Consider the following 51,893-nt stretch of genomic DNA (forward strand, 5'->3'; position numbering starts at 1 on the left):
GGATAGCCGCGCGGTGCTGGCAGAGGCTGGCTTTGGTTCCGCCGAGATCGATGGCTTGCTGTTGTCGGGCGCAGTGCGGCAGGCCAAATCGATGACTGGAGGCAAGACATCATGAGCACGGATCTCGTTCGTTACTCGGTCAGCGATCAGATTGCGGAGATCGTGCTGGATCACGCGCCGGTCAACGCGCTCAGCATCCCCTTGATCGACGCGCTGCTGGCGGCGCTGGCGAAAGCGCGCGATGATGAGGCGGTTCGCGCCGTCATCATCAGCAGCGCCCACAAGGTGTTCTGCGCCGGCCTCGACCTCGACATCGTCAGGGGTAAGCCCGCGATCGAAACCAAGAAATTTCTCGAGCGGCTGTATTTCGCGCTGAACGATACGCAGTATCGCATGGGCAAGCCGACCATCGCGGCGATCGATGGTGCGGTCCGGGCCGGCGGCATGACGATCGCGATCTCCTGCGACATGATCGTCGCGGGCGACAGCTCGACCTTCGGCTATCCCGAGATCGATGTCGGCCTGATCCCGGCGATCCACTTCGTGCAGCTGCCGCGGCTGGTCGGGAAGCACCAGGCATTCGGCCCGCTGTTCCTGGGCGAGCCGTTCGACGCGGCAACCGCCTTCCGCATGGGCCTGCTCAGCGAGGTGGTGCCGAAGGGCACCGCGCTCGACCGGGCCCGCGAGATCGCGCGCAAGCTTGCGTCGAAATCGCCGATCGTGATGAAGATCGGCCGCGACGCCTTCATGCGCGCGGTCGATGCCGATTACCGCCGCTCGGTCGAGAACACGGCGGAAAGCTTTGTGGTGGTCGCATCGACGGAGGACTGCCAGGAAGGGCTGAATGCGTTCGTCGAGAAGCGGACGCCCAACTACAAGGGACGGTAAATGGCCGGATTGTATTTCGAGGAGTTCGAGGTCGGGCAGGAGTTCCATCACGCGTTCAGCCGGACCGTGACGGAGATGGACAACACCATGTTCAGCCTCCTGACCATGAATCCGCAGCCGCTGCACCTCGATGCGCATTTCGCCGAGAAAACGGAGTTCGGCCAGCGGCTGTTCAACAGCCTCTATACGCTCGGCATCATGATCGGCATGAGCGTGTACGACACGACGTTAGGCACCACGGTCGGTAATCTCGGCATGACCGACGTCAAGTTTCCCAAGCCGGTTTTCCACGGCGACACGCTGAAGGCGCACACCAGGATCATCGGCAAACGCGCCAGCAAGTCGCGGCCGACCCAGGGCATCGTCGAATTCGAGCACACCATGACCAATCAGCGCGGCGAGGTGGTGGCGAGCTGCCGCCGCACCGGCCTGATGCACTGCAAGCCAAAGGCCTGAGCGATGCGATCGTTCCTGTTCGTTCCCGGCGACAGCACCCGGAAGTATGAGAGCGCGAAGAAGACCGCGGCCGATGCCCTGATCCTCGATCTCGAGGATTCGATCGCGCCGGAGCAGAAGGTGGTTGCGCGCGGCATTACCCGCCAGATGCTCGATGGGCGCAATCCGGAGCAGAAGCTCTATATCCGCGTCAATGCGCTCGATACCGATTTGACGCTCGGCGACCTCGCCGCCGTGATGCCCGGCAGGCCCGATGGTATCGTGCTGCCAAAATGCGCTGGTGCTGCCGACGTCAACAAGCTCGCGCTCTATCTCGACGCATTCGAGGCGGCCTCGGGCATCGCGCAGGGGACGACGCGGATCGTCACGGTGGCGACCGAGACGGCGCGGGCGGTCCTGAAAATCCTCGACTTCGAGAATATGAGCCCGCGGCTGTGGGGCATGATGTGGGGCGCCGAGGATCTTGCCGCCTCGCTCGGCGCAACCCGCAATCGCACCGACGGCCGCTATCACTCGCCGTTCATCCTGGCTCGCGATCTCTGCCTGATCGGCGCGGCCGCCGCCGGCGTGGTTGCGATCGACACCATCGCCACCGACATCAACGATCTCGATGCGCTGAGGGCGGAGGCAATCGCCGCGCGGCAGGACGGCTTCCTGGCCAAGGCCGTGATCCATCCCAAACATGTCGATGTCGTCAACGCGGCGTTCATGCCGACAGACGAGGAGATCGCATGGTCTGAGCGGGTGATCGCTGCGTTCGCTGACAACCCGTCAGGGGTCGCCAAGATGGACGGCAAGATGCTGGACAAGCCGCATCTGCGCGCCGCCGAGAAGATCCTGGCGTCGCGCAGGACATAGTCGGGAGCCTGGTTCGATCGACGCGCGCTCCGAATCCGGTCAGACCGCGGGAAACTCCAGCTCGAAGGCGACGCAATCGTTTGAGGGCAGGAGACGGATCGAGCCCCCATGGGTCACCATGACGGCCCGCGCGATGGCGAGCCCCATGCCGGTGCCACCGCCCTCGCGGCGGGTGGTGAAGAAAGTGTCGAAGATCCTGTCGCTGTTGGCGTCCGAGATCGGATCGCCGTCGTTGCTCACCGTCATCCTGATGGTGGAGGTGTCCCCGCTCGCTTCGATCCGGACGGACGTCGCATTGTGACGGAACGCGTTGTCGGCCAGATGCGCCAGCACGATCAGCGCTTTCTCGCCGGACATCCCGATCGGGCGCTCGACGCGGCCGCTGGCCACGATTGTCCGGCCGGTAAAGCGACCCTTCAGGCTCTCGATGACGCTGGAAAGCGATGTTTGTTCGTTCTGCGGCGCGCTTTCCGCCCGGGCCAGCTCGCGCAGCCGCTGGCTCATCACATCGAGCCGCTCGACGTCGCCAAGGATGTTTGAGATGAAGCTCTGTTGTTCGGCCCGGGTCAGGGTATCCGATTTGCTCTGGAGTGAATCCTGCAGCAGTTCGGCCGCGCCCCTGATTGATGTCAGCGGCGATTTCAGTTCGTGCGTCAGGTGCGCCGAGAAGGTTGCGATGTAATCGGAGCGGTGCGACAGCTGCTGGGCCATGTCGAGGAAACTGTCGGAGAGCAGGGCAAGCTCCCGGGTGCCGTAGTGCTGCAGGGGCTGAAACGCGTTGCGGTCGCCGCGGCCGATCCGTACCGCGCGATCGACGAGCTCGCGCATCGGGCGAGTGACCGTGCGCGAGAACATCAGCCCGATCGCAATCGTCGCCAGCAGCACGGCCAATGTGGCAAGCAGGAACTTGCCGCGTTCCTGATAAAGATGATCAAAGATGTTGCTCGGCGTACGCGACGTGTAGATCACGCCGGCGACGCGGTCGTTGACGATCACGGGCATCGCGGAGAAGACATGGACACCGACGCCGCGGCTGATCGAATAGATCGGCGGCGGAGGCTTGTCCGGCACGCGGATACGCAGCGCGGCGCTGTACTGGCCGCCCAGCGCGGCCGCGACCTCCTCGATATGGGCAAGCGATTGTCCGACCTCCTGGCGTCCGGCGATCACCACGCCTTGCGGATCGAGGATTCGGAAACCCGCCAGCGTGACCTTCTGGGTCTCCAGGATGATGGGCATCAGCCGGGCACCGATCTCGACATAGGCCGGATCGGCGGGCTTGGCTGCCGGCAGCGCATCGGGCCGTCGCCGCAACAGATCGTTGCCGGCGAGGTCGAGCGCGGGGCGGATCGGGGTCACCTGGTCGCCGGGATCTGGCAGCGCCTCCGGCGGCACCACGGCGCCGAGCGGAATGCCCTTGTCGAGCCGTGCCTGCACGTCCCGGGCATAGATCGCGGCCAGCACGCGGCTCTGCGCAATCAGTTCGGCCTGGGTCTGATGAATCAGCTGGTTGTCGTAGAGGCGGAAGAAGAACAGCCCCATCAACGGCAGGACCGCGACCAGAGCGAGCACGGTGAAGATCACGAAGCTGAGTGACGGTCGCCACTTCTGGTCGGCGCGAAACGAGGTCATGGCTGCGGCTCGCAGCGTCCGAGCTTGAAGCCGACGCCGTGTACGGTTTCGATGACATTGTCGCACTTCGCCGTGGCCAGCTTGGCCCTGATGTTGCGGATATGGCTGTCGATCGTGCGATCGGAGACCTGGATGTTGAGCTGGTATGCCGCGCTCATGATCTGCTCGCGGTTGAACACCGCGACCGGCCGCGTCAAGAAGGCGCGCAGGATCCCGAACTCGATCGCGGTGAGATGGAGCATCGTGCCGGCGAAGGTCGCAACGTGCTGCTCGGGATCGATCGACAGCTGCCCGCGCGAGAGTACGGCTGCCTCCGGCATCGCGCCGCCCGCGCGCGGCGTCAGCCGGCGCAGGATGACATTGATCCGCGCGACGAGTTCGCGCGGACTGAACGGTTTGGTCACATAGTCGTCGCCGCCGATTTCGAGGCCGAGCACGCGATCGATCTCCTCGTCACGCGCGGAGAGGAACAGGATCGGCACGTCGGACGTCTTGCGGATCTCGCGGCAGACGTCGAGGCCGTCGTACTCCGGCATGCCGATGTCGAGCACGATCAAGTCCGGCCGGTCACTGGCAAACCGGGCCAACGCATCCTTGCCGTCGCGTGCTTCGGTGATGCTCATGCCGGCCTTCCTGAGGGCGACGCGGATGACCTCGCGGATATGGGGGTCGTCGTCGACAACGAGAATACGGTGGGTCAACGGGATCTCCGAATGCGGCGTCCTGGCCGCGCCTTGCTCGCGCTTGATTGCAATTGTTCTACAGGGCAAGCGCGGCGGGAGACAAGAACGGATCGGCATCATGACAGTCCAGAATGGGTGCGGGTTCATCCAGCGCGGGACAACCGGCCCGCGGCCTGGCGAATATGAGCCTGGCATGTGCAGCGGGTGAGAGCGCGACCAGCAGGAGTTCAGGATTTTTATGCAGATCGCGTGCAGGCGCGACGGATCGGCTCGCACCGGCGGGTCTCGTCTGATACGGACGAACCCGATTGGTCTCTCCAAGTCACGCGTGGTCCCATGCAAATCGGCAAATGCATCGGCATTCTCCTGCTCTGGATCGTCGGGCTCATTCTCGTCGTCGCGGGTTTCAACAACAACGATCCGTATCTCGTCCCATTGCGTGGGATGGGCAATCTTCTCCTCGCGGCCGCAAGTGCCGTCGTCGTGCTCATGCTGCTTCGTCGCGCCGCCTGGCGCAGGCGGGGATGGGCGGGGAGGCATCTGGTGATCCTGTGGTGCGTGCCGCCGCTCGCGATGCTGGCGGCGCACGGCGTGTTCGAAGTGCGAAAGCACCGCGTTCTCCGGACTGAGCCGGTTCTTGCCCGTTTGCTTGGACAGCATTTCGTCGTGGGCTACCGATCGTTCGACGAGGTCGCGCCATTGGCGGCGAGGGGATTGATTGCGGGGATTTATGTCACCGGGCGTAATGTCGCCGGCAGGACGGTGGACGCCTTGAAAGCGGAAATCGCCGAGCTGCAGGCCAAGCGGCGCGCCGCCGGGCTGCCGCCGCTGGTGGTGGCCACGGATCAGGAGGGCGGCATCGTTTCGCACCTTGCGCCGCCGCTGACGCGGCTGCCCGCGCTTGCCTCATTAACCGATCTCGCGCCGGATCAGCAAATGGCCAAAGCCGAGGAGTTCGGGCGCATCCATGGACGCGAGCTGGCGTCGCTTGGCGTCAACCTCAACCTCGCTCCGGTGCTCGACCTTCGGCCGGCGGCGAAGCACAACCGGCTCGATTTCAATACGCTGATCGATCAGCGCGCGATCTCCGATGACCCGGCCAAGGTGAGCGCAATCGCAGGTGCCTACATTCATGGCCTCGAGTCTGCGGGCGTCAGCGCCACCGTGAAGCACTTTCCGGGATTGGGGCGCGTGCGCGCCGATACGCATCATTTTACTGCCAATCTCGATACGCCGGTCGCCGACCTGGAGGCGACCGACTGGCGTCCGTTTCGCGACGTGCTGTCGACGACCGGCGCGTGGCTGATGGTCGGGCATGTCGCGGTGAGTGCGCTCGATCCCGCGCGGCCCGCGTCGCATTCCAAGGCCGTCGTCGATGGGTTGATCCGGGAAACCTGGAACTACCAGGGTATCGTCATGACGGATGATCTGGTGATGGGCGCGATTTATCAGCACGATGTCTGCACCGCCGTCGTTGAGGCGTTGAACGCGGGCGTCGATCTCTTGCTGGTTGCCTATGACGGGCTGCAATTCTACCGGCTGTTCGCCTGTGCGATCGATGCAGCTGCGCAAGGCACGCTCGACGCAGCAATGCTGCACAAAAGTGAGACGCGGCTCAGGCGGGCGCTGCTGGTCGATTAGGCCACGGCCTCAGGAATGAGCCCCGACGGCCGATTTGCTGTCCTGCCGCTTCGACCACGAAACGTAATAGGCGACGGCGGTCATCGCCGCAATGCCGGCGATGCTGACCGCAACCTGCCTTGCCAGCGAGTACGGGCCCGTGATGAGGATCAAGTGTGCGGCAAAGGAGAGGAACACGCCTGCGCAGAACACGGCCAGCCATTCCTCGCCGCATTTGATGATCGGCTGCAGGGCATAGGATCGCAGATATCCCCAGTCGCGCGGCACCAGCCAGGTGAACAGGAATGTCAGGGTCAGGAAATGCAGGATGCGGTGCGGCGCGACCTCTTCCCGGTCGTTCTGCAGAAGCAGGTCGCTCAATCCGCCCGGCATCATTTGGGCGAGGGCTGGAATTTCGCTACTGGAGACGATCGCCAGCGCGAACAGCAGATACAGCAACGCCGCGCCACGCAGGGTGGGGATCGCCTGCATCGCGCGGATCGCGGGTGCGTAGCGCGTGCCGACCAGCGCGAGCCAGCCGCCCATCACGAACAGCAATTGCCAGCAGAATGGATTAAGGTACCAATCTCCGTACGGATATGAAGTCAGGTTCCAGTCGAGCACGCGGGCGGTAGCGTAAAGCGTCACGGAGGCGAGAAGCGTTGTGTTCGGCACGTATAACAGCCCGAATATGACGAACGGCTGGAAGGCCATCAGGGTGATGGTGAGTTGCAACACGTCGAGATTGAGCGGCTTGGCCTGCAGGAACAGGCCGTAGATCAGCGTTCGGATCGGGTGATCGATGAAGCCGGTGATGTTGAATTCGCTGATGATCTCGGGTGCCGCGGTCCGGGCGGCAACATAGCTGATCAACTCGACATAGATTACGAACAGAACGATATAGGCGGCATAGAGCTGCCATACGCGCTTGAAGATGCGGGTTGCCGCCACCACGAATCCACGTTCCAGCGCCATCCTGGCAAAGATGAGCGTCACCGCGTAACCGCCGACAAACACAAAAAGGTCGGTCGCGCCGCTAAAGCCGAAGTTGCGCATGGTGAGCGCGTTGACGACGTTGTGCGGAATATGGTCCAGGAACAAAAACCAGTTCGCGATGCCAAGCAGCAACGCGATCCTGAGATCGCCGTCGGCTTTCGCGATCTCGGCATTTGCTGTCGAAGTCATCTGAAGCTGAAATCTGCCGGCCCGGGAAAACGAATCGCGAATCTAAAGGGAACCCACGCCTGGTCCGAATAGACTCTGCGTGAACCCTATCTAGTTCGTTTCGGGTTCCGGCCAAGTGGCCGGTTCAAGAAAGATCACGTTTTCGCAACCGACATGTGAGCGAGGTCAGACCGGCTCATGTTTGCGCAGGTCGCGGACGTGATCCTGCGTATTGGCCTGCAGGTCGGCGCCGGTCGGAAGGATCTCGGGCAGGGCGGCCTCGGCAAGGATGTCGTCGGTGACATCCTCGACCGAGCGCTCGGCAATCTCGTGGATGAAGCTGATGTTGGTGTACTCTCCCGAGGCGACCCGCGAGACCACCTCGCGCCGTGTCAATTCGGGGTCGACGATCGCCTCGCGGCCACGGCGGCCATAGTCGATCATCACGACAAAATACTGCATTGCCTGATCGTTCGATGCCTGGACTGTCGCTGGCTAGTATTTCCGATAATCGGAAGTTTGTCAAGCGAATTGGCCGATGGCCGGACGACGGGCACCCGTGCGCTGACCGATTCGGTGCGAAGCTGCCGAATCGGTCAGGCCGGTCCCTCAAGCCGTACTGCTATTTTTCGGACGACCGTCCGCCCTGCGACTTGCCGGATTTGCGGCCCTTCGCCGCCGTCTTGCCGCGCAGCCTTTCGATCTGGCCGCGGGGCAGGGTGACGCAGATTTCGCCAATCCACTCGAGCTTTACGCCGTTGATCGGCTTGGCATTAAAGCTCTTGAGATTGACGGTGCCGGAAGAACTGCCGCGTTCGATCGTCTTCAGATAACGCTCACCGCTCTTCAGACGGACCGCAGCTTCCTCTCCGTAGAAGCTCGACAGCGGATAGCGCTGCTCGCGATAGACCACGATGACGTCGCCGTTCTCGTATTTCGGTAGCATCGAATCGCCCGAAACCTCGAAAGCGACAGTCTCTTCCGTCATCGGGAACGGAAGTTCGATTTCGCCGAGACCCTCCGGCGGGACCTGCTCGGCTTCCGGCTGGATCGAGGCGCCGGCGCCGACCCGGCCCACGATCGGTACCGAGTTCAGCTCCAGGTATTCCATGATCGGGGCGATCTCCGAAGCCTTGATCAATCGTATTCCCGACAGGATTTCGGACACAGCTCCGGCCCGAACCCCCATTGCGCGGGCCAGCCCGCCCTTGCTCTTCCCGGTCTTTTCCAGTGCTCGTTCGATCAGCGCCGCATCCAGCATGTGCCATCCTTTCCCAAACCCGCACCCACTATAAGCGTTACGATTATCAGAAACAAGTCTTGACTTTTTCTTCGGAATATCGGAAGGTATGCGAGGCGCCGGCGAACTGACAAAAATGGGAATTTGGAATGGAAACGATGAACTGGCTGCCGGAGCATTCCGCAGCCTTGCAGGACCTGCGCGCCCGCGGATTGTCCTATTCGGCAATCGCCGACATGATCAACGCAACCTTCAACACGGCCTATACACGTGATGCGACGCTCAGCCGGGCCCAGCGCATGGGGTTGGCCGGTCTCGACCGCCTCGAGCCTTCCTTGCCGGGGCACTTCGACCCGCCCAAGCCGTCCCGGCCGGAGCTTCCGTGGATCGGGCGACTGCGCGAGGGGCGGCCCGAGTCGAAGCTCGATCTGGTTCGTTTGCCTAAAGTCTTCACCGAAACGGTGGAGATGCCTCCGCTTCGGTGCGCCGCGGTCGCGCCGCGGCACCTTTCGATGCTCGACCTCAAGCGCGGCGATTGCCGCTATCCCTATGGTGGGCATGCGGACGGCGAGACGGTCACATTCTGCGGGCACCCATGCCGGTCCGGCTCGAGCTACTGCACTCCGCATTTTCACTTGAGCCGCGATCCAGATGCCTCGGCGAGGCCAGTCCTGAACGACGCCTGGCTGCAGGCCGTCGGGGCCATCTGAGACGATTCATCTCCCGGTCGAAGGACGTCGATCCGCATCCGCAACCGCGCGGAAGGCTCCGCGCGCCCATCAACAAACATTTTGGAGGTTACCGATGCCGCGCGCAAAACGCCGGAAGCCGTACGATCCCGCCGCAACACATGATCGGCGCTCCCAGGATCTGCCTGTTAACGCCGAGGTGGCGACTGTCGAGGTCGACGATCCCCTCGCACTCGAGCCGGGCGAGAAGATCGTCGCGTTTCGCTCGATCCGCAACGATCCGCTCGGCCGGCTGCACGCCCACCGACAGATCGACGACACGCAGTATCGGAGCGGCCGGGTCTTTCAGAGTGATTGGGAAAAGGCCGAGCGCGGCCCTCGCGCGGTGGATACGACGCGCGAATTCGTCGATGGCAGTCAGCAACGTGAGCCGATCACGGAGGGGCAGCGCCAGGCGGCCTTGCGCCTGAACCGCGCTGTGCACGAGCTTGGCGCCGACGGTTCGGCGCTGGTGCACGACGTCCTGATCCTCGGCATGACCATGGAGCAGGTCGGGCAGCGGCGCGGACTGCGCACGCAGCGCTGGCAAGACTATTTTGCGCGACGTTTCAAGGAATGCCTGGATCGGCTGGCGCTGATGTACGGGATCGTCACCGCCAGCCGGGGTCCCGCGAAGGACCGGCAATGCTGATCTAACGTGATGTGCTCACGTGCCGGTTGCCGCGCAGGCATCCGGCGCGGCAGCAATTCATCACATGCGGCGCCGTGCATTGCCTCACATTGAGCCCGACCCTGGTCTGCGATCGGCGACGTGTTCGGCCATGCTGTGTCGAAGGTGGTCGACAGCGGCGCGGACTCTCATGTAACTTCCCGCGCGCCGGCGACCTGTCTGCATTCGAGCGCAGTGTGATTGCCTCTTGTGCGAGGAATGGTCCGGTACGTCTACCAGGGAGTTCGCAGCGGCTACGCCCGTCCATATCTTGTCCCGCATCGCAAACATCACGAGTAACGTGGGTCGATGCCGGCGCGGACCCCGATCAAATTTCACCCAGGGAGAACCGACCGATGAATCACACTGGAAACTGCTTTTGCGGCGCCGTTGAACTCAAGGTCACGGGGGAGCCCGAGGCGATGGGCTACTGCCACTGCCGTTCGTGCCGTTCCTGGTCCGGCGGTCCGGTGAATGCGTTCAGCCTCTGGAAACCCGAGGCGGTCGAGGTCACCAAGGGGACCGATCATATCGGGACCTTCGAGAAGACCGCGATGAGCCAGCGCAAATATTGCACCAAGTGCGGCGGCCACCTGATGACCAACCACCCGACGCTTGGGCTTGTTGACGTGTTCACGGCAACAATCCCGACACTGAAATTCAACCCTGGCGTTCACGTCAACTATTCCGAAGCGGTGCTGCGGATACGTGATGGCCTGCCGAAGCTGAAGGATTTTCCGGCCGAGTTCGGTGGCTCGGGCGATATGATCGCCGAATAGCGCGACCGCTCTCCGTTCCGAAAGCGGGTAGCGACCGAGCGCGTCGCCGCCCGCCGATCCATGGTCTTCCGCTGGATCGCTATCCGGCGGCTTTCCCTGACATTCAAATCGTCCGATTGTGCCGGCGCTGCCGGCACGGTCGGACCCTTGCGGCTGATGACAGCCATGTCAGGCGAAGGTCCCGCCCTGCAAAATCCGGGTTTGGTCTTGATGATGGGCTTCCGCTAAAAGGCGAGCAGCACCGGTCTTGCCAAGGGCTGCGGTATTTCGCCTGACAAAATAACAGAGGAAGCGTCGGATCATGACCACACCAGAATTGCCAGAGCGCGCGCCGCGCGGGGAGGGAGTTCCGACGGCGCTCGATGGCCTGCTGGTTGTCGACTTCACCCGCGTCGTTGCCGGTCCCGCCTGCACGCAGACTCTGGCCGACTTCGGGGCCGAGGTCATCAAGATCGAGAATCCGGACGGTGGTGATGATACGCGCGCCTACGAGCATGCCGAAATCGGCGGCGAGAGCGCGGCTTATCTCAGCCTCAATCGCAACAAGCGCGGCATTGCGCTCGACTTCAACAATCCGGCAGCGCTTGAAGTCGCGCGTGCCTTGATTGCCAAGGCCGACGTCGTGGTAGAGAACTTCTCCGGCGGCGTGATGAAGAAATTCGGCCTCGACTATGCGTCGGTGGCGCCGACCAATCCGCGGCTGATTTATTGCTCGATCTCGGCCTACGGCCGCAAGGGTGATTTTGCGTTACGACCGGGTTTCGACCCGATCACGCAGGCCGAAAGCGGCTTCATGTCGCTCAACGGCTTTCCGGATGGCGAGCCGGTACGCACCGGTCCACCGATCGTGGACATGGCAACGGGCATGTCGGCGTGCAACGCCATCCTGCTGGCGCTGATTGCGCGCGACCGGCTCGGTCGCGGCCAGCAGGTCGAGGTCGCGTTGATCGACACCGCGGTGTCAATGACCGGATTCTACGGCATGGCCTACCTCATCAACGGCAACAACCCTGGCCGCTTCGGCAACTCTCCGAACGGTTCGCCGACCGTCGGCGTCTACCGGGCGTCCGATGGCCCGCTCTATATGGCCTGCGCCAATGACAGGCTCTATCGCCGGCTTGTCACCGATGTGCTCGAACGCCCCGATCTCGTCACCGATCCGGAGTTTGCGCACCGCAAGGCGCGAACCGCCAACAAGGAGAAGCTGCGCACCATCATTGCCAGCGTGTTCGCGAGCGACACGCTCGAGCACTGGATGGCTAAGATGAAGAAGGCCAATATTCCGGTTGGCTATCTGCGGACGGTGGAGGAGGGGTTCAACGCACCTGAAGTGCGCGATCGGCATCGCCTGAGCAAGATCGCGCATCCGACCGCCGGCTCGGTTCCGAACATCGAGACGCCGGTCAACATGAGCCTGACACCGACGGTCGATCCGGTTGCGGCTCCGCTGCTTGGTCAGCATACGCGGGATGTCTTGCGCAAGACGCTCGGCTACGACAACCAGCGCCTCGCCGCGTTGGCCGAGGCAGGCGCGTTCGGCAAGGCCGGCAATACCGGCTAGCGTGGCCAGCCTGTCGCAAAGATCAAAATAGTCTCAATACAAACTAACCGCAGGCGAGAGGAAAACCTCTCGCCTCGCTGAACGTCGTTCAGACGGCGCAGGCCGCCAGCAAGGGTCGGCAGCTTTGGAGCCGGGCCGGCCCGTTTCGGAAGCTCAGTTCGGCTTGCTGCGCAAGTTGCTCCTTGTCATACTTTCAGCCTCCTCGGGCTCCGCCCGATCAATTTCGAGACGCGCCATCCGGAGTATCAGGGTTGCTGTGGTCAGGCCGAGGCGTTCGGCCTCTTGCGCTGCGGTATCGACCTTCTGGGCCAAGCCTTCACGTTTACCGGGGTATGCCATTCGTAATCCTCACTTAAGGTGCGAGATGAAAAATCCCACATATGTTGCAGAGCTGCAGAAAAAGCTCGGAGCTCCATCGAGCGAAACACTGGAAGGCCTGCGACTGTTGAAGGCCTTCCTTCGACTTGCGCCCGACCAGCGTTCCGAGGTCATCGAACTGGTCGAGCGTTTGGCGGTTGAGCCGCCGCGCGGTCCCTCACTGTCCTGAGGTGCTCGCAATCTCCATCGTGTGTCAGTTGTTCATTGGCTTGGCGGGCGGCAGCGTCGCGATGACGTAGATGGCGCCGCCTTCAAGCGCTTCGGATTGATGCGGGGTGCCGGCAGGCAGCAGGATGGTGTCGCCGGCACCAACCACCCGCTCGCCGTTATCCCAGATGAAGTTCAGCCGGCCGCTGATGATCATCAGGATTTCATCGACCGGATGGGTGTGGAAGTGATGCACCTTGCCAGCCGCGTCATGCTGCAGCTCGACGGAACCCTGGGCTGGGAGCAGGCTCAGGATCTCCGGATCGATGGCAAATTCGGTCTTCGTGCCCGCGATGATCTGGGTCATGCTGCCTGTTCCTTGTTCGCGATAGGTGTCGTCTTGTTCTGGGCGAGCTTGGCAAAGGGGCAGCCGCCGCTCGCATTGTTGTCGTCGTGCAGGAAGTACTGCAGATATTCGCGGCCGTCGGTCGCGCCGTAGCGGCCGAGGAGCGGAGAGGGGCTCGCGCTGTCGTACGGGATCAGGCGCTTGCGCACCTCGGCGAACGCGGCGGTCGCCGCCTTCTCGGTCCCGAGGATCTTGTCGAACACCCAGCGCGGCTGGAACGTGAGCATGAAGGCGCTCGACCGGCGGCTCTGGCGCATGACATGCGCGGGTGTGGTGCAGACCACGAAGATCGGCTCGCCGGCGAACGAGAACTCCCACATCGGGTGGTCGATCTGCTCCGGGATGTCCGAGGGCCACGGGTTCTTGTCCAGCCGCGCAAGCTGGTCGAGCGTCAGCCACATCTTGCGATAATAGGCGTCGAGCGTTTGCACGGGGCGGGGCCGCGTGAACACGATCAACGACGTATTGGGACCGAACGAGCGCGCCTCCGAAACATATTGTGCGAGCTGTTCGCCAAGCACAGCGACGTCGTACGGATCGAGGAAGAGGTAGCGAAGCTGATCCTGGCGATGTCCGGTCACCCCGAACACGCAAGGGAACGGCCTAGCTTCACTGCTCATCTGCGCCTCAAACTCGGAGAACATCACGCTTTGCCAGCTGCTGACCGGAAAGTTTGCCGCGACTTCGTCTTTTCTCAAGAACAAGCGCTCCATAACACCCCCTACACTCATAACGACACTAACGAGCTATCAACTTGCTTCTCATCAGCAGCGGCCCGGCGACGCCGGGCAGCGACATCAGAAGCAGAATGACGATCAAGGCGCTGTAACCGCCGTCACCGATCGCGGCCGTGTTATGCACGGCGTCGGTTCCGGAGACGTTGCTCGCAGCGAGCATCGCGAAACCAATGATGGGCTGCGAAACGCCGGCGAAGATCCCGGCGGCCGTGGTGTTTACGGAAGCTCCCACACCGATCAGGTCGGCGGTGTAGAGTTTCTTGACGCATTTCAACACCAGCGGGACGGTGCCGCCGGCGACGAGGCCCAGGACCGTGAACACGACGGTGACGTAGGCCAGACCAAACGTCTGGGCGATCGGCGGCAGCAGCAGCGCGATCAGCACCATGCGCAACACGCAAATACCGATCAGCGCGCGGTCGAGCATTGCCGCCGCACGATCGGCGGCGTGACCGAGGAAGATCGAGCCGAGCGCGTTGCCGATCATGAAGGCGAGTAGGGGCGTGCCGGCAGCGGTCGGTGTAATATGGAACAAGTGCGCGACCATCGGAATGCCCCAGACGCCCGACAGCGTCGTCACGACCGCGAAGTGCGATGCGAACGTCAAGGCGCAGCCCCAGTTCGCTATATGGGCCAGCGCTTGCCGCGCAGCGCGGGCAACGCCTTTCAGCGTCTTGTCGCTATGCGGGGCCGGATCCGGCTTGAGCGCGAGCTTGGCGAAGGCGAGGTTCGCAAGCCCAATGCAGGCGATGAAGAGGAAGCAGGCTCGCCAGCCGAACCCCGAGACCGCGGCTGCGAGCGGCGTGGTCGCGATCACGCCTCCGACATAGCCGGAGACCTGCGAGATGCCCGACATCATGCCAAACCGCTCGTCCGCGAAGCTCTGCGCGACCAGCTTCAGGAGCGCGGTGAAGACCAGAGCGTCGCCGCAGGCAACGATCAGGCGCGCGACGAAGACGTCGAGCAGGTTCGGCGCCAACGCGAACGCTGCGCTGCCGAGCGTCGAGGCGATCATGCTGATGAGGACGACGCGCTTCACGCCGTAACGGTCGACCAGAAGGCCAGCCGGAATCTGCATCAGGGTGTAGCCCCAGAAGTAGCTCGAGGCGAGCATCGCAACACCGGCGGCGTCGGTGTGGAAGTCGTGCATGAAGCTGAGACTGACCGATTGCGGCGACACGCGCTGCAGGAACGCAACGGCGTAGGCGATCGCGACCGCCGTCCAGGCGAGATAGGCGCGATCGGTGAAGCGCGACGTCGGGGCGTATACCGCTTGTTGTCCGAGCATCGACATCAAACCCTCGCGTACCCGACTGAGAAAAGGGCATCCGCTGAATTCGGGATCTTGCGCGACATCGCTGCATCGACCAGCGACACGGTGCCACGATAGGCCTGCCGATGGTGTTTAATGTGGCCGTAAGCGCCACGCATGATCATGTCAGGCAGTTCGAGCGGCTTGCCTGGATAGAGCGAGGTGCACATCTCGACACAGGCCGCTTGCAACGCGGGATCCTGCGCGTCATCGAGCAATGATGGAGTCACTTTTTCGCAAATCTTAGCGTTCGCAGCCCACACGATCGGATTTCGGGTGCGCCAGCCGTAGAGCACGTTGCCGTCGGCTCTCTCGGCGGCGCCCGAACACTTCAGGACTTCCGACGTGAAGAAGCTGTAGAACCCACGACCCTGGTGTGCCGGGAGCACTTCCGTGCCGCTCCGATAGATTCCAAGTCCGGCCGACATCTGCAGGATGCGATAGACCGAGAAGGCGACGAGGCCGGAGCCGTCGTAGACGAGGATCAGGCTGTACTTCTTGTCGAAGGGCGAGGAGGTTGCGGTCCAGTGCGGCTCGGTAGCCTGCCAGTTGACGGCGATGATACCGTTCATGGCGTCCATCAGCGGCTGACGGTCGCAGGCTTCGATCCGGGAAGCGTCGGGTAGACTGTAGATCGCGTAGTCCGTCCAAGGCGATTTGATCGCCTCGTATCCGCTGCCCAGATTTCCCGACATGGCAGAACTCCAGAGGTCCACCGCGAGCTATACAGGGCAGCCTCGAATGGCTTAAAGGACAATATGCCCTCGAAAACTGCCAAAGCGCCCCGGCCCGAGCCGCGCGACAAGAAAGCGACCCGATCGATCGCGATCGTCGCCTTTCCCGGCGTAACCTTGCTTGATATTTCCGGGCCGGCGCAGGTGTTCGCTGAACTGGAGGCGATCGAACTGCCGGGGCCCGGCTACTCGATATCCTATTTGTCGACCTCGGGCGGTTTGGTCCCGACCGATGTCGGCATGATGATCGACACGGCGCCGATCGACAGCATTGCTCCTGTCGAGGTCGACACGCTCGTGATCCCCGGCGGGCCGGGGATCTGGAAGATCCGGAACGACGCCAGATTGATGGGGTGGATTGCGGAAGCGTTACCGAAGGCGCGTCGTATCGCGTCGGTATGCCTCGGCGCCTTTGCGCTAGCCTGGACCGGGATCCTCGACGGCAAGCGTGCTGCAACGCACTGGCGCTATTGCCCGCGCCTGCAGGACAGTTTCCCGAATATCCGCGTCGAGCCCAACGCCATCTTCGTCAAGGATGGGCGGGTCTGGTCGTCGGCCGGCGTCAGTGCGGGCATCGACCTGGCACTCGCCATGATCGAGGAGGATTTCGGCCACACCATCGCGCTCGATGTTGCGCGCAGACTGGTGGTGTTTCTGAAGCGGCCGGGCGGCCAGAGCCAGTTCTCGACCGTCCTTGCAGCCCAGGCGTCGGACGTCGAGGGGCGCTTCAGCGCACTGCATGCCTGGATCATCGAGAACATCACTGATGACCTCAAGGTCGAGACCCTCGCGGAGAAGGCCGGGATGACGCCGCGCACCTTCGCCAGGACCTATGTCAGCCGCACCGGCATGACGCCAGCAAGCGGCGTCGAAGCGCTTCGTGTGGAGACGGCGCGCTTGCTGCTCGAAAGCCGCCAGATCGGCGGCGTGGTCGAGGTCGCCAAGCGCGCAGGCTTTGGCGATGACGAACGGATGCGGCGGGCTTTCCTGCGCCACCTCGGCGTGTCGCCGACCGAGTACCGAAACCGGTTTTCCGGCAGCTAGCTCGCCGCGGGCGCGGCCAGTTCGGATGCGGCGGCTTCGCCTCGAAAGCCGATCTATCTCATGCGCGAATAGCTGGCCTTCGCTGACCTGATTCATGGTTCAAGGTGGTAGCTTTTCCGGTTTGTCTGCGGCTAAGGTGCCCGCAAAATCGGGAGAAGAAACACCATGAATGACGGGACCCCCATCCAGCAGGCGCGCAACGTCGAACTCGGCGCCAGCGGCGAGGAATTCCAGAACCTGCACGAATTCGCGCAAAAGGCCCGCGCCAAGCTGAACCAGAACGCCTGGGACTATGTCGTCGGTGCCTCGGAGACCGAAACCACGATGCGCCGCAACAGAATGGCGCTCGACGAGATCGCGTTCCGGCCGCGCGTCCTGCGCAACGTCATCAATGTCGATCCTTCCACCGAGGTATTCGGGCGCAAGCTCCGACTTCCCGTGATGATCGCCCCGGTCGGCGCCCTTGAGATCTTCGACCCGGAGGCGGGCGCTGCCGTCGCGCGCGGAGCTGGATCGTTCGGCGCGGCGCATATGCTGAGTTCGGTGTCCGAGCCCGGGTTGGAGAACACCGCCAAGGCGGCACCTGACGCCTTGCGCATCTTCCAGCTCTATGTGCGCGGCGACGATGCCTTCGTCGAGGATGTGGTCAGCCGATCCATCGACAACGGATACGCCGCGTTCTGCCTCACGGTGGACACCGCCCATTACAGCCGGCGCGAGCGCGACATCGCCAAGCGCTATGTCCGCGAAAGCCGCATTCGCGCCACTGGCGGCGATTTCCAGAAGGGGCTGGAATGGCGGACGGTGAAGTTGATCAAGGACAAGTTCAAGATTCCGCTGATCCTCAAGGGAATCGCAACCGCCGAAGACGCCAGGATCGCGCTCGATCACGGGGTCGACTGGATCTACGTCTCAAATCACGGCGGACGGCAACTCGATCACGGCCGTGGCTCCATGCATGTGCTGCCCGAGATCGTTCAGGCTGTCGCCGGTCGGGCCAAGATCATGGTCGACGGCTCGATCTGCCGCGGCACCGACATTGTGAAGGCCGTCATCTCGGGCGCCGACCTTGTCGGGATCGGCCGTCTGCAATGCCTGGCGCTCGCCGCGGCCGGCGAGGCGGGCATTGTCCGGATGCTGGAATTGCTGGAGGACGAGGTGATCCGCTGCCTGGGGCTGCTCGGCGTCACCAGCTTTGCCGAGCTGGACAAGTCCTATCTGCATCCGGCGATGCCGACCAACCTGCCGAGCGTGTTCAGCGCATTCCCGCTGCTCGATATCGAACCGTACCGCTACTGAGCGGCCCTGAGAGCCGTAGGGCGCGGTGAGACGATCAGGGCGGTGGGTGCCCTGGTCGCCAACTCGCCATCAATCTGTGGTGTCCATGAAGCCGCCGTGGCAAAGACAAAGTCTGATCCAAATGCGGCACTAGTCGAGGTGGATGGCAGATCATCCATTCGCTGAATTTTCACTTGAACGCGCGATCGGCTTACGCTGGACCCTTCGCGATATCCAGGCTCGCAGGCTCAGATTGTCTCCGGTCAGCGACGAGGATTTACGCCTCCTCACTGAGCTCGGTCTGGTTGAAATGCATGACGACGAGCCAGCGCTGACGGAGGCCGGCGCCGCGGTGCTGAGCGACTGAACGGGCTGGCAGCCTAGCGCGCGTTCAGGAAGCTTTCGCCGGAATTGCACGGCGTGCACTGGTAAGTCAGCACGTCGTAGACCTGGTCGCGCGGCTCGATCAGAGCAAGCCGCATCTGCGTGCCGCATTTCATGCACGGCATTTCGATGCTGGTCTTGAAACGGGTGCAGGTCGGTGTTGGACGAACGGCGCGCAGCATCGGATCCCCTTATTCCCCAAGAGACGCGACAAGAGACGCGAACGCGACCAACAACGAGGCCGAATCACTATGCCACAGTGCTGACATGATTGGAATCCGCCGGTGATACGGTCTCACCGCTAGGTAATTTTTCCTCGGCTGCCGGAGCGGACCGGACCCTGTCCTGGTTGGCGATACGGCGCTGACGCCGTTACAATCTATGCTAACGTCGCCAGACGCTTTTTTCAGGGGGCGCGATCATGATTGAGCCAAAGCTTGAAGTTCCCGCCGAGTTGCGCGATCTCGCGGAAAAGACCATTGACCAGGCCGAACAGGCCTTCAGCCTGTTCTTTGATGCCGCGAGCAAGTCGATGACGTCGATGCCGGGCGCGGGGACAGAGATTTCCAAACAGGCGCTGTCGTTCACCGAGCAGAACATGAAGGCGGCGTTCGAGCATGCACGCAAGCTCGTGCACGCCACCGATCTGCAGGAGGCGATGCGGATTCAGTCGGAATTCCTGCGCAGCCAGTTCACCAATGCAGGCGAACATATGCGGCAGATCAGCGGAAGCGTGATGTCCGCGACCAAGGACGCGACAAAGGGCAAGTTCTAGGACCGGCCTTCGCGGCGCATCGCCGCCTAGCGCCGGCGCGCGACAGCGACGCCCAGCAAAAACGCGACGAACAAGCTTGCGAGCGGCGCTTCGCGCGTGACCGCACTCACAGTGGCCAGCGCTCCGCCCGGCCGGCGCGAAGTTGCGATCGCGTCGCTGAGGCGATCGGCGGCCGCCCGAAGTCCGTCCGACACCTCCGTGATGGTGCGCGAAACGTCCGTCGCGGCGTCGATCGCCCGCTCACCGAGCGTGGGCTGTAGCGGGGATTCCGGGATTTCGGAGCTCATGTATCGTCCCCAGGATTTGCTGAAGGCCAGGTGCCCGCCGCCTTTTGGCGAGCCGCGTGTTCGCGTGTTCTGAACGGCGAGGCGGCCCGGTATCGTGAAAATTCAACAGGCCTGGATTGGTTCCACCGGCATGCCTCGCTTTCATATCGAGGAACCGGAAACTTACGCGCGGCTCGCGGCTTGTTTCCGTGGAGGAGACGATGATGACGATGCATGCGCATGGCATTACCCGGCACGATCCGGTCGAGCATCGAAATCGGCACGGAGGCACGCCGCTGTTGGTTGCGGCTGTGGTTGCCATCCTCGGCGTGCTGGGCATGTTGATCGTCGACCACGGTCCGTGGAGCAAGCCGGAGGTCCAGCCGGCTGCCTCCGCAAATCACTCAACGACCGGCGAGGCAGCACGTGCGGCCGGCGCAAAGGTGATGCCGTCCGAGCCCAAGGCGCCGATCGAGCCTGCTCCACCGGGCCCCAAGCCTGCTCAACCGGCAAACCCGATCCCGCCGCAATAGTGTGGGGCGCTCGTGGACCGCATCCGGGACGATCGCGGGATGGTCAGCGCATGCTGACGAGCATGCCCCACGCTGCGGCAAATCCGGCGCCGACGAGAGCCAGCAGCGGGCTGTCGCAGAAGATGCCGCCATACTGGCACATGGTGATACCGAGCGAACCGATCTGGTGATGGCCGGCGGCATAGAACAGCCCGGACAGGACCGCGAGCGCGGCAGCAACGAAATACATCGGCGCTTCCTCCTTGCAATCAAACTGCGGCGCGGGTCGATCGACGCGAGCCAAAACTGTCCTGATGCCGATCCAAATGTTGTGAGCGCTTGTCGCACTTGACGCGTCGGGCAACTCAGCGGCACACTGGCATCATCGCAAGGAGCATACGGCGATCGGCGCCGGCTCGTGTCGCGATTCCGGAACATGCACCGACTTTTCGATCAGGGCGGTTTCCCGCCCTCGAAGCCGACGCGTCATATTTTACCGATCGCATTCAGCTCGTAAAAACGTTTGACACGTCGGGCAACTCAGGGGCATAATCCGAAAATCAGAAATTGTTGAGCCCGCGCGGAGCAATCCGCGGCGGGCTTTTTGTTTGCCGTTTCACCAATCGGACGGCGGCCGCATCGTCACGACGCCACATCCTCCCAGCCCGTCGCCTGAGCGTCGAAAAGCGAGCCGCCGTCCGACCCCTCTTGAAACCAGCACGACATTGGCCGGCGCGCGCGAACGCGCCGGTCCTGCGGCGCGGCGAAAGCCGGCGCCGCCCGCGGCCCCATTCGTCAGGGATAAGGTTCGCGCCTCAAAGATCGCCGCCCGCTGCGCGATCTGCCGCACATTCATTCGATGGCCGCTTCGCGCGGGCGCCTGCTCTTCTGCACAAAAACTCCTGAAACCATGCGCAACATATGCTCAGGTTTGTGGGCGCTGCTGCGCGGCATTTGCTCGTATACTTTAGAGAGCAGATGCGCCGCCGATTGCTGGCAGTGAACCTCGGGTGTTGTAAGTTCGCTTGGTTCAATGAGCGGTTGGGGTGATGTCTCATCTAAATCGCCTTCGGCGGGGACAATTCATGGACGCCGAGCAGATTATCCGCGCGACACCGATGATCAATCATCTCTCCACGATTGCCGCTATCGGATGCGTGTTTCCAACTTATTTTCTTCGTCTCCGTCCGGCGACTTACAGATTGGTCCTGTCTGTGGGGATCATCTTCGGCCTTTCGACGTTGGCGATCTGGATCACGGTGCTGCTTGTTGGCCCGTTGGACGAGTTCGCTCGTGATATTGCGATCGTTACACTTGTGTCGTTCTCACCGCTCGTTGTTGTCCTGACCGCAATTCTTGTGGGGATCAAGTGGATCTCACGCGTCGTCTTATGGAACACGGTTGTCTTGACTTGCGTCATTTTGGATTGGGCGGGAGTCTGGGCCTACTTCTGGGCTCTTTCGTAAGTACTCGAAAACCGGCCTGAAACTCATACCCAAAGAGATTAATCATGGCCTCCACTCCGTCATACGGCAAGAAAGCCCTGGCCTTGGTTCGATCGATGGCACCCCAGATCACCGCTGCGGCAGCGAGGTATGGAGTACCTACAGAAGCCATTGCCGGAGCTTTGGCTCAAGAGCAGTTCGATCAGACCGCAAGCTACGAAAATGAGATGAAGGCTTACCTCTCGTCTCTCCGATGTTCCGGAGACAGATTCCAATGATTGGCTGGCCGGCCTGATCCGGCCAGTTCCTCGTCAGTGACGGTCCGTGGGCGACCATCGCAGCGAGGCGGTAGCTCGGTGCTCGGTACCCATGAGGTCCTGGCTCATCGGTGGCAGATTTGTCGATCTTGAAAGTTTGCACGCAAAAATGTACGAGCCGCTGTAGCAGCGGGCGCATCGAACGTTTCCGATTCAGCTCGCAAAAATGTTTGACACGTCGGGCAACTCAGGGGCATAATCCGAAAATCAGAAATTGTTGAGCCCGCGCGGAGCAATCCGCGGCGGGCTTTTTGTTTGCCGTTTCACCAATCGGACGGCGGCCGCAACGTCACGACGCCACATCCTCCCAGCCCGTCGCCTGAGCGTCGAAAAGCGAGCCGCCGTCCGAACCCCTTGAAACCAGCACGACATTGGCCGGCGCGCGCGAACGCGCCGGTCCTGCGGCGCGGCGAAAGCCGGCGCCGCCCGCGGCCCCGCACGTCAGGGATAAGGTTCGCGCCCCAAAGATCGCCGCCCGCTGCGCGATCTGCCGCACATTCATTCCAGGGCCGTTTCGCGCGGGCGGCCAATCAACGAGGTCTGCATGACCATTTACCTGATATCGCTCGCGGTCGCGGGCTTGATCGCCATTGCATTGTCGGAGTTTGCATGAGCGCCGAGATCATCCAATTCATCCCCCGTCCGCATCACGCACGCGAGCGAACGGATTTTCCCACGATCGCATTTCGCTCAGTGCTGCCCGATCCTGACACGAAGGATGTCGACACGGCTCCGAGCGAATATCTTCCGTCTGATTGGGAGGAGAAATAGCTTGGCGAAGACGATCACCCAGATCCGTTCGCTTGCGAGGAGCCACACGAGAAGCGCACTGAACGCGCTGGTCGGCGTGATGCGATCGACCAGCGCAACCCCGGCCGCCCGCGTCTCCGCCGCCAATGCCATCCTCGATCGCGGCTGGGGCAAAGCGCCGCAGGCGATCGAAAACGGCGACGGGGCGCTCGAGCTTGTGCATCGCATCGAGCGGATCATCGTCGCGCCTGAGGAGGTTGATGGCGAAGATACCTGAGAGCAGCGGCCGCAGTCTATCCAACCGTAACGGGTCCTCTGGCGGCGGTTTTATGGTTCGTAGGGTGACGTATGTCGATGGCCATTGCCTATCGGCTTCTTCGAGTGCTCCGGGCGGTGGGCATGACAGTGCTTCTCTCAGCCTTTGAATCGACCTGGTGGCTATTGGGTTACGCCATAGCTCAGCTGGTCTTGCCAATTGTCTCATTCGGCAAGGTCCAGGTGGGCTCAGTCCTCGATTCTCACAAATTCAACTGGCTCGGCTATCGGTACCGCGGAGACGGCCACCTGGAAATCGAAGTGACTTTCGCCACCTTGATTGGGCTCTTGGCTTTTTGTCTCCTGCGCTCGGCACCAGGCGGGCGTCCGATCCGATTTGCATTACCGAGAGCAGCCTTGTCGATCCTGAAAATTCCAACCGCAAAAGTGTTCGAACCGCTGCTTCGGCCGGCACGATACAAGGGCGCATTCGGCGGCCGCGGCTCGGGAAAATCCCATTTCTTCGGCGAACTCCTTGTCGAGAGGTGCCAGGCTGAGCGCGGCACGCTCGCAGTGTGTATTCGCGAGGCGCAGCGGACGCTGGCGCAATCATCGAAGCGGCTGATCGAAAGCAAGATTGCGTCGCTTGGTGTCGGTCAGGGGTTCAAGGCCTATTCGGACAGGATTGCGACGCCCGGCGACGGCGTGATGATCTTCCGGGGCATGCGGGATCACACGGCGGACTCGATCAAGAGCCTCGAAGGCTTCAAGGTCGCGTGGATCGACGAAGCGCAGTCGCTGAGCGCGCATAGCCTCGCCTTGCTGCGACCGACGATCCGTGCGCCAGGTTCGGAATTATGGGCGAGCTGGAATCCACGGCGGAAGTCCGACGCGATCGATGATTTCCTCCGCGTACGCAAGCCGCCAGGAGCGATCGTCGTCAACGCGAACTGGCGGGACAATCCGTGGTTTCCACCTGTGCTCGATGAAGAGCGGCGCACTGATCTTTCGCTCTATCCCGATCGCTACAATCACATCTGGGAAGGAGGCTACGTGCAGGCGTTCGAAGGCGCGTACTTCGCGGAGCTCCTGGGCCATGCGCACAAGGACGGCCGGATCGGCAAGGTGGCCGCGGATCCGCTATTGCCGCTGCGCGCCTTCATCGACATCGGCGGCGCCGGCGCGACCGCCGACGCCTTCACGATGTGGATCGTGCAGTGGGCCGGCAGCGAAATCAGGATCCTCGACTATTATGAGAGTGCCGGCCAGGTGTTGGCATATCACGTCAACTGGCTGCGCTCGCGCGGCTATCAGAACGCGACCCTCTATCTGCCGCATGACGGCATGGCGACCAACAACGTCACCGGCAAGCGCTACGAGGACCATCTGCGCGACGCCGGCTTCACCGTCGAGCCGCCGGTGAAGAACCAGGGCCGCGGCGCGGCCATGATGCGGATCGAGGCACTGCGTCGGCTCGGGCCGCAGATCTGGTGGAATGAGGCGACGACAGAAGCCGGCCGCGACGCGATCGGCTTCTACCACGAGCGCAAGGACGAGGTGCGCAATGTCGGGCTCGGCCCGGAGCACGACTGGTCAAGCCACGCCGCCGACGCGCTCGGCCTGATGGCGATTTGTTACGAGGCGCCGGGAAGGGCGGGAAGTTTTAATCGGGTGATCCGGTATCGTGAGCAGGGATGGGTGTGAGCGTGTGGTTGTCCAGGTGTCTGCCGAATGAGAGGCCCATCTTGTCGGATACCACGGTGAGTTACTTGCCGCGTTTTGACGTCGCGGCGTAAATCTGCTGCGCCGCTTCCTGGCAGCAAGCAAGTGAACCGCCATCGTCCCTGAATTCCTTGTTCACGCTTTTCTTCAGGAGCAGGGTCTTGTCGTCGACCCGCTTCAAGATCACGGTCTTTGGACTTGGTGGCGTGTTGCAGGCGACGAAAACCTGGATGTTGTCCAGATTATCTCGGATGGAGGTCACGCCGCACTTGTCGGTGCCGGTTGTAATAGACCGCTGATCGAGATCGATAACGGTGCTTCCCGCCTGAAGGCAGCGCTCGTTGAGATCATTGCCAGGGGGCGCGTAGACACCGGGCCTCGGTCGCCAAGGATGTTGCATCGCTTTTTCCTCTGCCGCCTTCCTTTCCTCTTGCGCCTTGTTGTCGGCGTACAGGCGCTGAGCATTAGCGGGGCAATAGAGTGTTTTCCGGACCGGGATCGCCTTCTCGTCAATCCGCATGACCAGCGTGGTTTCCTGGAATCGCCGGTCCTCGGCCTTGCCGCCCCGTGAGCCGAGAGTTTCTGCGAGATTGTGAATCGCTGCAGCTCATGTCGAGTCTGACAGCCCGCAAACCAGAGGTTCCACCAATGGCAAAAATGTCTACCCCCGATCTCAAGGCGATGCTCGCCTCCGAAAAGGCCGATGCGCTCGCGGCGCTGTCCGCGGCGCGGCTCGCCGAGGAACGGGCGGATGCGATGGACTATTATCTCGGCGACATGCGCAAGGACATGCCGGCGCAGGACGGCCGCTCGCGTGCGGTGTCGACCGATGTCGCCGATACCATCGAGGGGCTGATGCCCTCGCTGATGGATATCTTCGCCGGCTCCGACGAGGTCGTGCGCTTCGAGCCGGTCGGCCCCGAGGACGAGGCAGCCGCGCAGCAGGAGACCGACTACGTCAATCATGTCTTCATGCAGCAGAATCCCGGCTTCATGACGCTCTATTCCTTCATCAAGGACGCGCTGCTGTCGAAGGTCGGCATCGTCAAGGTGTGGTGGGAAGAGAGCGAAGAGGAGAGCCGGGAGACCTATTACGATCTCAGCGACGACCAGTTTGCGCTGCTGGCGCAGGCTGTGATGGAGTCGGGCAGCGCGATGAAGATCGTCGAGCACACCGTGCATGGTACGGCTGACGATGCCGTGACGGAGGCGACGAGCTGACTGCGCCGGCTCCCGGTGCATCACAGGGTATCCGCGCGAAGACAACGAATTGACGCTCGCGCGACTGACCTAGAAGGAAGTCCCGAGCAGCAACATGCTCAGAATACCCCAAACCAGCATGATCCATTCGATACGCATTGCCTTCAGGCGGTAGCTGCGTCCTAGCTCCGTAAGCCTCTCCGGCTTGATGGCGCGGGCGACGAACCGAAAACCAAAGATACTGGTTTTCGCATATTCCGAGAAGCGGGTGCCCGGAAGCAGATTGTTCAACGCCAGGCGCATGTTGTTGCCCCACCACAACAGAAGAGCGAGCGATCCCGCGAACCACGCTACAACAATCGCAATTGTGAGGCTGTCCATTGTCGCAGGCTCCAAACTGGAGTTGAGCGCCGAGTACTGACACGCGAGTTTCTTGCGACTGCAAAGTCGCAGCGTTTGCGGAACGTTGGCAAGTGCTTGCCACCAATCACTGGAGATAGCAATGGCTGAGCGTGAGCGTAGTATTCGTTGGCCCGACGGAGGGTCATTCACGATACCGATCCCATTCACGCCTTTCGGGATTCAAAGATCTTACTATGCGAACCCTGGGTCGCCGGACGCGCCACGCGTGACCTATACGGGAAGCGTGGGTATCGGCACCAGCGGGTGGGGCCCGCACGCGGTCTTTCTCAGGAATGGAATGACGTCACGGGACACTCTTGGCTGGGGCGCATCCGGCAACGTGTCGTCAATTGTACCGTCCGTGACCGTGAATGCCAGCATTCCGGATCAATACAACATTCCGCTGCCGTGGAAGGCGAAGGTGTCGTCCATTGAAGCCGGGGTCGGTTCACCAGGTGCGAGCGCCGCAATGACCTATACTTGGACGCCTCAACAGGTTTCCGATTATTTGGCTAGGTCAGGATTGGTTGCCAGCGATCTGTTGCGGCGCGCGCCATCGTTGAACCTCGTCACGCCCGCCATGGGACCCAATGACGAACTCTCCCCATTCGAACGGGATCTGCGCGGCGGCGTCGGCTCTGCTGGCGCTCCCAGCGAAGCGCCGCTTCGGTATCTTAGCCGGAGCCAGCAAGGTGCGCTTGGGGACGGTATGGGTGATTGGCGAACATCGGCTGCGCCGGTCCTACCATGGAGCCCGACGGCCCCAGCGGCATCATCACCGCAACCCGGCGGCCTGTACGGTCTGATGCTCGACTATCTGCGCGACAACTACCCCTCGGATCGCTGACGGTTTCCAGGCCGGATGGCGAAGCGCGGGGAGTCTGGTGCATAGTGTCGACTGTCGTCGAAATGTTCGGGGAATTGCCATGTCTGTCGTCTTCTTTGCCGTCGCCGCGATTGTCGCCATATGGTCGGCCGTCAAGTCCGAGGTCATTCGTCGCGAGCTTGTCGATGCGTTCCTTCCACAGTTCCAGGACTACGACATGTCGCGATACGCGCTTCACACTTATGCGTTCGCGCCTTCGACGCCGCTATCCCTGCAAGCTGAGTACATGAAGATGCTGTGCGGTGGGTGCGCGGCTGCGTTGAGCGGTTCGCCTGGATTTTCGCGGCGGGAAATGCTGTGTTTAGTTGTGCCGTGCTGATCGGCTTCTTCTGGGCCGCCTATCATTCAAATCCTGGAAATCCTATCGAACCAACTGCGGGCTGGCAGTCGATCAAACGGGGTAGGGAGCACAGATGACAGCAGGGACTTATGGTGGAGCAACGTTTGGCTGGCCATGGGGCCAGACTTTGAAGGATTGCCTGACTGGGCCGTCGGCTGAGGTCGTCCCGGGTCGAAGCCAACTTGTCGACATGGAGATTCCATGCAAGATGTTGAGCTACTTCATGATCCTTCACCTCATCTGCGGCGCAGTGATCATCGGGGCGTGGCGTGAAGCATTCGTGCGACCCAAGATTCGGTGGACAGCGTTTCTAGTGATCCTGCTTCAAATGTGCAGTCTCCGGTTAGTCCATGCAGAGCCGGATGGTTTCGATAAGGATTCGTTCTACCGGGCTGTCAGATACTGCCGACAGAATGCGCTGCGCGGCTTGGGTTCAATGTCCAGTCCAGGTCCGCTGTCCCTCAGCCCAGATAAGCGAATCCTGTGTTTTGACGGCCCTATTGCTGCAAACTTGAATGTCTCACTGGCGAGAAGCCTCGCGGAAGGCGGGCTCTTTGTCGTTCGGAGTAACGGCGGGATAGCGGCGCCGGCGATCGAGCTTTCGGACATCATTCGGGATCGTCGCGCGAAGGTCGTCGTTTATGACTATTGTTATTCAGCCTGCGCGCTATTTTTTCTTGTCGCATCCTACGAGACATATGTGCTCAGGGGCGCTCTGGTCGCCTGGCACAATACTCCGGGCATAGATACAGCGCCTCCTCTTTGCACTTTTCTGGTGGACCCCCACGACGGGGGCGGTCCGAAGTTGCAACGCGGACCATGTATAGAGGACGGCGGCGATGTGATTTCAGGGATGTTCCAAGAATTCTTCAAGGACCGAGCCGTCTCCCCCTTCCAAGTGCCTCCAGACAGCCGCTACGTGCGACGGCGGTTGGTGGCCATGTATGCGGATTCGGGAGTGGATCGCGACATCGCCTGGACGATTCACCCGAGGTACTACCCAGGATTGTTCAAGACAAAGATCGTCTATGAAGCCTACCCAGAAAGCCAGAGCGAGGTCGATGACATGGCCGCGGCCTGGCTGGGATGGAAGACCAAGATTATCTACGACCCATAATGCTGTGCTGTGCGCGTTGGGATTGGCGACAGACCTGCTCCGGCGCTGTCCGAAAGGGCGAGCAAATATCCCGCAATTGGAACACTGCTCCGTGTCTGCAGCAGATCGAGGAAGTGTCTAACCGATAGAAGCTGAAATGAAAAAAATTGTCCCAGAACGGAATCCAGCATCGAGCCGTATTCTTTCGAAGATTGATGCAAATCCATTGGAACGAGAGCGAGAGCGACAGCGGGAACTGGAGCGGAAGCAAGAGCAGGAGCGAAGGCGCGAGCTAGAACGAAAATCGGGGTTGAAAGAATTCAATAACAGTCTTCCATTTATTATCGGCGGCGGGACAATACCCAACCTCGATGAGTTTCAGCAGTTTCAGAGTCTAACCGGCCAGTCAGACTCAGCGCAATTGCCAACCGAACCTTCATTCGATCCCAATCAACCGTTTAGCTACCCGTCAGGGGACGCAAAATGGCCCGATCCCACAGAGAAATGGACTGATCCGCCTGACCGCCCGCCCGGCTGGGTTGAACCGGATCCCGTCGATCCAAGATATTGGATCTTGGGTCCGCCGAAGCGAGTCGATGTAGCGCCATCATTGGATAAATTGAGCAGGCCGAACACGAATGGGGCCGCCTTTGCTTCGGCGGGTGGGCGACAGCCGGCATCGACTCTCAATCCATTCCTCGAACCTGTGCCCGCTACGCGGCCTGCCTCGCTTGAAACGGCGGGGGGTCTTCTGGGGCGGATAGTTGCTCTCACGGATAACGATGTGGAAGGTCGAGATCGGCCAGCGTCAGTGATCGAGGCCCGGCCGCCGACCGACGTCGTCAACCAAGATGCACCTCCGGCGAGGTCTCTCCAGAGGGTCTCTGGTCGTCCTCTTTTGCCGCCTGACATTGCCGATCCGCGATATCCCGATCTGCTGCCGCTCGGTCTTGACGGTATTCCGCAAAGATACGCGCGCAATTCGCGCAAATAGACGACCGGCGTATCGCGCGTCGAACCGTCGTACACCTCCATCAGATGAGTTCTCACAAACATGGCTGTTCCCATGCTTCAGGGGCCGGCGGCGCTGCCGCTTGGCTCACCCATTACTCATGACGTCACCATCGTCACCACGCGAAAGCTCGCGCAGGCGAGGGTGATGGGCGTTCCGCCGGAGGAATTCGGCATCGAGCGCGGCGCACGCTGCATCCGCGACTGCAACTATTGCTTCCACGAAGTGGTGACCAAGACGGAAGCTCAGCTGATCGCCGAAGGCTTTGATGCCGCGCAGATCAAGTCGCTGAACGACTATACGGGCTACGCCAATATCGAGACGCTCGCGCGCGACACCGCAGACGAACATTTCGGCACCGGTGCCGGCGGGATCAACGCCGCGGCGCGGCTGGTTCGGGTCACCGAGCACTATGTGCGGATGGACTATGAAGGCAACGGCCGGCCGTGCCTGTACCAGGTGATCACCGGCGGTGACGAGAGCGAGATCCTGCGCAAGGATGGGCGCGACTGTATCACGGCATTCGACGCCGTTCCCTTCGCGGCGACGACGCCGGTGCCGATGACGCACCGGTTCTTCGGGCGCTCGATTGCGGAGCTCGTGATGCCGTTGCAGCGGGAGAAGACCGCGCTGAAGCGTGGCGCGCTGGACAATCTCTATCTGCACAACAATCCTCGCGTCGAGGTGGCCGAGAGCAATGCCGGGCCCAATACGCTCGATGACTTGCTGGTCTCGCGGCCGGGCGGCGTCGTGCGCACCAAGACTCCGGGCGGGCTGAACTGGCAGGTGGTGCCCGACATCACCTCGTCGATCTACCCGATGATGCAGTATCTCGATGCCGAGCTCGAGAGCCGCACCGGTCTCAGCCGCCAGTCGCAGGGCATCGATGCCAATGCATTGCAGAACCAGTCCGCGACTGCGGTGGCTCAGGTGTTCTCGGCCTCGCAGATGCGGATCAAGCTGATTGCGCGGATCATGGCCGAGGGCGTGCGCGACGTCTTCGCGCTGTTGCACGGCACCATCCGCAAGCACGGTCAGCAGCAGCAAACGGTGCGGCTGCGCAATGCCTGGATCACCGTCGATCCGCGCAACTGGAAGACCCGCGACGACATGACGATCAATGTCGGCCTCGGCACCGGCGGCAAGGCGCAGCAATTCGCGCAGGTGATGGCGCTGGCCAATGTACAGAAGGAATTGATTGGCGGCGGCAAGCTCAACATGGTCGGCGACCGCGAGCTCTACAACACCGCCGTCGAGCTGACCCGGATCATGGGGCACAAGAACCCGGGCCGGTTCTTCAACGACCCGACCGCCGTCAATCCGCAGACCGGCCAGCTATTGTATCCGCCGCCGGCGCCGCCAACGCCGCCGCCCGATCCACGGATGCTGGCGCTGCAGGCCAAGGCGCAGGCCGATCAGCTTGCGGTTGCCCATCGTGCGCAGATCGAGCAGCAGAAGGCACAGGCCGATGCGATCCATCAAAAGCTCAAGGCCGAAGCCGAGATCGAACTGGCGAAGATCAAGGCCGAGCTCGATGCCCAGATCAAGGTATTCGACACGCATCTGAAGGCTGCGACGGAAGCGCGGAAATCGGAACGCTCCCATTTGCCGGGGGCACGAAAGGCGAGAGACGGCCATCACTATGTTCCGGACCCGAAGCGGCCCGGCAAGTTCTTGATGGTTGTTCATCATGTCTGACTTTTCCCTGGTGCCTGTCGACCATCAGCCGGATTTTGGAGAGATTTCACTTATTCCCGTTGATCACGATCCATTCGCTTCGGACGGCACGGTTCAAGGAGCTGAACCACGATCGGAAGGGCAACTCCAACGGTCTGTGCCTAGCACCGTTGCTCCATCCGTCGCATCGCCGGGCGAGTCCTACGACCCAGCTTCCGCGGGTGATATCGTTGCGAGCCGGATCGCCGTACATGATCCAACGGCAGCGCCGATACCCTCCGCTGACAAGCCGCACTTCGATTGGTCAGCTTACTATGGGCCAACCGGCGAATTGAAGACAGCGACCTAGACGCCGACGCAACGCATCGGATATCTCGCGGCCGATGCGCTCATCGGCATGGGCATGAAGCCGTATACGGCCAACGACCTAGCCTCGCGCATAGGCAATGTGCTCAGTCTAACGCCGCTCGGTGTTGTCGGGTCTGCGCTCGATCTCATCGATGCGAAGCACCGTGACGACTTGCCGGGGGCTGTGGCGGCGGCGGCCGGAATGATACCGGGCGCAAAGAGGCTGGGTGCGCTAAAGGCCGGAAATGTTGCAAGGGAGATAACTCTTTCGCTCTCGGTTCACGGTGAGGCCGCTGCGCATGCGGCAGACGCCATCAATGCCGGTCACCCAAGCGTCCTGACGATTGATCGGCCTGGCAAGAACGCGAACAGATGGTTGGCAATTGGCAAGCTGGATAAGGTTGATGGCAAACACCTGGATGAGTACCCTCCTGCGATGTTCAAAGAAGGTGGGTTCGGGGCCAGCGTTCGGCCGGTCAATCCAAGTCACAACAGGGCGGCCGGTGCGGTTGTTGGCAATTCATGCCGTGGGTTGGCCGACGGAGCCCAAATCAGGATCATTATTGGAGATTGACAGTGGTGACCACGATCCATTTTGACCTGTCCTATGGGCAACTGTCGGTATTCGCGAGCTCGCTGAAGGATCCATATAACGACTGGACTGAACAACACTCGTCGCAAGGCTTCACTTGGCGGCCTGGCAGCGTGTCGTTTCGTTCCATGGTCGAAGCTGGTCAGCACGCGGCAGAGATCCATGTGGTGAACCACGCCGCTCCCGTTCACCCTGACGCCGTTCGCGCAGTTGAGGTCCCCTTCGAGGTTCCGGCTGACGGGGCTATAGAAGTCGGGAGTATTTCAGAGACCATTCCGCTGAAGCTGCCGCCCGGGTCGTTTCTGCTGCGTTGCGAATTCTTTCAACCTTCTGGCACGAATGAAGACGAGCGGGTGCGATTAACCTTCGCGAAGAAGGATACCCCTCGCTTCGCGGTTGTTCGTGCAGATCCGGAGCTGTCGGTCGGTAATGAATTGCTGACGACTGCGCGGCCAGCCATTTAGTTGGGCGGTCGCCGGCACCATGTGAGCTCGGCAGGGCATAGCTTCGACCTAGCGGATTTATGAACGTGTGGTCCTCTTGCGGGTCGATTAGCGCACACTTCGCAAGCACGACCAGCAGCAGCAAGCCGTGCGGCTGCGCAATGCCTGGATCACTGTCGATCCGCGCAACTGGAAGACCCGCGACGACATGACGATCAATGTCGGCCTCGGCACCGGCGGCAAGGCGCAGCAATTCGCGCAGGTAGTGGCGCTGGCCAATGTACAGAAGGAATTGATTGGCGGCGGCAAGCTCAACATGGTCGGCGACCGCGAGCTCTACAACACCGCCGTCGAGCTGACCCGGATCATGGGGCACAAGAACCCGGGCCGGTTCTCGCCTGCCGCACAAGCGGGAGGCCAAGCCAACTCCGAAGCGGTCTTGGCAAAAGATGATAAGCACGAGTTGATGGCCAAGCACGCGTTTGACAGCCGCAATCCGCTGTCTCCATATATTTCCATAACCACCGATCCTGAGGTTGCCCGATCATATGGCGATATACGGTCTACCGGCTGCAATTGGCGCCGGGCCGAGCAGTTCGAAACCCATTCAGTCCATATAGTGAAAGCGAGTACCTGGTTCCGCACACATCTCACCGGATGAAATCAAAGGTACCCTTCCGTAACTCAGGTGCGACATGTCGACATTTCCACAATTTCCAACAATCATTCCGACGAAAAGCTTCACGCTGTCAGATGTGCCGAATGAATCAGATAATTGGCATGTCATCGGACGCTTCGCGCTGAGTTTTCATCCGTCCGAGGATGACCCGTACAAGCTCAACTGGCGGGACTTGCCCGCCTTGTCAGCCGATAGCGGCGTGGTGCGGCTTCGGGCACACCTGTTCTTGGAGCAACGGCGCTGGAACCATATGGGCCGTGAGCCGGATACGAGCACCATGACGGCTGCTTTAAACCTGCCGAACGCGATCCCTTCGCTGGAGAACCTTCGCAATGACGAATGCCGATGAATCGAGACTAGACCAGGCCGTAGGCCGCGCCGTCAGGGCAGAACGTCTTCTGGCCGACGAATTGCTGGTCGAAGCGTTCGCGACCCTCGAGAATGCTTATACAACTGCGTGGCGGTCGACGACGATCGACGATGTCTCCGGCCGCGAAAAACTGTTCCTAGCGATTAACGTCCTTGGCAAGGTGCGCGATCATCTGACCGTAGCGGTCACCAACGGCAAGCTGGCGAAAGCCGAGCTTAAAGAACTAGCGCAGACGGCTGAGCGCGGGAGGCGGTTCGGCATTCTCTAGGGGCCGGTGTTGACAATGTTCCTGTTTTGTTCAAGAGTGTCGACTGCTGCACTGTCAGGTTGTGTAAGGGGCGCAAGGCGTTTTTTTGAGCGATAAGGATGACAGAGGCAACCAAGACGCTTCGCAGACGCCATTTGAGCTCGCAACGCCGTCTCGCGAATTTGTGCGCGGAGATCTCCTGGCGGCCACAATGGACCGGCTTCGCGGCGCCATTGCTTGTGTTCGCCTTCCTCTTTCTCAATCCAAGTCTGGTCTCCGCTCAAGGACAAGCGCTCGACAAGCAGAACTACTATCGCGCTGTTGAATTCTGCCGCAGCGCTGTTGTCAGGCCGATTGCACTCAATGCCGACCGAACGATCGCCTGCCTTGATGGCAAGATTGACGAGGGGACGGATCGTACGCCGGTCGACAATCTGAAGGAGGGAGGCCTCTTTGCCGTTCGGAGCGCCGGGGGTGACATCGCTTCAACGGTTGCTTTGTCCAACCAGATTGGTGATCGGCAGGCGACGGTCATTGTGTATGACTACTGCTTGGCGAGCTGCGCAAACTATCTGCTCATCGCGCCCACCTATGCATATGTTCTCAAGGGAGCTCTCGTTGCGTGGGACTACGAAAGCACCGAACCCGCGCTGCCATCCTGTTCTCGGTATGCGTCGGTGAGAATGCCTAGCGGGGAGTTCCGTCTGCAGCGCGGTTCCTGTGAGCCTATGCCGGAGAAAGAAGCGGACTGGCGGCGCGTGGTGTTAGCGCAGAACAAGTTTTTCAAGCAGCGAGTGATCGATCCGTTGTTCGAGGCACCGCCGGACAATCGCTATTTGAGAAAAGTCAGGAAAAATCTCTATTTTGACTCCGTCTTGGATCACCGCATCGCGTGGACGCTGCATCCCAGATACTTCGCAAGGCTGTTCAAGACAAAGGTGATCTATGAGGCCTATCCCGAAAGCCAGACCGATGTCGACGACTTGGTGAGCCGGTTGCATCTGGAACTGAAGGTCATCTACGACCCGTAGGCGCGATTTTCTCTCGCTCGACAATGAGCGACCCTCAACCAGCAGCAGGTCATTCACTATCCGTAGGTAAGAAAGGCGCGTATTCCGACATGACCAGGATACCGGAAGACAGCATCCCTCCGAATCCGCTTCTTGAATATCCAGGCTATTTGCCTCCCTGGTTCATTTGGATGATGCTCGGACGACCTCCTAGGTTTGCTTTCCCCGATTGGGGACCGCTTCCATCGTTGCCGCGGAAAGAGGGAGGACCTGTACCGCTGCCACCTCCCCGAGGTCCCAACGTGCCAGGGCCGATCGAGGTTGATCCACCTGCACGACCACCGGAATGGCTATTTGGCCCGCCGCTCATTGCTCACTCTCCGGCGGCGCCGAAGGGACTGTCTGGCATGCTCGAAGATTACATCCAAGGGCAAATCTCGTCGAACGCGCGGCCTCGCGGTTCGACCTTTGACGTCGGTTTGTCGCCGCCACAGTAAGGCAACGCGAGCTTCTCTAACGATCGCTTTGGCGGAACACTCTCTGTTCGGCGATTGTCGTCGCGGTGGGGACGGTTGTGATGTTAGCTCGGGTGATCATACTGCAGGACTGAATTTCGCGCGCGCCAAGAAAAATAGCATCGTGCATGTTGACACGTCGGGCAACTCACGAGCATAATCTCACCATCGAAATTGTTGAGCCCGCGCCGGGAAGCCGCCGCGGGCTTTTTCATGACGCCGACCCCGCGTGACACGCAGGCGCTACGGCGGAGACGAAGGCAGGCCGAACCGGAAGCGAGCTTCCGCGCCATCGTGCAGCCGAGCGCTCAATCACCACGACCATCACGTCCGTTCATTGCGATGCCGAAGCGCGCACGCCCTCAGGCGGCGTGGCTGCACGTGGTGTCGGACAGCACAAGGACCATCACATGGCTTTGCCTACCAACACGGTGACGACCTACCAGGCGATCGGCAACCGTGAAGACCTCAGCGATATGATCTATCGCATTGATCCGACCGACACCCCGTTCATGAGCGGCGTCGACAAGGAGAAGGCCTCTGCCGTCAATCATGAATGGCAGACCCAGGCGCTGGCGCCGGCCTCGAACGCCAACGCCCAGCTCGAGGGCGACGATCCCACTGCCAACGCGCTGGTGCCGACCGTCCGGCTCGGCAACCTCTGCCAGATCTCCTACAAGATGGCGCAGGTGTCCGGGACCCAGCAGGCGGTCGACCATGCCGGCCGCGACAACGAGCTCGCCTATCAGGAGATGCTGCGTGGCCTCGAGCTGAAGCGCGACATCGAGACGATCCTGGTCGGCAGCAGCCAAGCCAAGGCCGCCGGCTCGACCAGCGCGCCGCGCAAGACGGCATCCGTGTTGTCGTGGATCGTAAGCAATACGTCGAAGGGAACGGCCGGCGGGGCCGCCGATCCGGCCGCGGCCGACGGTACCGGCACGCGCACCGACGGCACCCAGCTTGCGTTCACCGAGGTGCGGCTGAAGACCGTGCTGTCGTCGATCTGGACCAATGGCGGCAAGCCCGGCACCATCATGACCGGCGCCTTCAACAAGCAGGTGTTCTCGACCTTCACCGGCCGCTCCACCGCGATCGAGGAAGCCAAGTCGAAGAAGATCGTGGCCTCGGTCGATGCCTACGAATCCGACTTCGGCAAGCTGAAGGTCGTGGCCAATCGGTTCCAGCGCCCACGCGACGTCCTGGTGCTCGAGATGGACAAGTGGGCCGTCGCCTACCTCAACGGCCGCAACATGATCTCGATCCCGCTGGCGAAGACCGGCGATTCGGATCGACGCCAGGTGCTCGCTGAATACGCGCTGGTCGCGCGTAACGAGAAGGCCTCCGGCGGCGTGTTCGACAACACCACGTCGTAACGGCGGTCATCGCGATCTGGCGGGCAATCTCGATTGCCCGCTTTCCCCTGACTCAGGAGGTTTCCATGCCACTTCCCGGTAATCACACCCTCAATACCGAGCACCTGACGGCCTATACGCCGTCATGCGGTGCGTCCCCCGTTGCTGCCTATATTCGTGTTCCCTTTCGTTGCCGTGTGCTGAAGGCGACGGGAATTTTGGGCGGCGCAATCACCGCCGCCGACGGCGCCGTCACGGTTGCCGCCAACGGCAACACGCTGGCGACCATCGCGGTATCTCAGGCCGGATCGGGGGCAGGGCAATTGTTCTCGGCCGTCCCGGCTTCTCCGACATACCTGAACGAAGACGACGTCATCGCGCTGACACCGTCGGGCGCGTCCGGCGCCGCCGTTTCGATGCATTTCTCCGTCTCGGTGAGGACGGCCTGATGTCATTCTTTCCCAAGCATCCGGCATCGCGTCTCGGCGTCAGCCAGACGATCGCATACGACTCGAGCGTCGGCGCGACCAACGCATTCGGTGCCGAGACTTACCAGCTGCGCCTCGTCGCCAACTCCGCCTGCTGCTATCGCATTGGCGACGGCGCCCAGACCGCGACGACCGCGGATACCTATCTGCCGGCGAACGTCGTCGAACACGTCATTGTCAGTCCCGGGCAACGGATCGCAGCGATCAAGGCGGCGACCAATGGTCTGGTCACTGCGACTGCCGGCACTCTCTGGGTCACGGAGATGTCGTGATGGACGGCATGCTGATCCGACCGCATTTCGACAGCAACGGTCGCGACCTTGCGATTGAGCATGTGCAGGATGTCGAGCCGATCCTGCAATGGAATCATGAGGCGCGGCGCGACCAACAGCATAGCGAATGGGGGCGGCACGTCGCGCGGATTCCCAACGTGATCTACGTCAAGTGGCTCAACGAGGAACACGCCAGGGGCAATACGTCGGTCCGGATGTTCTCGCCCGAGTTCGATGCCATCGTGCAGCGCAAGCTCGACGATCCCGAATGGGCCTATCTGCGCACCGATCGACCGCAGCTGCGGGCCGGATGGACAACGGGGGCATCATGACACAGATCGTGGATTATGCCTCACTGCAGTCGGCGGTGACGGAGTATCTGGCGCGCGATCAGGATGCGGTCCTGATCGCGCGGATCCCGACCTTCATCCAGTTGTCCGAGGCGAAGCTCAATCGGGAGCTCTTTGTTCGCCAGATGGAGCAGCGCGCCATTGCGGTCATCGACGTCACTTCCGACGAGCCCGAGTTCATTGCGCTGCCGGCCGATTTCCAATCGATGCGCCGGATGCGGTTGTCGAGCGTGGCGGGCAAGCCGTGGCTCGAGTTCAGGTCGGGCACACAGCTCGACGAGTACCGGTTCGGCATATCTGACGTCGCGGGACAGCCGCGATACTTCACGATCTTCGGCAACGAGATCGAGATCGCGCCGTCGCCCGACAAGGCCTACACGATCGAGATGGTTTACCGGCGGGTAGTCCCGCCGCTCGCCAGCAATGATCCAAACTGGTTGCTCTCGGCGGCGCCGGATCTGTATCTCTATGGCGCGCTGCTGGAGGCCGCCCCCTATTTGAAAGACGACGGACGCATCCAGACCTGGGCACTCGGATTCTCTGCCGTACTCAGCAGTCTCAACAATCTGGGGCTTACCTCAACTTTCAACGCCGGGCCGATGACGGTTCGCGCCTCCGGTCAGATCATCTAGGAACCACAAGCATGGCTGCCTTCAACAAGTTCAACTGTTTCGTGCAGGATGTTGCGAACAAGCAGCACGATATGAAGACTGGAACCGCCGACATCTACAAGGTCTACCTGACCAATGCGGTGCCGGTCGCTTCAAACACTGTTTTCGGCTCGCCGGCCGAGATTGCGGCGGTCAATGGCTACGCGGCCGGTGGCGTCTCGATCGGTGCTGTCACAGGTGGCCTGACGGGCGGCACCTTCAAGTTTTCCGGCGCTGCCGATCCATCCTGGACGGCCGTCGGCGGCAACATAGGGCCGTTTCAGTATGCAGTGCTTTATAACTCATCCAACGCCTCGAAACCGCTCATCGGTTGGTGGGACTACGGCGCCGCCCTCACGCTTACCAACGGCAACACGTTCACGGTCGACCTCGACCAGACCAACGGCATCCTGACGGTCACCTGAGATGTCTGCATTCCTCAACGTCTGCCGATTCAATCCGACCGCGGGCGGTACGACGGATTGGACTTACTCAATCGCCGTTCCCGGCTACCAAAGTCCGGCCGCGGCCGGCGTGGTCAACGGCGCGCCCTACAGCTACCGGGCCGAAAGCGCGGACCTGTCGCAGTGGGAGGTCGGGACCGGCACGTACAACACATCGACCGGCGTTCTGGCGCGAACGACGGTGCTCTACAATTCGGCAGGGACCGGGGCCAACTCCGGCCAAAGCGGGGCCGGCAGCAAGATCAATTTCAGCGCTACTCCGCAGGTCGCGATTGTGGCGCTCAGGGAAGATTTGATCGCGATCGAGGAAGCCAACAGCTTCACGGCAGCCCAGCAGGCCCAGGCCCTCGCCAATTTGAATGCGAAGTTCGGGCAGTGTCGGTTGGTGCTCAGCGGTGGCAACCTCATGCTGCTGCCAAGAGATGGCAACTTGCTCACGATCAACGGACGGCCTTGCGCGATCCCGGCAGGGGGCGTTTCGCTTTCACCGTCGGGGCTCTCTTCCGGTACATTCTATTACATCTATGCGACATCCACGAATGGCGTTGTGAGCACTCTGGAGGCCTCAACCACGGGGCATTCGCCGTCTTCGGCCGCGGGCAACGTCGGAGTCGAAATCAAGACCGGCGACAACACCCGTTCATTGGTCGGGATGGCCTTACCTCAAGCATCAGCTTGGACGGATACACCTTCGGCGCGCTTTGTCAGATCGTGGTTCAATCGCGTGCGTGCACCATTGCTGAGCAGCTCGGGCACCAACACGGGCGTCAATGCGGCTATGCAGGAAGTTAGCGCGGCGTACCGAATAGGGTTTCTTTGTTGGGCTGACGATGAGATCGCAATGCAGGGGATCACTTCATACTACTCGTCGGCTGCATCGGGAGTGTTGAATTTCGCGATCAATTACGACGGCGTCAACACGAGAACTGCGTCCCAGGTAAACCCCGATGGTACTGGGCGCGTGCTTCCAAATCCGTGCTTTGACTATGCCGTTCTGAGCGAGGGTGCTCACTATGCAACAATCTACGGCTCGCTGAGCGCGGGCACGGCAAGTCTCTATGGCGGAACGTACCTTATGGGGTCGGTCGGGTAGGCCGTTTGGAATGTCTTTCCTCGGCGACGTCAAGAGTTCTGCCGCAGCGCACGTCTACTCGCGGCTTGAAATTGCACAGGTGGCTTAGCGAATGTCTCTCCTCGGTTTCGATGCGGCAGGGCGCCTGGCGCTCGGCCAACTGCCGACGATCGGCCTCACCAACACCGTCATCATGGGCGCGCCTGGCGCATTCACCGTCTCGGGCCCCGGAGCCACCTTCAAGTTGTTGCAGTTCAACGCGGTTGGCACGTTCGCCATCGTTGGGGCCCCGGCAACGACGAACCCGAAGATGGGAAGCGGTGTGGCTTCCTACGCTGTCGCGGGACAGGCTGCAGCCCTTTTTGCGCGGCTCGACGGGTCGGTCGGAGCCGATGCCATTTCGGGAAGTGACGCGCTGTTTCGGTCACGGATTGGAACTGGTGTAGGCGCCTTTACGATCGGCACCGTGGGCGCAGCGTTAAAAATCGCCCTTCAGAGCGTTCCCGGCGAATACGTTGTCGACGGTCATTCGGCCGGCTTCTCGCGCGATTTCATCAACTGGGTCCCGTATCCAGATGGCTCACCGCCTTGGACCGGCGTGGGAGCCTCGGCGCCATCGACATGGTCGCCGGTCGCTGCGCCGGCGAGCAATTGGGCGATCGACCCGGATCAGCAGATACCACCACCCGTGAGAGACTGATGTCATTCGTGAAATGGGGCCGATACCGTCGACTCTGAGGGACGAGCGCTCACGCGATCCAGAACGCGGTTCCCCGTCGCGACAGCTATGGTTCGTTTCCGTCGTTCTCGGCGAGAGCCAGGCATTGTGGGCGGCTTTCTATGCTGCGTCGTTGCGGCCGATCTCCCGTTTGACTGGATCCGGGTGCCCTCGGCCGCTCCTGCCATCCGATACTTTGGAGACGATTGAACGATGCCCTTGCTTGCGACCGGCGAATACCGCCCCGATGTCAGCGACTATGAAGGTCAGGCGACGCGAAACATCCTGAATGTGATTCCACGTGGTGACGGTTACGGACCGTTTCCGAGCCTGTCGGCTTACGCGGCACCGTTGCCGGCCGCGTGCAGGGGCGCTTTCTACGCGCTGAAATCCGACGGCACGGTCGTCACGTTCGCAGGAACCAGCAACAAGCTTTACAAGCTCAACAACACCGACTTCACCTGGACCGATGTGTCGTCCGGCGGCGGATCGTATAGCGCACTGAGCGCCAACGCGCAGTGGCAGTTCGCGCAGACCGGAAACTTCGTCTTCGCGACCCAGGCGAATACGGCGTTGCAGATGTTCGACCTGTCGTCGGCGTCGACGTTCGGCAATGCGCTCGGCTCGCCGCCGCAGGCGGCCTATATCGGGGTCGTCGGCAGGTTCCTGGTGCTGTCCGGATTGCTCTCGAATCCGTACCGGATTCAATGGTCGGGGCTGAACAATTTCAACGCGGCCGACAGCTGGATCAGCGGCATCAAGTCCTCCGACTTCCAGGACTTTCCCGACGGCGGCATCGTTCGCGGCGTCGCCGGCGGTGAGGCCGGGGTCATCTTTCAGGACCAGGCGATCCGGCGGATGTCCTACGTGCCGGGTTCGCCGATCGTGTTCCAGATCGATCGCATCACGCAGGACAAGGGCCTCTATGCGCCGTACTCGATCATCCGGGCCGGCGAGCGCATCTTCTTCTACGCGGGCCAGGGTTTCCACAAGATCGAGCCCGGCGGTGTGCCCGAGCAGATCGGCCGCGAGAAAGTCGATCGCACGTTTCTGGCGGATCTCGACAAGGGCAATCTGCAGCTCTTTGTGGGTGCTGCCGACCCGCGCAGCACCCGGGTGTATTGGGCCTATAAATCGGTCTCCGGTGCGGTCGGAAACGCCTATGACAAGCTGCTCGGCTACGACTTTCTGCTCGACCGTTTTTTCCCGGTCGCCATGGCCGGCGAGTATCTGCTGGGCGTTTCGCAGACCGGCCTGACGCTGGAAAACCTCGACACCATCTCGTCCTCTATCGACGCCATGACATTGAGCCTCGATGCCTATGCGACGGCGGTGCAACCCGAAATCGCGCAGTTCAGCAACGCGCATGTGCTCGGCTTCTTCCGCGGTCAGAGCCTGGAAGCGATGCTGGAGAGCGCGGAGCAGGGGAGCGACGAGAACCGAATCACGATCCGCGGTTTCAGGCCGATCACGGATGCGTCGGCGCTGTACGGCTCCGTGTCGTCGCGCGACACGCCGTCCGCGCCAGTGGTCCCGGGCGCCGAGGTCCCGGTGAACGCCAGGACCGGACGTTGCGACATGATGCAGGATACGCGCTATTCGCGGTTCAAGGTGCGTATCCCCGCGGCAACGCAATGGACCTTCTGCGCCGGCGTCGTACCGGATGTTATCGCGAGCGGCGCGCTATGACCGCGTATGTTCCGGGCATCACCGAGACTGATCTGAAGAAGATCGTGCTCGCCATCCAGGGCCTCGCCGCCGGCCGCTCGAACGCGGTCGGAACGGTGACGCTCGCGACAGGCGTCTCGACCACAACCGTCGCGACGCCGAACGCCGCATCAGGTTCGACGCCGATCCTGACGGCGGCTTCGGCAAGCGCCGCGACGGAGTTAGGCAACGGCACGATCTATGTCAGCGTCGTGGCGAATGGATCGTTCACGATCACACATGCGAGTTCGGCGACGGCAGGGCGGACGTTTCTGTACGCGGTGTTGGGTTAATCTTCTTGGCGTGTCCTGTGTGGCGTTCGCATTGGTACGTCTTCGCACGAAAATCCATAGCTCTCACCTCGAGCGGTCCAACTGCTCTCGCGGCGCATCGTCGCGCGTCGATGATGCGTGGCACATTCATTTCAACAAGGAAATTGATCAATGGCTCCACCGATTAGACTTGGCCCCGGTACGCTTGGAGGCGGTCGTCTCTTTCCAGGTCCGCTTCCTTCCGGAGATCCTAATCAGCTCCCGCAATTCCGAATGCCGTCGTTCGGAAATGCGCCGACGCAGGCCGATGTTCTCGAGAAAGCGACAATGTCGCCCATGCTTTGGTATTGGCAGCATAACCCGCTGCTCTTCTGGCCATTTCGGGATTCACTCTCGCGCGAGCCGATCGGAACTAATGGGGATCGTGAGCGCCAGATTGATGGCGGCGGCCCGACTGCAATCCCCAGCGAGTCGCTGGATAGCGCTCGGCGTCCGGTCGAGCCGTCGCCTGTTCCTCCCAGTGGGCATGGACCTCTAGGGCCTGTCGGAGGCCTACTGGGCTTAATCGCAAAATACGGGCAATTGCGGAGATCGATACCTGACGAATACGGTAACGCATCGCCGGCAACGCCCTATCAGAAACCTGCGGCGACAGATGCGGGAGGACGAGGGGCATTAGATCAACCAAACCCGGATACCAGACGACTTGAACGCATCGACACAACAGCCGGAAAAAAACGGAAGTCGGGCACATACTCTCCGCCGCTCGTACCTAATATGCCGGTCGATGACGATACTGATCTCAGCGTCGCTAGAGGAGATCCGCGTTATTGGCGTCGAGGAGACCCAGAATGCGAAAAAGAGATAGCCGATGCGACAAAAACATGCATTGACGCCTACAGGAAAGGCGAAACCCTGAATTCCTCTAGTCTGCAAGATTGCATTACTGGGCTTCTGAGTCCCAAGTGTGGTGGAACCAAGGTCAAACGGGCGCTAACGCCGGAAGAAAGGGCGAGAATCCTGACCGAGCGCGTTCAACGCATGATGAGGGGCGAAGATCCTGATGATCTCGATTGATGGAGAGACCCGCTTGGATGCGAGGCACTACTGTGCCGTTTGGATCAACGCATGTTTTCATCGGTGGTAGCCAGTTCCGAGATGGATCATGGTATACGGTCGTGAAGGAAACCAACGTCGATGGAAACAATCTCACATCGCATGGCGGAGGTTCGATTGTGAGTCTTGGGCTTGTCTGTGTAGATCCCAGCCGTGTTCGTGAGATTTGGCCCCATGCCGTTGCGTTGCTGCGATCGGCTTGCCGCCGGACCACGCTTAACGCACTAGACGATGTTGAGTCGGACGTTCTCTCCGGGCGCAGCCTCTTGTGGCTGGCATGGGCCGAAGGTGGAATTCAGGCGACCGCTTCCACGATCTTGATCAATTCCGACATCGGCAAGGTCTGTGTCATCACTGCATGCGGCGGCACTGGCATGAAGCGCTGGCTGCCGCTGCTCGATGGGATTGAATCCTATGCGAGAGACGAAGGCTGCACTCGCGTGAGGATCTATGGCCGCAAGGGCTGGCTGCGGGTCCTTGATGGCTATCGGGAGAAGCACATCATCATGGACAAGGAAATCGAGGCTTAGTTTCGCCTTTGGTGCTGTCGACAGGCTTGATAGTGTCTACTGCAGCGCGCTGCGGCACTGCTAAAGCAGTATGGTGCGGCTCGGCGACGATACTCCGTGCTGGGGCCCATTCCGCAACAAGCGATTCCAATCTTTTCAGAACTGCCGGGCATGTCACCGGCAGGACGCCGAGCTGGCGATCCATCGGTACCAACCTCGTCACTCGCGGTTGCCGGCCTCGCCAACCGACAAAGCTCCGCGGGCGCTCGCTATTGGGTTTGGTGAGTAGGCAGCCGACGCATTTCCTTCCAATCCCGATTTTCGGCACTCGCCAATAGATCAATCCGATCGTCGTCTGCGGCCGAATTCACCGAACGCCTGGATCGCGATGCAGTGCGGTCGCATGTGTCCGTCACTTACACCATGAAAGGAAGACACCCGATGGGTGGGCAATCTTCATCGACTCAAACGCAACAATCGCAGACCGCGCCCTGGACTGCTGCGCAGCCGATGTTGCAGGGCATCTTGAGCCAGCTAGGCACGGGCCTGAACAACACGGGGTTGACGCCAGCAGAGACAGGCGCACTCGACACGCTCCAGAGCAATGCCGCGTCCGGCAATCCGTACGCGGGACAGATCGGAGGATATGCGCAATCGCTCTTGAACGGCGGCAACGCCAATGCGCAGGCCGGAGATGTGCAGGACAATCTTGCCACCTTGCAGCGGCAGCTTACGCCCTATGCCAATGGCAGCATGGTCGGAAACAATCCGGCACTGGCGGCACAGCTGGCGCAGATCCGGAGCGATGTCGGCGACAGCATCAATTCGCAGTTCGCCGCGGCCGGCCGCGACCTGAGCGGCGCCAACCAGATGGCTTATGGGCGCGGGGTCGCCGCCGCCGAGGCGCCTGTGATCGCCGCACAGTACAACCAGGACGTTGCCAATCAGCTCAATGCGGCGAACGCGCTCTACGGCGCCGGCAACACCACCGCGAACACGCTGAGTGGTATGCAGCAGAACTATCTCACCAACCAGGGCCAAGGCGTCACGGCGGCACAATCAGCGCTCGATGCGCAGAACTACGGCGCCAACGCGACGCTGGCCGCGGAGGCGCAGCGACGCGGCATTCCGGTGCAAGCACTGAGCTTGCTCGCTCAAATCGGCGTGCCGATCGCGCAACTCGGCCAGCAGAGCAACGGGACGACGAACACGACGCAGCAGATGTCCGGGGCGCAGCAGTTCGGGGCGATCGCTAACGGCATCGGCGGCCTGCTCAAATTCATGCCGTCCGATATGCGGCTGAAGCAAGATATCGCTGTTGTTGGCACTCTGTTTGATGGGACGCCCGTCTATGGCTATCGCTACAGGGGAGCGCCCGCCTACCACATCGGCCTGATGGCGCAGGATGTGGAAAGGATAGCGCCGCATGCTGTGCTCGACATCAACGGCTACAAGGCCGTCGACTATCACGCAGCGACTGAGGTCTCGCGCAAGCTCGGCGAGGCGCGCTGATGGGATTGTTTGACGACTACATGAAGTTTGATCCGGCGCAGTTCGAGGCGGGCGGGGGACTGTACGGGCGGCTGGCTTCTCTGCAGCCGCAGCTGAGTTTCGACCAGCCCACGCAGGGATCACCGTTTCCGCCCGTCCCCGGCGCCACGGGGCTGACCCCGGCCGCAACTAACCGAGACACGGTTCCGACAGACGGAGTAACCGCGCCTGGCGCGCCTCTGACGCCCTCGAGTTGGCCACGCGACGATGGGCAGACGCTCAACATGCGTATCGGTGACTACTGGATGCCGCAATTCGGCCGCGCGGAGCCTCCCGCGCCGGTTATCGCGCCGACATTCGGCGATCGGTTGAATGCCGGTTTTCAGAGCTGGGCACATACCCCGCTAGGTAATCCATTTGCGGGGCTCGCCAACGGCATTGCGGGGTTTAACACCGGCCAAAGTTCGGCTGACTGGAACGGTCAATACGCCCCTGAGTCTCCCAGCGGTCAGGGCGTGTCGACGTTGGGGATCGCGGCCGCTCGAGGCCCCGCCGCCTATCTGCGCAGAAGAGGTGTGAACGATGACCGATGAGCCCAGCAACGATCTGACCGGCGCTGCCCACGACCTCGCGATGGCCGGCTACAAGCCAATGCCAGATCGAGCGTCGGACGAAGCGGAGAAGATCGACGGCGACACTGCATCCCTTCGCGAGGCCGCGGAGAGGATATCCGAGCAGCCCGAGAATGTGGTTGTCAGGCAGTATCGCAACGCGGAGGGGAAGCCTGCCGCGGCAAATGAAGCCGTGACCTTGCGGCGAGCGAGCCGTGACTATGCGGCTGCGGTCGCGGCCGAAAAACTGATCGCCGACGGTGAAGACGCCGAGCGATTGGCCGAGCGGGTCGATGCGCTACGCGCAGAGGCGCTCGCAAACGATCCGGAGGCTGCGGAGTTCTACGGTTTCGACCTGCCTGAAACGAACGCCGATAGTGTCGCGCGAAGCCAAGGCGACACGGATGGCCAAGATGCCGGCCCCAGTAGCGATGATGTCGGCGAAGGCCTCGATCCCGCTTTGGCGAGGGCCCTGGAGCACCCCCAGGTGCGGCAGGCGATCGATGAGGAGATCGCGGAGACACACAAGATCCGCCAGGGCTATCTTGATGCCCTTGCTGGCGCTACGCAGATCGCGCAGGCGAGCTTCATCAACCAATTTCCTGAGCTCGTTGGCGTTCCCCTCGAGAGCCTGCCTGGCGTCCTCGACCATATGTCGCGGCAAGAGCCAGCTAAGTTTGCCCGCGTTCAGAGTGCGATTGCTGCTACGGACCAGCTTCTTGCCCAACATCAGCAGGAGAGCCAACGACAAGCTGAAGCCGCGCGTCACGCCTTTCGCGCTCATGCGAAGTCGGAGGATGCGCGCTTTGACGTCATGCTGAAGGGAGAGCCGGTCGAAACCCAGCGTGCCGTGATGCAGGAGATCATCGCGTCCGCCAAGGCAAGCGGTGTCGAGGCTTCCGAATTGACGCATCTGCTCAATACGGAGCCACTGATGCGCAACGCCACCTTTCAGCGGATGATGTACGATGCAGGAAAATATCGTCTGATGATGAAAGCGAAGGATGCCGTCACGACCAGGCCACTCCCGCCGGTGCAGCGGCCTGGCGCTTCGGCGTCGCGTGGCGAGCGTGAGAACGTTGATCTTCGGACGCTCAATGCAAGGCTTTCGAGCACCGGCGATATCAAGGATGCTGTGGCGCTTTATCATGCGCGGAAGGCCACCAGGGGATGATCGTGTGCGTCGCAGGCGAGCACGGTAGTGCAAGAGTGCCAGCCAATTCACTCCAGTTTGGATTTTCGCAATGACGGATACTCGGGATTTTCTTGAACGCGGCGAGTCGATCGTGGAAAAAATCACTGGCCAGCCCGCTACCGCTGGCGAAATCGCCGACAATTTTGCCCTTTTTGGCTTGAGCAAGCGCGTCGCCGCCCTGGACTGCCTCGACGCCGAACTCGGCGGCGAGATTGATTCAGGCTCGCATAGCCTCCGGCGCCATGTCCGCCTGCAGGAACTGAGGCGGAGGATGACCGATCTCCATCATGCGCTGCGCAAGGTGAGGCGCTGAAGCGGCGATGGTCAATCCCGTGCTGGCAACGCTTGCGCAGGCTCGCCTGCGCACCGCACCACTATTCGTCCGTTGGTGCGCGTTGCACGGCGTGGCGTCGTGTCCGGCTGCCCCGGCCATCGTTGCGCGGTTCGTGGCCGACTGCGCATCCCTCGGCATCGAGCGGCTGTGGGGGGCGGTACAGGATATCTCGAAGCTGCATGTGTCGGCGGGTCTCGCCGATCCCACGCTCGGAGGCGTGGCTGCGGCAGCAATCGCCGATATTGCCGGAATTGAACCACCGAGGTCTTGGCCGGACGATAGCAAGCAACGGTTTCGGTCGCTGCCTTACGATCTGCAGATGTTCATCGCAACCCATGAGGCGCGCCGCGACAAGGCGTTGCGGCGTGCTCAAAACGAAGTGGCCGCGACGCTGAAGCGATTTGAAGCGCTGCAGCGGTCCGCTCGCGCAGAGCCAGAAAGGACAAGAAATGAAGCAAGCTCGCCTGCCACCGCTTGAAAGCCGGATCAACGAATTGCGTGCCGAAATTGAGGCCATTATCGATGCGCGCGCACAAGCCGTGGCCAGGGAAAGCCCCGGCGTGCCCATCGGTGTGATCCGCAACCTGCTGATCGCGCGGGCACCTGCCTGTCCATGCGCGCAATATCTCCAGCTTGGCCGCGCGGAATAGCGGCGAGGCCGTCGCACATCGGTGAGCGTCAGCCTCGCGAATTCATCAAGGGAAAGGTACCATGACTCTCTACAAATGGTCGCGGGTCGCGGCCTCGGACGCAACCGCGGACAGCTCGATCAATTGGCAGGAAGGACAAGCTCCTTCCAGCGTCAATGACTCCGCCCGTGCGATGATGGCGGCCACCGCGAAGTATCGTGACGACATCGCCGGTGCGATTGTTACAAGTGGGTCCAGTGCGGCCTATGCACTGTCAAGTTATCAGCAATTCGACAGCTTCACGAACATGAATGGCGCGATGATTGCTTTCACGCCGCATGCCACAAATACGAGTTTTGGCGTCACGTTCAATGTCGATGGTCTCGGAGCACGAGCGCTGCGCAGCGCGCCCAGCGTTGACATTCTTCCCGGAATGATCGTCCAAGGGACGCCTTATGTCGCAACCTATAGCAACGCCGATGGCGCATGGTATTTGCACGGAGTTTTCGGCAATCCGTACAATGTACCGATCGCAGCCGGAATGGATTATTGGGGCTTTTCGGCGCCGAATAGTTCGTTTGCTTTCCCGATCGGGCAGGCAGTCTCTCGCACGACCTATTCCGCTCTGTTCGCGTTGATAGGAGCGCAATACGGCGGCGGTGATGGATCAACCACGTTCAATCTCCCGGACAAACGCGGGCGCGCTTCGGCATGCGTCGACAATATGGGAGGAACGTTTGCGAACCGCATCACTACCACCGTGAATAGCAACGCTAATCTGGGCGGTACTGGAGGGGTTGAGGCAAATGGTCTCGTTACAGCGAACCTGCCACCCTATACGCCGTCAGGATCGGTGTCAGGCAGCATAACTGGAAATGCCTTTGCGAACTTCTTTTCGGTAAATACAGGATCCGCAGCAAACACATATAGCCCGTCTACGGGTACGGCAAGCCCTCTGGCGGTAACGGGCACATTCTCCGGGTCTTTGTCAGGCAATGCCCAAGGCGGCACAAGCTCACCCTTTACGAATCTTCAGCCAACGATCCTTTGCAACTACATCATGCGGATCATCTGACCTGGTCAGATGATAATGCTCCTGCTAATAACGCTACCGGGCGCAACGATCACGTTGGGTCCGATCTCCACTCCGCGCAAGATAATTGCTCCTGCCCCAATGTGAGCGCCGTCGCCGATTACAACCGGGCGCTCGGCAAGTTCAATTTGCTTCGGGTGTCCAACGGTAAAGATGCTTCTGATCTGGTCGTGTCGCTCTTGGGCGCGCAGCGGATGTGTGTGGTTGTCGAAAATGTTCGCACCGGGGCCGATCACGACGTTATTGCCGATTTTGATGGAGCCGCCTGACCAGATGCGAGCGCCGATATCAACGTAGCAATTGCTCCCGATCTCGATATCCCCGCCGTGGGCAAAAACGAACAGCTCGCCGCCAATGAAAGAGTTTGCGCCGACCCTGATGTGTTCACTGCTCTGGCGAGCGTTGAGTATCCTGGCTTTCCGGCCAAGTTTTGCGCCTTGCGCGAGCTGGCAGGTGGGGCGCCCGAGCAGGCTCTTCGCCAAGAATCCTAGATTGGCCTGAACCATCGCCTGAGATCGGCCTTGAGAAAGAGCCACGTCGATTTCAGGACAACCTTCCAATAGGGAAGGATGCGCGGGTCTCGTTGGAAGCGTCCCATATCGGTGTGCATCGCTCCCGTTTACCACCACAACCCATAATCGGCAATAATCAGAAACGATATTGCAATGCAATCCAAGCCGCCTTCGGGCGGCTTTTTTCTTTGGAGCTTCAATGGCTGACATTGTTTCGCTTCAGGCTGCGAATGCTGGGCGCTGGGCAAAGGCTAAACTGACCCGAAGCTTCGCTGGCGTCGCAGCCAGACTTGTCGATCCCGCCGCCAAAGCCCGCTATCAGGCTGTGTCGGCCAAAACCGGCGTCCCCTGGTTCTTCATCGCCGTCGCTCATGAGCGAGAGGCCTCCCAGAATTGGGACACTCAGCTTGGGCAGGGTGACCCCCTCGGAAGCGTCTCCGTCCATGTTCCGAAGGGAAGGGGACCGTTCAAGACCTGGGAAGACGGCGCTTATGATGCCCTCGTCAACTGTGCTCCGTTTGCTGCTCGCAACCAAGACTGGTCGGTCGGCGGCATGCTGACCATGCTCGAGCAATACAATGGGCTCGGCTATGCCGCTCGCGGCAAGCCATCGCCTTATATCTGGTCCGGCACCGATCAGTACGTCTCGGGCAAATACGTCCGAGACGGGGTCTTTGACGCGAACGCTGTCGATCAGCAGTTGGGCTGCGCGGGCCTGTTGCGGACGATGATGCAACTCGATCCGACCATCGCGTTCAGCGAGGGGAAGACCGCCCCAGTGCCAAGGCCGCCCCCGCCGGCGTCGAAGCCACCTGAAGCGACCCCATCGATCCATGCTCCCGCCAAAGGCTCCCTCGGAGCCTTTTTTGTTGATCTCTTCAAATCTCTCATCGGAAGGAAATGACGATGCTCTGGCTTTTCCTGATTTTGCCGGGACTGCTCTGTGCGTATTTCGTGGTCGTGCGGCCGATCCTGCATGTCATTCCGGCTCTTAAGTCGTTCTATGACGAAGCCGATACGTTCTGGGGAAAGGCCTGGGCAATCACTGGGAGGTCCGTGACGGTGGTCTGGGGTCTCGTCCTCACTGGGATTGGAACGGTCTTTCAGTGGCTAGATCCGATCGCATCTGCGTTTGGCGATCCCGATCTCAAAGCTCAGGTCATGGAGGCGTTGAAGAACAATCCCCGATATCTCGCCTACACAATGATCGGAATCTCGACGATTACGATCGTTGCGCGTCTGCGGTCGGTGGGTAAGAGCTGACCCATGTGGATGACTATTCTTTCCTTCGTCGGCGGTCCTGTCATCAAGGGCCTGATCGATGCGTACCAAGCCAGGCTAAAGGCAGGAAACGTCGACAGCAAGATTGCCGCCGATCTCGCCGCCAGTGAGATCGCCGCGCAAGTGGCGGAAGTGCGGGCACATAGCCAACTCAAGATCGCCGAGATCGGCCATCCTTGGGAGCCGGACAAGCTGGCGTTCTATGTGACGTTGGTCTTT

At 61.3% G+C, this 51,893-nt stretch carries 68 protein-coding genes (2 of these 68 running past the window's edge); 53 read left to right on the forward strand and 15 right to left on the reverse strand.

Going from position 1 to position 51,893, the window contains the following annotated elements:
- The 4 genes in view from BRSPCE3_RS18635 to BRSPCE3_RS18650 are tightly spaced (at most 3 nt apart) and all read left to right on the forward strand, a layout consistent with a single transcriptional unit that may run on beyond the window.
- A protein-coding gene (locus tag BRSPCE3_RS18635; RefSeq protein ID WP_244067478.1) for a CaiB/BaiF CoA-transferase family protein crosses the window boundary here: on the forward strand, positions 1-115 show its end. The gene continues 1,106 nt to the left of window position 1, outside the view; 115 of the gene's 1,221 nt are visible here — the last part of the coding sequence; the start codon falls outside the window, past its left edge; the stop codon is at positions 113-115.
- A complete protein-coding gene (locus tag BRSPCE3_RS18640) occupies positions 112-888 on the forward strand; it encodes an enoyl-CoA hydratase/isomerase family protein (protein ID WP_244067480.1) in 777 nt (258 codons plus the stop codon). Before BRSPCE3_RS18635 ends, BRSPCE3_RS18640 begins: the two co-directional genes overlap by 4 nt.
- Positions 889-1,344, forward strand: a complete 456-nt coding sequence (locus BRSPCE3_RS18645; RefSeq protein ID WP_244067481.1) for a MaoC family dehydratase — start codon at positions 889-891, stop codon at positions 1,342-1,344.
- 3 nt (positions 1,345-1,347) lie between these two features.
- Positions 1,348-2,202 (forward strand): CoA ester lyase, encoded by an 855-nt coding sequence (locus BRSPCE3_RS18650; RefSeq protein ID WP_244067482.1) that lies wholly within the window; start codon positions 1,348-1,350, stop codon positions 2,200-2,202.
- Positions 2,203-2,241: 39 nt separating this feature from the next.
- Here the strand turns inward: BRSPCE3_RS18650 and BRSPCE3_RS18655 are convergent, their stop codons facing one another.
- Complete coding sequence (locus BRSPCE3_RS18655) at positions 2,242-3,834, reverse strand: ATP-binding protein (RefSeq protein WP_244067484.1); 1,593 nt, start codon at positions 3,832-3,834, stop codon at positions 2,242-2,244.
- Positions 3,831-4,535 carry a response regulator transcription factor gene (locus BRSPCE3_RS18660; protein WP_244067485.1) on the reverse strand — a complete coding sequence of 235 codons (705 nt, stop codon included), beginning with the start codon at positions 4,533-4,535 and terminating at the stop codon, positions 3,831-3,833. Before BRSPCE3_RS18660 ends, BRSPCE3_RS18655 begins: the two co-directional genes overlap by 4 nt.
- Before the next feature lie 318 nt (positions 4,536-4,853).
- On the opposite strand from BRSPCE3_RS18660, the gene BRSPCE3_RS18665 reads away from it, so the two are divergent.
- Entirely contained in the window at positions 4,854-6,158 is a 1,305-nt protein-coding gene (locus tag BRSPCE3_RS18665) for a glycoside hydrolase family 3 N-terminal domain-containing protein (protein WP_244067486.1), read from the forward strand.
- Between the two features lie 9 nt (positions 6,159-6,167).
- On the opposite strand, the gene BRSPCE3_RS18670 is transcribed toward BRSPCE3_RS18665, so the two are convergent.
- The 3 genes from BRSPCE3_RS18670 to BRSPCE3_RS18680 all read right to left on the reverse strand — a co-directional run bounded on the left by BRSPCE3_RS18670 (position 6,168) and on the right by BRSPCE3_RS18680 (position 8,562).
- A complete protein-coding gene (locus BRSPCE3_RS18670) occupies positions 6,168-7,322 on the reverse strand; it encodes an OpgC domain-containing protein (protein ID WP_244067487.1) in 1,155 nt (384 codons plus the stop codon).
- Positions 7,323-7,487: 165 nt separating this feature from the next.
- A complete protein-coding gene (locus BRSPCE3_RS18675) occupies positions 7,488-7,763 on the reverse strand; it encodes a hypothetical protein (RefSeq protein WP_244067488.1) in 276 nt (91 codons plus the stop codon).
- Between the two features lie 160 nt (positions 7,764-7,923).
- Entirely contained in the window at positions 7,924-8,562 is a 639-nt protein-coding gene (locus tag BRSPCE3_RS18680; RefSeq protein ID WP_244067491.1) for an XRE family transcriptional regulator, read from the reverse strand.
- Positions 8,563-8,690: 128 nt separating this feature from the next.
- Between BRSPCE3_RS18680 and BRSPCE3_RS18685 the strand changes: the two genes are divergently transcribed.
- The 5 genes from BRSPCE3_RS18685 (at position 8,691) to BRSPCE3_RS18705 (ending at position 12,826) form a co-directional block, all read left to right on the forward strand.
- Positions 8,691-9,251 carry a GcrA family cell cycle regulator gene (locus BRSPCE3_RS18685; RefSeq protein WP_244067493.1) on the forward strand — a complete coding sequence of 187 codons (561 nt, stop codon included), beginning with the start codon at positions 8,691-8,693 and terminating at the stop codon, positions 9,249-9,251.
- A 94-nt stretch (positions 9,252-9,345) separates the two neighbouring features.
- Positions 9,346-9,921 (forward strand): DUF6456 domain-containing protein, encoded by a 576-nt coding sequence (locus BRSPCE3_RS18690; protein WP_244067494.1) that lies wholly within the window; start codon positions 9,346-9,348, stop codon positions 9,919-9,921.
- Positions 9,922-10,295: 374 nt separating this feature from the next.
- Entirely contained in the window at positions 10,296-10,718 is a 423-nt protein-coding gene (locus BRSPCE3_RS18695; protein ID WP_244067496.1) for a GFA family protein, read from the forward strand.
- 298 nt (positions 10,719-11,016) lie between these two features.
- Positions 11,017-12,279 carry a CaiB/BaiF CoA-transferase family protein gene (locus BRSPCE3_RS18700; protein WP_244067935.1) on the forward strand — a complete coding sequence of 421 codons (1,263 nt, stop codon included), beginning with the start codon at positions 11,017-11,019 and terminating at the stop codon, positions 12,277-12,279.
- A 364-nt stretch (positions 12,280-12,643) separates the two neighbouring features.
- Positions 12,644-12,826 carry a hypothetical protein gene (locus BRSPCE3_RS18705; RefSeq protein WP_244067498.1) on the forward strand — a complete coding sequence of 61 codons (183 nt, stop codon included), beginning with the start codon at positions 12,644-12,646 and terminating at the stop codon, positions 12,824-12,826.
- A gap of 24 nt (positions 12,827-12,850) precedes the next feature.
- On the opposite strand, the gene BRSPCE3_RS18710 is transcribed toward BRSPCE3_RS18705, so the two are convergent.
- The 4 genes from BRSPCE3_RS18710 to BRSPCE3_RS18725 all read right to left on the reverse strand — a co-directional run bounded on the left by BRSPCE3_RS18710 (position 12,851) and on the right by BRSPCE3_RS18725 (position 15,954).
- Complete coding sequence (locus tag BRSPCE3_RS18710; protein WP_244067500.1) at positions 12,851-13,171, reverse strand: cupin domain-containing protein; 321 nt, start codon at positions 13,169-13,171, stop codon at positions 12,851-12,853.
- Entirely contained in the window at positions 13,168-13,830 is a 663-nt protein-coding gene (locus BRSPCE3_RS18715; protein WP_244067501.1) for a YqcI/YcgG family protein, read from the reverse strand. The genes BRSPCE3_RS18710 and BRSPCE3_RS18715 overlap by 4 nt, the downstream gene beginning before the upstream one ends.
- Positions 13,831-13,948: 118 nt before the next feature.
- On the reverse strand, positions 13,949-15,241 hold the full coding sequence (locus BRSPCE3_RS18720) for an MFS transporter (protein WP_244067503.1): 1,293 nt from the start codon (positions 15,239-15,241) through the stop codon (positions 13,949-13,951).
- Complete coding sequence (locus BRSPCE3_RS18725; protein ID WP_244067505.1) at positions 15,241-15,954, reverse strand: hypothetical protein; 714 nt, start codon at positions 15,952-15,954, stop codon at positions 15,241-15,243. Before BRSPCE3_RS18725 ends, BRSPCE3_RS18720 begins: the two co-directional genes overlap by 1 nt.
- 63 nt (positions 15,955-16,017) lie before the next feature.
- On the opposite strand from BRSPCE3_RS18725, the gene BRSPCE3_RS18730 reads away from it, so the two are divergent.
- The 3 genes from BRSPCE3_RS18730 (at position 16,018) to BRSPCE3_RS18740 (ending at position 18,682) form a co-directional block, all read left to right on the forward strand.
- Positions 16,018-17,037 carry a GlxA family transcriptional regulator gene (locus BRSPCE3_RS18730; RefSeq protein ID WP_244067506.1) on the forward strand — a complete coding sequence of 340 codons (1,020 nt, stop codon included), beginning with the start codon at positions 16,018-16,020 and terminating at the stop codon, positions 17,035-17,037.
- 165 nt (positions 17,038-17,202) lie between these two features.
- Positions 17,203-18,336 carry an alpha-hydroxy acid oxidase gene (locus BRSPCE3_RS18735; protein ID WP_244067507.1) on the forward strand — a complete coding sequence of 378 codons (1,134 nt, stop codon included), beginning with the start codon at positions 17,203-17,205 and terminating at the stop codon, positions 18,334-18,336.
- A 142-nt stretch (positions 18,337-18,478) separates the two neighbouring features.
- Positions 18,479-18,682: a hypothetical protein gene (locus BRSPCE3_RS18740; protein ID WP_244067509.1), complete on the forward strand. Its 204-nt coding sequence runs from the start codon at positions 18,479-18,481 to the stop codon at positions 18,680-18,682.
- 13 nt (positions 18,683-18,695) lie between these two features.
- On the opposite strand, the gene BRSPCE3_RS18745 is transcribed toward BRSPCE3_RS18740, so the two are convergent.
- Positions 18,696-18,881 carry a hypothetical protein gene (locus tag BRSPCE3_RS18745; RefSeq protein ID WP_018272817.1) on the reverse strand — a complete coding sequence of 62 codons (186 nt, stop codon included), beginning with the start codon at positions 18,879-18,881 and terminating at the stop codon, positions 18,696-18,698.
- A gap of 239 nt (positions 18,882-19,120) precedes the next feature.
- Here BRSPCE3_RS18745 and BRSPCE3_RS18750 point away from each other — a divergent pair, with 239 nt between their 5' ends.
- Positions 19,121-19,474, forward strand: coding sequence for a phasin (locus tag BRSPCE3_RS18750; protein WP_016847366.1), 354 nt, complete (start codon positions 19,121-19,123; stop codon positions 19,472-19,474).
- A gap of 26 nt (positions 19,475-19,500) precedes the next feature.
- Here BRSPCE3_RS18750 and BRSPCE3_RS18755 read toward each other — a convergent pair whose 3' ends face one another.
- Positions 19,501-19,761, reverse strand: a complete 261-nt coding sequence (locus tag BRSPCE3_RS18755) for a hypothetical protein (protein ID WP_244067511.1) — start codon at positions 19,759-19,761, stop codon at positions 19,501-19,503.
- A gap of 209 nt (positions 19,762-19,970) precedes the next feature.
- On the opposite strand from BRSPCE3_RS18755, the gene BRSPCE3_RS18760 reads away from it, so the two are divergent.
- A complete protein-coding gene (locus tag BRSPCE3_RS18760; RefSeq protein ID WP_375709934.1) occupies positions 19,971-20,273 on the forward strand; it encodes a hypothetical protein in 303 nt (100 codons plus the stop codon).
- 43 nt (positions 20,274-20,316) lie between these two features.
- On the opposite strand, the gene BRSPCE3_RS18765 is transcribed toward BRSPCE3_RS18760, so the two are convergent.
- Complete coding sequence (locus tag BRSPCE3_RS18765; RefSeq protein WP_244067514.1) at positions 20,317-20,502, reverse strand: hypothetical protein; 186 nt, start codon at positions 20,500-20,502, stop codon at positions 20,317-20,319.
- Between the two features lie 835 nt (positions 20,503-21,337).
- Between BRSPCE3_RS18765 and BRSPCE3_RS18770 the strand changes: the two genes are divergently transcribed.
- The 4 genes from BRSPCE3_RS18770 (at position 21,338) to BRSPCE3_RS18785 (ending at position 24,723) form a co-directional block, all read left to right on the forward strand.
- The gene (locus BRSPCE3_RS18770; RefSeq protein WP_244067515.1) at positions 21,338-21,718 is read left to right on the forward strand and encodes a hypothetical protein; all 381 of its coding nucleotides are present in this window, start codon (positions 21,338-21,340) and stop codon (positions 21,716-21,718) included.
- Positions 21,719-22,623: 905 nt separating this feature from the next.
- The gene (locus tag BRSPCE3_RS18775; RefSeq protein ID WP_244067520.1) at positions 22,624-22,785 is read left to right on the forward strand and encodes a hypothetical protein; all 162 of its coding nucleotides are present in this window, start codon (positions 22,624-22,626) and stop codon (positions 22,783-22,785) included.
- A 1-nt stretch (position 22,786) separates the two neighbouring features.
- Positions 22,787-23,041: a hypothetical protein gene (locus BRSPCE3_RS18780; RefSeq protein ID WP_244067522.1), complete on the forward strand. Its 255-nt coding sequence runs from the start codon at positions 22,787-22,789 to the stop codon at positions 23,039-23,041.
- Between the two features lie 77 nt (positions 23,042-23,118).
- The gene (locus BRSPCE3_RS18785; protein WP_375709928.1) at positions 23,119-24,723 is read left to right on the forward strand and encodes a PBSX family phage terminase large subunit; all 1,605 of its coding nucleotides are present in this window, start codon (positions 23,119-23,121) and stop codon (positions 24,721-24,723) included.
- A 61-nt stretch (positions 24,724-24,784) separates the two neighbouring features.
- Here BRSPCE3_RS18785 and BRSPCE3_RS18790 read toward each other — a convergent pair whose 3' ends face one another.
- Positions 24,785-25,261: a hypothetical protein gene (locus BRSPCE3_RS18790; protein WP_244067523.1), complete on the reverse strand. Its 477-nt coding sequence runs from the start codon at positions 25,259-25,261 to the stop codon at positions 24,785-24,787.
- Positions 25,262-25,389: 128 nt separating this feature from the next.
- Between BRSPCE3_RS18790 and BRSPCE3_RS18795 the strand changes: the two genes are divergently transcribed.
- Complete coding sequence (locus tag BRSPCE3_RS18795; RefSeq protein ID WP_244067524.1) at positions 25,390-25,962, forward strand: hypothetical protein; 573 nt, start codon at positions 25,390-25,392, stop codon at positions 25,960-25,962.
- A 69-nt stretch (positions 25,963-26,031) separates the two neighbouring features.
- On the opposite strand, the gene BRSPCE3_RS18800 is transcribed toward BRSPCE3_RS18795, so the two are convergent.
- The gene (locus BRSPCE3_RS18800; protein ID WP_244067525.1) at positions 26,032-26,322 is read right to left on the reverse strand and encodes a hypothetical protein; all 291 of its coding nucleotides are present in this window, start codon (positions 26,320-26,322) and stop codon (positions 26,032-26,034) included.
- 247 nt (positions 26,323-26,569) lie between these two features.
- On the opposite strand from BRSPCE3_RS18800, the gene BRSPCE3_RS18805 reads away from it, so the two are divergent.
- From BRSPCE3_RS18805 to BRSPCE3_RS18950, 30 genes are all read left to right on the forward strand, one after another.
- The gene (locus BRSPCE3_RS18805; RefSeq protein ID WP_244067526.1) at positions 26,570-27,190 is read left to right on the forward strand and encodes a hypothetical protein; all 621 of its coding nucleotides are present in this window, start codon (positions 26,570-26,572) and stop codon (positions 27,188-27,190) included.
- Positions 27,191-27,269: 79 nt separating this feature from the next.
- The gene (locus tag BRSPCE3_RS18810) at positions 27,270-27,548 is read left to right on the forward strand and encodes a hypothetical protein (RefSeq protein WP_244067527.1); all 279 of its coding nucleotides are present in this window, start codon (positions 27,270-27,272) and stop codon (positions 27,546-27,548) included.
- A 229-nt stretch (positions 27,549-27,777) separates the two neighbouring features.
- Entirely contained in the window at positions 27,778-28,686 is a 909-nt protein-coding gene (locus BRSPCE3_RS18815; protein ID WP_244067529.1) for a hypothetical protein, read from the forward strand.
- A gap of 136 nt (positions 28,687-28,822) precedes the next feature.
- The gene (locus BRSPCE3_RS18820; RefSeq protein ID WP_244067530.1) at positions 28,823-29,659 is read left to right on the forward strand and encodes a hypothetical protein; all 837 of its coding nucleotides are present in this window, start codon (positions 28,823-28,825) and stop codon (positions 29,657-29,659) included.
- 60 nt (positions 29,660-29,719) lie between these two features.
- On the forward strand, positions 29,720-31,375 hold the full coding sequence (locus tag BRSPCE3_RS18825) for a hypothetical protein (protein ID WP_244067531.1): 1,656 nt from the start codon (positions 29,720-29,722) through the stop codon (positions 31,373-31,375).
- A gap of 382 nt (positions 31,376-31,757) precedes the next feature.
- Entirely contained in the window at positions 31,758-32,276 is a 519-nt protein-coding gene (locus tag BRSPCE3_RS18830) for a NucA/NucB deoxyribonuclease domain-containing protein (protein WP_244067536.1), read from the forward strand.
- 2 nt (positions 32,277-32,278) lie between these two features.
- On the forward strand, positions 32,279-32,758 hold the full coding sequence (comJ, locus tag BRSPCE3_RS18835) for a competence protein ComJ (RefSeq protein WP_244067537.1): 480 nt from the start codon (positions 32,279-32,281) through the stop codon (positions 32,756-32,758).
- Positions 32,759-32,885: 127 nt separating this feature from the next.
- A complete protein-coding gene (locus BRSPCE3_RS18840) occupies positions 32,886-33,398 on the forward strand; it encodes a hypothetical protein (RefSeq protein WP_244067538.1) in 513 nt (170 codons plus the stop codon).
- A 34-nt stretch (positions 33,399-33,432) separates the two neighbouring features.
- Positions 33,433-33,765 (forward strand): hypothetical protein, encoded by a 333-nt coding sequence (locus tag BRSPCE3_RS18845; RefSeq protein ID WP_244067539.1) that lies wholly within the window; start codon positions 33,433-33,435, stop codon positions 33,763-33,765.
- The gene (locus BRSPCE3_RS18850) at positions 33,749-34,054 is read left to right on the forward strand and encodes a hypothetical protein (protein WP_244067540.1); all 306 of its coding nucleotides are present in this window, start codon (positions 33,749-33,751) and stop codon (positions 34,052-34,054) included. The genes BRSPCE3_RS18845 and BRSPCE3_RS18850 overlap by 17 nt, the downstream gene beginning before the upstream one ends.
- A gap of 98 nt (positions 34,055-34,152) precedes the next feature.
- Positions 34,153-35,064: a hypothetical protein gene (locus tag BRSPCE3_RS18855; protein ID WP_244067542.1), complete on the forward strand. Its 912-nt coding sequence runs from the start codon at positions 34,153-34,155 to the stop codon at positions 35,062-35,064.
- A 904-nt stretch (positions 35,065-35,968) separates the two neighbouring features.
- A complete protein-coding gene (locus BRSPCE3_RS18860; RefSeq protein WP_244067543.1) occupies positions 35,969-36,931 on the forward strand; it encodes a DUF5309 domain-containing protein in 963 nt (320 codons plus the stop codon).
- Positions 36,932-36,996: 65 nt separating this feature from the next.
- Entirely contained in the window at positions 36,997-37,359 is a 363-nt protein-coding gene (locus BRSPCE3_RS18865; protein ID WP_244067545.1) for a hypothetical protein, read from the forward strand.
- The gene (locus tag BRSPCE3_RS18870; RefSeq protein ID WP_244067546.1) at positions 37,359-37,670 is read left to right on the forward strand and encodes a hypothetical protein; all 312 of its coding nucleotides are present in this window, start codon (positions 37,359-37,361) and stop codon (positions 37,668-37,670) included. The genes BRSPCE3_RS18865 and BRSPCE3_RS18870 overlap by 1 nt, the downstream gene beginning before the upstream one ends.
- On the forward strand, positions 37,670-38,002 hold the full coding sequence (locus BRSPCE3_RS18875) for a hypothetical protein (RefSeq protein ID WP_244067547.1): 333 nt from the start codon (positions 37,670-37,672) through the stop codon (positions 38,000-38,002). Before BRSPCE3_RS18870 ends, BRSPCE3_RS18875 begins: the two co-directional genes overlap by 1 nt.
- Positions 37,999-38,652, forward strand: a complete 654-nt coding sequence (locus BRSPCE3_RS18880; RefSeq protein WP_244067548.1) for a hypothetical protein — start codon at positions 37,999-38,001, stop codon at positions 38,650-38,652. The genes BRSPCE3_RS18875 and BRSPCE3_RS18880 overlap by 4 nt, the downstream gene beginning before the upstream one ends.
- Before the next feature lie 11 nt (positions 38,653-38,663).
- Complete coding sequence (locus BRSPCE3_RS18885) at positions 38,664-39,095, forward strand: hypothetical protein (RefSeq protein WP_244067549.1); 432 nt, start codon at positions 38,664-38,666, stop codon at positions 39,093-39,095.
- A 1-nt stretch (position 39,096) separates the two neighbouring features.
- Positions 39,097-40,227, forward strand: coding sequence for a hypothetical protein (locus BRSPCE3_RS18890; RefSeq protein WP_244067550.1), 1,131 nt, complete (start codon positions 39,097-39,099; stop codon positions 40,225-40,227).
- 91 nt (positions 40,228-40,318) lie between these two features.
- Positions 40,319-40,906 (forward strand): hypothetical protein, encoded by a 588-nt coding sequence (locus tag BRSPCE3_RS18895; protein WP_244067551.1) that lies wholly within the window; start codon positions 40,319-40,321, stop codon positions 40,904-40,906.
- A gap of 231 nt (positions 40,907-41,137) precedes the next feature.
- The gene (locus BRSPCE3_RS18900; protein ID WP_244067552.1) at positions 41,138-42,613 is read left to right on the forward strand and encodes a hypothetical protein; all 1,476 of its coding nucleotides are present in this window, start codon (positions 41,138-41,140) and stop codon (positions 42,611-42,613) included.
- On the forward strand, positions 42,610-42,924 hold the full coding sequence (locus BRSPCE3_RS18905) for a hypothetical protein (protein ID WP_244067553.1): 315 nt from the start codon (positions 42,610-42,612) through the stop codon (positions 42,922-42,924). Before BRSPCE3_RS18900 ends, BRSPCE3_RS18905 begins: the two co-directional genes overlap by 4 nt.
- A 252-nt stretch (positions 42,925-43,176) precedes the next feature.
- Positions 43,177-43,980, forward strand: coding sequence for a hypothetical protein (locus tag BRSPCE3_RS18910; protein WP_244067554.1), 804 nt, complete (start codon positions 43,177-43,179; stop codon positions 43,978-43,980).
- Between the two features lie 101 nt (positions 43,981-44,081).
- The gene (locus BRSPCE3_RS18915; protein ID WP_244067555.1) at positions 44,082-44,549 is read left to right on the forward strand and encodes a hypothetical protein; all 468 of its coding nucleotides are present in this window, start codon (positions 44,082-44,084) and stop codon (positions 44,547-44,549) included.
- Between the two features lie 420 nt (positions 44,550-44,969).
- Positions 44,970-46,040, forward strand: coding sequence for a tail fiber domain-containing protein (locus tag BRSPCE3_RS18920; RefSeq protein WP_244067556.1), 1,071 nt, complete (start codon positions 44,970-44,972; stop codon positions 46,038-46,040).
- Positions 46,040-46,612 (forward strand): hypothetical protein, encoded by a 573-nt coding sequence (locus BRSPCE3_RS18925; protein ID WP_244067557.1) that lies wholly within the window; start codon positions 46,040-46,042, stop codon positions 46,610-46,612. Before BRSPCE3_RS18920 ends, BRSPCE3_RS18925 begins: the two co-directional genes overlap by 1 nt.
- Complete coding sequence (locus tag BRSPCE3_RS18930; RefSeq protein ID WP_244067558.1) at positions 46,602-47,804, forward strand: hypothetical protein; 1,203 nt, start codon at positions 46,602-46,604, stop codon at positions 47,802-47,804. Before BRSPCE3_RS18925 ends, BRSPCE3_RS18930 begins: the two co-directional genes overlap by 11 nt.
- 70 nt (positions 47,805-47,874) lie before the next feature.
- Positions 47,875-48,138, forward strand: coding sequence for a hypothetical protein (locus BRSPCE3_RS18935; protein ID WP_244067559.1), 264 nt, complete (start codon positions 47,875-47,877; stop codon positions 48,136-48,138).
- A gap of 7 nt (positions 48,139-48,145) precedes the next feature.
- Positions 48,146-48,637, forward strand: a complete 492-nt coding sequence (locus BRSPCE3_RS18940) for a hypothetical protein (RefSeq protein ID WP_244067560.1) — start codon at positions 48,146-48,148, stop codon at positions 48,635-48,637.
- Positions 48,609-48,809 (forward strand): hypothetical protein, encoded by a 201-nt coding sequence (locus BRSPCE3_RS18945; protein WP_244067561.1) that lies wholly within the window; start codon positions 48,609-48,611, stop codon positions 48,807-48,809. The genes BRSPCE3_RS18940 and BRSPCE3_RS18945 overlap by 29 nt, the downstream gene beginning before the upstream one ends.
- A gap of 61 nt (positions 48,810-48,870) precedes the next feature.
- On the forward strand, positions 48,871-49,863 hold the full coding sequence (locus tag BRSPCE3_RS18950) for a phage tail protein (protein ID WP_244067562.1): 993 nt from the start codon (positions 48,871-48,873) through the stop codon (positions 49,861-49,863).
- Between the two features lie 5 nt (positions 49,864-49,868).
- Here BRSPCE3_RS18950 and BRSPCE3_RS18955 read toward each other — a convergent pair whose 3' ends face one another.
- Complete coding sequence (locus tag BRSPCE3_RS18955; protein WP_244067563.1) at positions 49,869-50,603, reverse strand: DapH/DapD/GlmU-related protein; 735 nt, start codon at positions 50,601-50,603, stop codon at positions 49,869-49,871.
- On the opposite strand from BRSPCE3_RS18955, the gene BRSPCE3_RS18960 reads away from it, so the two are divergent.
- The 3 genes in view from BRSPCE3_RS18960 to BRSPCE3_RS18970 are tightly spaced (at most 3 nt apart) and all read left to right on the forward strand, a layout consistent with a single transcriptional unit that may run on beyond the window.
- Positions 50,593-51,297, forward strand: a complete 705-nt coding sequence (locus BRSPCE3_RS18960) for a hypothetical protein (protein WP_244067564.1) — start codon at positions 50,593-50,595, stop codon at positions 51,295-51,297. The genes BRSPCE3_RS18955 and BRSPCE3_RS18960 overlap by 11 nt on opposite strands.
- A gap of 2 nt (positions 51,298-51,299) precedes the next feature.
- The gene (locus BRSPCE3_RS18965; RefSeq protein WP_244067565.1) at positions 51,300-51,656 is read left to right on the forward strand and encodes a hypothetical protein; all 357 of its coding nucleotides are present in this window, start codon (positions 51,300-51,302) and stop codon (positions 51,654-51,656) included.
- 3 nt (positions 51,657-51,659) lie between these two features.
- Positions 51,660-51,893, forward strand: the 5' portion of a protein-coding gene (locus BRSPCE3_RS18970) for a hypothetical protein (RefSeq protein WP_244067566.1). The gene runs 150 nt beyond the window's last position; the window shows 234 of its 384 coding nt (coding positions 1-234); it begins with the start codon at positions 51,660-51,662; its stop codon lies off the right edge, out of view.

Source organism: Bradyrhizobium sp. Ce-3 (assembly GCF_022835695.1).
In the GTDB taxonomy this organism is placed as follows: domain Bacteria; phylum Pseudomonadota; class Alphaproteobacteria; order Rhizobiales; family Xanthobacteraceae; genus Bradyrhizobium.

What these genes read in the sequence shown, in the direction of transcription:
- BRSPCE3_RS18920 (WP_244067556.1), top strand. Translation starts at nt 44,970, where the DNA reads ATGGGTGGGCAATCTTCATCGACTCAAACGCAACAATCGCAGACCGCG.
- BRSPCE3_RS18850 (WP_244067540.1), top strand. Translation starts at nt 33,749, where the DNA reads ATGACGAATGCCGATGAATCGAGACTAGACCAGGCCGTAGGCCGCGCC.
- BRSPCE3_RS18750 (WP_016847366.1), top strand. Translation starts at nt 19,121, where the DNA reads ATGATTGAGCCAAAGCTTGAAGTTCCCGCCGAGTTGCGCGATCTCGCG.
- BRSPCE3_RS18905 (WP_244067553.1), top strand. Translation starts at nt 42,610, where the DNA reads ATGACCGCGTATGTTCCGGGCATCACCGAGACTGATCTGAAGAAGATC.
- BRSPCE3_RS18655 (WP_244067484.1), bottom strand. Translation starts at nt 3,834, where the DNA reads ATGACCTCGTTTCGCGCCGACCAGAAGTGGCGACCGTCACTCAGCTTC.
- BRSPCE3_RS18910 (WP_244067554.1), top strand. Translation starts at nt 43,177, where the DNA reads ATGCCGTCGTTCGGAAATGCGCCGACGCAGGCCGATGTTCTCGAGAAA.
- BRSPCE3_RS18770 (WP_244067515.1), top strand. Translation starts at nt 21,338, where the DNA reads ATGGACGCCGAGCAGATTATCCGCGCGACACCGATGATCAATCATCTC.
- BRSPCE3_RS18810 (WP_244067527.1), top strand. Translation starts at nt 27,270, where the DNA reads ATGTCTGTCGTCTTCTTTGCCGTCGCCGCGATTGTCGCCATATGGTCG.
- BRSPCE3_RS18830 (WP_244067536.1), top strand. Translation starts at nt 31,758, where the DNA reads ATGAAGCCGTATACGGCCAACGACCTAGCCTCGCGCATAGGCAATGTG.
- BRSPCE3_RS18665 (WP_244067486.1), top strand. Translation starts at nt 4,854, where the DNA reads ATGCAAATCGGCAAATGCATCGGCATTCTCCTGCTCTGGATCGTCGGG.
- BRSPCE3_RS18735 (WP_244067507.1), top strand. Translation starts at nt 17,203, where the DNA reads ATGAATGACGGGACCCCCATCCAGCAGGCGCGCAACGTCGAACTCGGC.
- BRSPCE3_RS18845 (WP_244067539.1), top strand. Translation starts at nt 33,433, where the DNA reads ATGTCGACATTTCCACAATTTCCAACAATCATTCCGACGAAAAGCTTC.
- BRSPCE3_RS18955 (WP_244067563.1), bottom strand. Translation starts at nt 50,603, where the DNA reads ATGTCAGCCATTGAAGCTCCAAAGAAAAAAGCCGCCCGAAGGCGGCTT.
- BRSPCE3_RS18705 (WP_244067498.1), top strand. Translation starts at nt 12,644, where the DNA reads ATGAAAAATCCCACATATGTTGCAGAGCTGCAGAAAAAGCTCGGAGCT.
- BRSPCE3_RS18680 (WP_244067491.1), bottom strand. Translation starts at nt 8,562, where the DNA reads ATGCTGGATGCGGCGCTGATCGAACGAGCACTGGAAAAGACCGGGAAG.
- BRSPCE3_RS18650 (WP_244067482.1), top strand. Translation starts at nt 1,348, where the DNA reads ATGCGATCGTTCCTGTTCGTTCCCGGCGACAGCACCCGGAAGTATGAG.
- BRSPCE3_RS18865 (WP_244067545.1), top strand. Translation starts at nt 36,997, where the DNA reads ATGCCACTTCCCGGTAATCACACCCTCAATACCGAGCACCTGACGGCC.
- BRSPCE3_RS18720 (WP_244067503.1), bottom strand. Translation starts at nt 15,241, where the DNA reads ATGTCGATGCTCGGACAACAAGCGGTATACGCCCCGACGTCGCGCTTC.
- BRSPCE3_RS18965 (WP_244067565.1), top strand. Translation starts at nt 51,300, where the DNA reads ATGCTCTGGCTTTTCCTGATTTTGCCGGGACTGCTCTGTGCGTATTTC.
- BRSPCE3_RS18940 (WP_244067560.1), top strand. Translation starts at nt 48,146, where the DNA reads ATGGTCAATCCCGTGCTGGCAACGCTTGCGCAGGCTCGCCTGCGCACC.
- BRSPCE3_RS18820 (WP_244067530.1), top strand. Translation starts at nt 28,823, where the DNA reads ATGAAAAAAATTGTCCCAGAACGGAATCCAGCATCGAGCCGTATTCTT.
- BRSPCE3_RS18900 (WP_244067552.1), top strand. Translation starts at nt 41,138, where the DNA reads ATGCCCTTGCTTGCGACCGGCGAATACCGCCCCGATGTCAGCGACTAT.
- BRSPCE3_RS18825 (WP_244067531.1), top strand. Translation starts at nt 29,720, where the DNA reads ATGGCTGTTCCCATGCTTCAGGGGCCGGCGGCGCTGCCGCTTGGCTCA.
- BRSPCE3_RS18950 (WP_244067562.1), top strand. Translation starts at nt 48,871, where the DNA reads ATGACTCTCTACAAATGGTCGCGGGTCGCGGCCTCGGACGCAACCGCG.
- BRSPCE3_RS18690 (WP_244067494.1), top strand. Translation starts at nt 9,346, where the DNA reads ATGCCGCGCGCAAAACGCCGGAAGCCGTACGATCCCGCCGCAACACAT.
- BRSPCE3_RS18790 (WP_244067523.1), bottom strand. Translation starts at nt 25,261, where the DNA reads ATGCGGATTGACGAGAAGGCGATCCCGGTCCGGAAAACACTCTATTGC.
- BRSPCE3_RS18695 (WP_244067496.1), top strand. Translation starts at nt 10,296, where the DNA reads ATGAATCACACTGGAAACTGCTTTTGCGGCGCCGTTGAACTCAAGGTC.
- BRSPCE3_RS18765 (WP_244067514.1), bottom strand. Translation starts at nt 20,502, where the DNA reads ATGTATTTCGTTGCTGCCGCGCTCGCGGTCCTGTCCGGGCTGTTCTAT.
- BRSPCE3_RS18960 (WP_244067564.1), top strand. Translation starts at nt 50,593, where the DNA reads ATGGCTGACATTGTTTCGCTTCAGGCTGCGAATGCTGGGCGCTGGGCA.
- BRSPCE3_RS18925 (WP_244067557.1), top strand. Translation starts at nt 46,040, where the DNA reads ATGGGATTGTTTGACGACTACATGAAGTTTGATCCGGCGCAGTTCGAG.
- BRSPCE3_RS18895 (WP_244067551.1), top strand. Translation starts at nt 40,319, where the DNA reads ATGTCTCTCCTCGGTTTCGATGCGGCAGGGCGCCTGGCGCTCGGCCAA.
- BRSPCE3_RS18890 (WP_244067550.1), top strand. Translation starts at nt 39,097, where the DNA reads ATGTCTGCATTCCTCAACGTCTGCCGATTCAATCCGACCGCGGGCGGT.
- BRSPCE3_RS18640 (WP_244067480.1), top strand. Translation starts at nt 112, where the DNA reads ATGAGCACGGATCTCGTTCGTTACTCGGTCAGCGATCAGATTGCGGAG.
- BRSPCE3_RS18670 (WP_244067487.1), bottom strand. Translation starts at nt 7,322, where the DNA reads ATGACTTCGACAGCAAATGCCGAGATCGCGAAAGCCGACGGCGATCTC.
- BRSPCE3_RS18885 (WP_244067549.1), top strand. Translation starts at nt 38,664, where the DNA reads ATGGCTGCCTTCAACAAGTTCAACTGTTTCGTGCAGGATGTTGCGAAC.
- BRSPCE3_RS18795 (WP_244067524.1), top strand. Translation starts at nt 25,390, where the DNA reads ATGGCAAAAATGTCTACCCCCGATCTCAAGGCGATGCTCGCCTCCGAA.
- BRSPCE3_RS18800 (WP_244067525.1), bottom strand. Translation starts at nt 26,322, where the DNA reads ATGGACAGCCTCACAATTGCGATTGTTGTAGCGTGGTTCGCGGGATCG.
- BRSPCE3_RS18935 (WP_244067559.1), top strand. Translation starts at nt 47,875, where the DNA reads ATGACGGATACTCGGGATTTTCTTGAACGCGGCGAGTCGATCGTGGAA.
- BRSPCE3_RS18760 (WP_375709934.1), top strand. Translation starts at nt 19,971, where the DNA reads ATGCATGCGCATGGCATTACCCGGCACGATCCGGTCGAGCATCGAAAT.
- BRSPCE3_RS18775 (WP_244067520.1), top strand. Translation starts at nt 22,624, where the DNA reads ATGAGCGCCGAGATCATCCAATTCATCCCCCGTCCGCATCACGCACGC.
- BRSPCE3_RS18740 (WP_244067509.1), top strand. Translation starts at nt 18,479, where the DNA reads ATGGCAGATCATCCATTCGCTGAATTTTCACTTGAACGCGCGATCGGC.
- BRSPCE3_RS18755 (WP_244067511.1), bottom strand. Translation starts at nt 19,761, where the DNA reads ATGAGCTCCGAAATCCCGGAATCCCCGCTACAGCCCACGCTCGGTGAG.
- BRSPCE3_RS18870 (WP_244067546.1), top strand. Translation starts at nt 37,359, where the DNA reads ATGTCATTCTTTCCCAAGCATCCGGCATCGCGTCTCGGCGTCAGCCAG.
- BRSPCE3_RS18745 (WP_018272817.1), bottom strand. Translation starts at nt 18,881, where the DNA reads ATGCTGCGCGCCGTTCGTCCAACACCGACCTGCACCCGTTTCAAGACC.
- BRSPCE3_RS18675 (WP_244067488.1), bottom strand. Translation starts at nt 7,763, where the DNA reads ATGCAGTATTTTGTCGTGATGATCGACTATGGCCGCCGTGGCCGCGAG.
- BRSPCE3_RS18685 (WP_244067493.1), top strand. Translation starts at nt 8,691, where the DNA reads ATGGAAACGATGAACTGGCTGCCGGAGCATTCCGCAGCCTTGCAGGAC.
- BRSPCE3_RS18815 (WP_244067529.1), top strand. Translation starts at nt 27,778, where the DNA reads ATGTTGAGCTACTTCATGATCCTTCACCTCATCTGCGGCGCAGTGATC.
- BRSPCE3_RS18860 (WP_244067543.1), top strand. Translation starts at nt 35,969, where the DNA reads ATGGCTTTGCCTACCAACACGGTGACGACCTACCAGGCGATCGGCAAC.
- BRSPCE3_RS18730 (WP_244067506.1), top strand. Translation starts at nt 16,018, where the DNA reads ATGCCCTCGAAAACTGCCAAAGCGCCCCGGCCCGAGCCGCGCGACAAG.
- BRSPCE3_RS18945 (WP_244067561.1), top strand. Translation starts at nt 48,609, where the DNA reads ATGAAGCAAGCTCGCCTGCCACCGCTTGAAAGCCGGATCAACGAATTG.
- BRSPCE3_RS18725 (WP_244067505.1), bottom strand. Translation starts at nt 15,954, where the DNA reads ATGTCGGGAAATCTGGGCAGCGGATACGAGGCGATCAAATCGCCTTGG.
- BRSPCE3_RS18715 (WP_244067501.1), bottom strand. Translation starts at nt 13,830, where the DNA reads ATGAGCAGTGAAGCTAGGCCGTTCCCTTGCGTGTTCGGGGTGACCGGA.
- BRSPCE3_RS18785 (WP_375709928.1), top strand. Translation starts at nt 23,119, where the DNA reads ATGGCCATTGCCTATCGGCTTCTTCGAGTGCTCCGGGCGGTGGGCATG.
- BRSPCE3_RS18710 (WP_244067500.1), bottom strand. Translation starts at nt 13,171, where the DNA reads ATGACCCAGATCATCGCGGGCACGAAGACCGAATTTGCCATCGATCCG.
- BRSPCE3_RS18855 (WP_244067542.1), top strand. Translation starts at nt 34,153, where the DNA reads ATGACAGAGGCAACCAAGACGCTTCGCAGACGCCATTTGAGCTCGCAA.
- BRSPCE3_RS18875 (WP_244067547.1), top strand. Translation starts at nt 37,670, where the DNA reads ATGGACGGCATGCTGATCCGACCGCATTTCGACAGCAACGGTCGCGAC.
- BRSPCE3_RS18880 (WP_244067548.1), top strand. Translation starts at nt 37,999, where the DNA reads ATGACACAGATCGTGGATTATGCCTCACTGCAGTCGGCGGTGACGGAG.
- BRSPCE3_RS18645 (WP_244067481.1), top strand. Translation starts at nt 889, where the DNA reads ATGGCCGGATTGTATTTCGAGGAGTTCGAGGTCGGGCAGGAGTTCCAT.
- BRSPCE3_RS18930 (WP_244067558.1), top strand. Translation starts at nt 46,602, where the DNA reads ATGACCGATGAGCCCAGCAACGATCTGACCGGCGCTGCCCACGACCTC.